Annotated in this window: 46 protein-coding genes and 1 pseudogene; 26 read left to right on the forward strand and 21 right to left on the reverse strand. The window is 41.3% G+C overall.

The genetic code is table 11. From position 1 onward, the window contains the following. Positions 1–349: 349 nt before the first annotated feature. The 3 genes from DC094_RS13815 (at position 350) to DC094_RS13825 (ending at position 4,639) form a co-directional block, all read left to right on the forward strand. Complete coding sequence (locus DC094_RS13815; protein WP_158527328.1) at positions 350–1,369, forward strand: MBL fold metallo-hydrolase; 1,020 nt, start codon at positions 350–352, stop codon at positions 1,367–1,369. A gap of 362 nt (positions 1,370–1,731) precedes the next feature. Continuing rightward, on the forward strand, positions 1,732–3,405 hold the full coding sequence (locus DC094_RS13820) for a ricin-type beta-trefoil lectin domain protein (RefSeq protein ID WP_158527329.1): 1,674 nt from the start codon (positions 1,732–1,734) through the stop codon (positions 3,403–3,405). Between the two features lie 445 nt (positions 3,406–3,850). Next, positions 3,851–4,639: a YopT-type cysteine protease domain-containing protein gene (locus DC094_RS13825; protein ID WP_116687688.1), complete on the forward strand. Its 789-nt coding sequence runs from the start codon at positions 3,851–3,853 to the stop codon at positions 4,637–4,639. A 177-nt stretch (positions 4,640–4,816) separates the two neighbouring features. Here the strand turns inward: DC094_RS13825 and DC094_RS13830 are convergent, their stop codons facing one another. Continuing rightward, positions 4,817–5,287 carry a 3'(2'),5'-bisphosphate nucleotidase CysQ family protein gene (locus DC094_RS13830; RefSeq protein ID WP_116687689.1) on the reverse strand — a complete coding sequence of 157 codons (471 nt, stop codon included), beginning with the start codon at positions 5,285–5,287 and terminating at the stop codon, positions 4,817–4,819. 763 nt (positions 5,288–6,050) lie between these two features. Between DC094_RS13830 and DC094_RS13835 the strand changes: the two genes are divergently transcribed. After that, positions 6,051–6,845, forward strand: a complete 795-nt coding sequence (locus tag DC094_RS13835; RefSeq protein WP_116687690.1) for a hypothetical protein — start codon at positions 6,051–6,053, stop codon at positions 6,843–6,845. Positions 6,846–6,896: 51 nt separating this feature from the next. Here DC094_RS13835 and cysQ read toward each other — a convergent pair whose 3' ends face one another. Both cysQ and nudE read right to left on the reverse strand, forming a co-directional pair. Further along, positions 6,897–7,718, reverse strand: a complete 822-nt coding sequence (gene cysQ / locus DC094_RS13840) for a 3'(2'),5'-bisphosphate nucleotidase CysQ (RefSeq protein ID WP_116687691.1) — start codon at positions 7,716–7,718, stop codon at positions 6,897–6,899. A 42-nt stretch (positions 7,719–7,760) separates the two neighbouring features. Further along, positions 7,761–8,417 (reverse strand): ADP compounds hydrolase NudE, encoded by a 657-nt coding sequence (nudE, locus tag DC094_RS13845; RefSeq protein WP_116687692.1) that lies wholly within the window; start codon positions 8,415–8,417, stop codon positions 7,761–7,763. A gap of 148 nt (positions 8,418–8,565) precedes the next feature. On the opposite strand from nudE, the gene yrfG reads away from it, so the two are divergent. Further along, entirely contained in the window at positions 8,566–9,240 is a 675-nt protein-coding gene (gene yrfG, locus DC094_RS13850) for a GMP/IMP nucleotidase (RefSeq protein WP_241504054.1), read from the forward strand. A gap of 54 nt (positions 9,241–9,294) precedes the next feature. Next, positions 9,295–9,543 (forward strand): DUF2164 domain-containing protein, encoded by a 249-nt coding sequence (locus DC094_RS13855; RefSeq protein WP_116687694.1) that lies wholly within the window; start codon positions 9,295–9,297, stop codon positions 9,541–9,543. Positions 9,544–9,569: 26 nt separating this feature from the next. Here DC094_RS13855 and DC094_RS13860 read toward each other — a convergent pair whose 3' ends face one another. Both DC094_RS13860 and DC094_RS13865 read right to left on the reverse strand, forming a co-directional pair. Next, positions 9,570–10,274 carry a FadR/GntR family transcriptional regulator gene (locus DC094_RS13860; RefSeq protein ID WP_116687695.1) on the reverse strand — a complete coding sequence of 235 codons (705 nt, stop codon included), beginning with the start codon at positions 10,272–10,274 and terminating at the stop codon, positions 9,570–9,572. A 244-nt stretch (positions 10,275–10,518) separates the two neighbouring features. Next, entirely contained in the window at positions 10,519–13,359 is a 2,841-nt protein-coding gene (locus DC094_RS13865; protein ID WP_339374126.1) for an FAD-binding and (Fe-S)-binding domain-containing protein, read from the reverse strand. 272 nt (positions 13,360–13,631) lie between these two features. Here DC094_RS13865 and DC094_RS13870 point away from each other — a divergent pair, with 272 nt between their 5' ends. From DC094_RS13870 to DC094_RS13880, 3 genes are read left to right on the forward strand one after another with little or no spacing between them, the layout of a single operon-like run. Next, the gene (locus DC094_RS13870; protein ID WP_206605662.1) at positions 13,632–14,447 is read left to right on the forward strand and encodes a (Fe-S)-binding protein; all 816 of its coding nucleotides are present in this window, start codon (positions 13,632–13,634) and stop codon (positions 14,445–14,447) included. Positions 14,448–14,462: 15 nt separating this feature from the next. Then, the gene (locus DC094_RS13875) at positions 14,463–15,977 is read left to right on the forward strand and encodes a LutB/LldF family L-lactate oxidation iron-sulfur protein (protein ID WP_116687696.1); all 1,515 of its coding nucleotides are present in this window, start codon (positions 14,463–14,465) and stop codon (positions 15,975–15,977) included. After that, on the forward strand, positions 15,977–16,636 hold the full coding sequence (locus DC094_RS13880; RefSeq protein ID WP_116687697.1) for a LutC/YkgG family protein: 660 nt from the start codon (positions 15,977–15,979) through the stop codon (positions 16,634–16,636). The genes DC094_RS13875 and DC094_RS13880 overlap by 1 nt, the downstream gene beginning before the upstream one ends. A gap of 62 nt (positions 16,637–16,698) precedes the next feature. Here the strand turns inward: DC094_RS13880 and DC094_RS13885 are convergent, their stop codons facing one another. Beyond that, positions 16,699–17,142, reverse strand: coding sequence for a hypothetical protein (locus tag DC094_RS13885; RefSeq protein ID WP_116687698.1), 444 nt, complete (start codon positions 17,140–17,142; stop codon positions 16,699–16,701). Positions 17,143–17,799: 657 nt separating this feature from the next. On the opposite strand from DC094_RS13885, the gene DC094_RS13895 reads away from it, so the two are divergent. Next, positions 17,800–18,837, forward strand: a complete 1,038-nt coding sequence (locus DC094_RS13895; RefSeq protein ID WP_133245557.1) for a hypothetical protein — start codon at positions 17,800–17,802, stop codon at positions 18,835–18,837. Positions 18,838–18,966: 129 nt separating this feature from the next. Here the strand turns inward: DC094_RS13895 and DC094_RS21880 are convergent, their stop codons facing one another. Together DC094_RS21880 and rsgA are read right to left on the reverse strand one after the other, a co-directional pair. Then, complete coding sequence (locus DC094_RS21880; RefSeq protein WP_133245558.1) at positions 18,967–19,149, reverse strand: hypothetical protein; 183 nt, start codon at positions 19,147–19,149, stop codon at positions 18,967–18,969. 637 nt (positions 19,150–19,786) lie between these two features. Beyond that, positions 19,787–20,830: a ribosome small subunit-dependent GTPase A gene (rsgA, locus tag DC094_RS13900; RefSeq protein ID WP_116687701.1), complete on the reverse strand. Its 1,044-nt coding sequence runs from the start codon at positions 20,828–20,830 to the stop codon at positions 19,787–19,789. A gap of 474 nt (positions 20,831–21,304) precedes the next feature. On the opposite strand from rsgA, the gene DC094_RS13905 reads away from it, so the two are divergent. The 4 genes from DC094_RS13905 (at position 21,305) to DC094_RS22755 (ending at position 25,045) form a co-directional block, all read left to right on the forward strand. Continuing rightward, complete coding sequence (locus tag DC094_RS13905) at positions 21,305–21,745, forward strand: hypothetical protein (protein ID WP_116687702.1); 441 nt, start codon at positions 21,305–21,307, stop codon at positions 21,743–21,745. 338 nt (positions 21,746–22,083) lie between these two features. Continuing rightward, a complete protein-coding gene (locus DC094_RS13910; protein WP_116687703.1) occupies positions 22,084–23,166 on the forward strand; it encodes a PfkB family carbohydrate kinase in 1,083 nt (360 codons plus the stop codon). Between the two features lie 2 nt (positions 23,167–23,168). Beyond that, the gene (locus DC094_RS13915) at positions 23,169–24,083 is read left to right on the forward strand and encodes a pseudouridine-5'-phosphate glycosidase (protein WP_206605663.1); all 915 of its coding nucleotides are present in this window, start codon (positions 23,169–23,171) and stop codon (positions 24,081–24,083) included. A gap of 428 nt (positions 24,084–24,511) precedes the next feature. Then, a complete protein-coding gene (locus tag DC094_RS22755; RefSeq protein ID WP_304598351.1) occupies positions 24,512–25,045 on the forward strand; it encodes a sugar O-acetyltransferase in 534 nt (177 codons plus the stop codon). Between the two features lie 17 nt (positions 25,046–25,062). Here DC094_RS22755 and DC094_RS13925 read toward each other — a convergent pair whose 3' ends face one another. After that, positions 25,063–26,322, reverse strand: coding sequence for an ATP-binding protein (locus DC094_RS13925; protein WP_116687706.1), 1,260 nt, complete (start codon positions 26,320–26,322; stop codon positions 25,063–25,065). 79 nt (positions 26,323–26,401) lie between these two features. Continuing rightward, positions 26,402–27,130: a response regulator gene (locus DC094_RS13930; protein ID WP_116687707.1), complete on the reverse strand. Its 729-nt coding sequence runs from the start codon at positions 27,128–27,130 to the stop codon at positions 26,402–26,404. 394 nt (positions 27,131–27,524) lie between these two features. Here DC094_RS13930 and DC094_RS13935 point away from each other — a divergent pair, with 394 nt between their 5' ends. Continuing rightward, the gene (locus tag DC094_RS13935) at positions 27,525–29,519 is read left to right on the forward strand and encodes an FG-GAP-like repeat-containing protein (RefSeq protein WP_116687708.1); all 1,995 of its coding nucleotides are present in this window, start codon (positions 27,525–27,527) and stop codon (positions 29,517–29,519) included. Positions 29,520–29,644: 125 nt separating this feature from the next. On the opposite strand, the gene trmH is transcribed toward DC094_RS13935, so the two are convergent. From trmH to luxS, 5 genes are all read right to left on the reverse strand, one after another. Next, positions 29,645–30,337 carry a tRNA (guanosine(18)-2'-O)-methyltransferase TrmH gene (gene trmH, locus DC094_RS13940; protein ID WP_116687709.1) on the reverse strand — a complete coding sequence of 231 codons (693 nt, stop codon included), beginning with the start codon at positions 30,335–30,337 and terminating at the stop codon, positions 29,645–29,647. A gap of 99 nt (positions 30,338–30,436) precedes the next feature. Continuing rightward, positions 30,437–32,602, reverse strand: coding sequence for a bifunctional GTP diphosphokinase/guanosine-3',5'-bis pyrophosphate 3'-pyrophosphohydrolase (gene spoT, locus DC094_RS13945; protein WP_241504055.1), 2,166 nt, complete (start codon positions 32,600–32,602; stop codon positions 30,437–30,439). A 5-nt stretch (positions 32,603–32,607) separates the two neighbouring features. Then, positions 32,608–32,850: a DNA-directed RNA polymerase subunit omega gene (rpoZ, locus tag DC094_RS13950; RefSeq protein WP_116687710.1), complete on the reverse strand. Its 243-nt coding sequence runs from the start codon at positions 32,848–32,850 to the stop codon at positions 32,608–32,610. A 180-nt stretch (positions 32,851–33,030) separates the two neighbouring features. Further along, positions 33,031–33,666 (reverse strand): guanylate kinase, encoded by a 636-nt coding sequence (gene gmk, locus DC094_RS13955; protein WP_116687711.1) that lies wholly within the window; start codon positions 33,664–33,666, stop codon positions 33,031–33,033. 72 nt (positions 33,667–33,738) lie between these two features. Next, positions 33,739–34,248: an S-ribosylhomocysteine lyase gene (luxS, locus tag DC094_RS13960; protein WP_116687712.1), complete on the reverse strand. Its 510-nt coding sequence runs from the start codon at positions 34,246–34,248 to the stop codon at positions 33,739–33,741. Positions 34,249–35,012: 764 nt separating this feature from the next. On the opposite strand from luxS, the gene DC094_RS13970 reads away from it, so the two are divergent. From DC094_RS13970 to mtnN, 5 genes are all read left to right on the forward strand, one after another. Beyond that, positions 35,013–35,837, forward strand: a complete 825-nt coding sequence (locus DC094_RS13970) for a hypothetical protein (RefSeq protein ID WP_116687714.1) — start codon at positions 35,013–35,015, stop codon at positions 35,835–35,837. Continuing rightward, complete coding sequence (locus DC094_RS13975; protein WP_116687715.1) at positions 35,815–36,444, forward strand: hypothetical protein; 630 nt, start codon at positions 35,815–35,817, stop codon at positions 36,442–36,444. Before DC094_RS13970 ends, DC094_RS13975 begins: the two co-directional genes overlap by 23 nt. 168 nt (positions 36,445–36,612) lie before the next feature. Further along, positions 36,613–37,437 carry a hypothetical protein gene (locus DC094_RS23040; protein WP_116687716.1) on the forward strand — a complete coding sequence of 275 codons (825 nt, stop codon included), beginning with the start codon at positions 36,613–36,615 and terminating at the stop codon, positions 37,435–37,437. Further along, the gene (locus tag DC094_RS13985; RefSeq protein WP_500796513.1) at positions 37,376–38,482 is read left to right on the forward strand and encodes an SPM autocatalytic domain-containing protein; all 1,107 of its coding nucleotides are present in this window, start codon (positions 37,376–37,378) and stop codon (positions 38,480–38,482) included. The genes DC094_RS23040 and DC094_RS13985 overlap by 62 nt, the downstream gene beginning before the upstream one ends. Before the next feature lie 276 nt (positions 38,483–38,758). Further along, positions 38,759–39,529, forward strand: a complete 771-nt coding sequence (mtnN, locus tag DC094_RS13990) for a 5'-methylthioadenosine/S-adenosylhomocysteine nucleosidase (RefSeq protein WP_255420911.1) — start codon at positions 38,759–38,761, stop codon at positions 39,527–39,529. A gap of 63 nt (positions 39,530–39,592) precedes the next feature. On the opposite strand, the gene DC094_RS13995 is transcribed toward mtnN, so the two are convergent. Next, entirely contained in the window at positions 39,593–42,715 is a 3,123-nt protein-coding gene (locus DC094_RS13995) for a hypothetical protein (RefSeq protein WP_133245560.1), read from the reverse strand. Between the two features lie 239 nt (positions 42,716–42,954). On the opposite strand from DC094_RS13995, the gene DC094_RS14000 reads away from it, so the two are divergent. From DC094_RS14000 to DC094_RS14020, 5 genes and pseudogenes are all read left to right on the forward strand, one after another. Then, the gene (locus DC094_RS14000) at positions 42,955–45,297 is read left to right on the forward strand and encodes a molybdopterin-containing oxidoreductase family protein (protein ID WP_158527330.1); all 2,343 of its coding nucleotides are present in this window, start codon (positions 42,955–42,957) and stop codon (positions 45,295–45,297) included. A gap of 1 nt (position 45,298) precedes the next feature. After that, positions 45,299–45,625 (forward strand): annotated as a pseudogene (locus tag DC094_RS14005) (transposase); the annotation flags it as partial. 28 nt (positions 45,626–45,653) lie between these two features. Beyond that, positions 45,654–46,544, forward strand: coding sequence for a hypothetical protein (locus DC094_RS14010; RefSeq protein ID WP_116687721.1), 891 nt, complete (start codon positions 45,654–45,656; stop codon positions 46,542–46,544). A 192-nt stretch (positions 46,545–46,736) separates the two neighbouring features. Further along, the gene (locus DC094_RS14015; RefSeq protein WP_116687722.1) at positions 46,737–47,843 is read left to right on the forward strand and encodes a transposase; all 1,107 of its coding nucleotides are present in this window, start codon (positions 46,737–46,739) and stop codon (positions 47,841–47,843) included. A 346-nt stretch (positions 47,844–48,189) separates the two neighbouring features. Continuing rightward, positions 48,190–49,185, forward strand: a complete 996-nt coding sequence (locus tag DC094_RS14020; protein ID WP_116687723.1) for an IS30 family transposase — start codon at positions 48,190–48,192, stop codon at positions 49,183–49,185. A 236-nt stretch (positions 49,186–49,421) separates the two neighbouring features. On the opposite strand, the gene DC094_RS14025 is transcribed toward DC094_RS14020, so the two are convergent. From DC094_RS14025 to DC094_RS14035, 3 genes are all read right to left on the reverse strand, one after another. After that, positions 49,422–51,251: an alpha/beta hydrolase family protein gene (locus DC094_RS14025; protein ID WP_116687724.1), complete on the reverse strand. Its 1,830-nt coding sequence runs from the start codon at positions 51,249–51,251 to the stop codon at positions 49,422–49,424. Between the two features lie 318 nt (positions 51,252–51,569). Beyond that, on the reverse strand, positions 51,570–52,970 hold the full coding sequence (locus DC094_RS14030; RefSeq protein WP_116687725.1) for a hypothetical protein: 1,401 nt from the start codon (positions 52,968–52,970) through the stop codon (positions 51,570–51,572). Positions 52,971–53,251: 281 nt separating this feature from the next. Then, a complete protein-coding gene (locus DC094_RS14035) occupies positions 53,252–53,851 on the reverse strand; it encodes a hypothetical protein (RefSeq protein ID WP_116687726.1) in 600 nt (199 codons plus the stop codon). 570 nt (positions 53,852–54,421) lie between these two features. On the opposite strand from DC094_RS14035, the gene typA reads away from it, so the two are divergent. Next, positions 54,422–56,233 carry a translational GTPase TypA gene (gene typA / locus DC094_RS14040; protein ID WP_116687727.1) on the forward strand — a complete coding sequence of 604 codons (1,812 nt, stop codon included), beginning with the start codon at positions 54,422–54,424 and terminating at the stop codon, positions 56,231–56,233. A gap of 152 nt (positions 56,234–56,385) precedes the next feature. Here typA and DC094_RS14045 read toward each other — a convergent pair whose 3' ends face one another. Both DC094_RS14045 and DC094_RS14050 read right to left on the reverse strand, forming a co-directional pair. Beyond that, a complete protein-coding gene (locus DC094_RS14045; protein WP_116687728.1) occupies positions 56,386–57,162 on the reverse strand; it encodes a hypothetical protein in 777 nt (258 codons plus the stop codon). A gap of 55 nt (positions 57,163–57,217) precedes the next feature. Next, positions 57,218–57,547: a TrmH family RNA methyltransferase gene (locus tag DC094_RS14050; protein WP_241504056.1), complete on the reverse strand. Its 330-nt coding sequence runs from the start codon at positions 57,545–57,547 to the stop codon at positions 57,218–57,220. Positions 57,548–57,671 lie beyond the last annotated feature (124 nt).

Raw genomic sequence — 57,671 nt, forward strand, 5'->3', positions numbered from 1 at the left:
TTGCTACTAATTGATATAAAAGTTTAAGCTAAAGTTTTGGTATGATACCTGGTATGAATATATGCTACGAAAGGTATGTATTCAGGTAATATGACTTAAGAGAAAAGAGCTTATTGAAAGAAAAAATTTATGAGCAGTTACTCTCTTTGATGTGTCAATTGAGGGTTAGCTGACGGAAGTTTCCTTCCACTAGTTGCGACTATTTTGATTATTCTAGTTTTTTAGTTTCCTTTAGAACTAAGCAACTAAGCTGTTAGGGTTGAAGGCTAACGTACAGACTGCTCAGGCATCTTATTTTATTTATCGAGACCTTTAATTTATGAGAACATGTTTTTTTTGGATTTTATCTTTGTTGATTTCGAATGTCTGTGGCGTTGCTTTTGCCGAAGACAGTCTGCTCAGTAAACTACAACAAGACAAATCTCACCACACAGAATCAGGATTTACTAACCCTTATTTAGATCTTGAACCTAGCGTTGTTGCTTTTTTAAAAACACGCTATTTTGGTGACTTGAGCTGGCCAGATGAGCCAGTAAATTATCGAAAGTTTTGGCAAAAAGCGGATCTACAAAAAATAGATAATCCCTCAGAAAAACCACAAGCCACTTTGATTGGCCACTCGACCGTTTTACTGCAATACCAAGGGCTGAATATTCTGACCGACCCTATTTTTTCCGAACGAGCATTTCCAGTTCAGTTCGCTGGACCAAAACGTTACACCCCAGTTGCTATCAAACTTGAGGATCTGCCTGAAATTGATTTAGTGGTAATTTCTCATAATCACTACGACCACCTTGATAAAGATACTGTGAAAGCGCTAGGTGACAAACCGTTATGGTTAGTGCCGCTGGGGTTAAAATCTTGGTTCACTAGTTTAGGTATTGATAATGTTCAGGAACTAGATTGGTGGAGTGAGTATCGGTTCAAAGGCCTGACACTTCAGTTTCAACCTAACCAGCATTGGTCTCGCCGTGGACTATTTGATACTAACAAGAGTCTTTGGGGAGCTTGGGCATTTATCTGGCCAGACTTTACTGCTTGGTTTGGTGGTGATACTGGCTACAACGATGTGCAGTTTAAGCAAATTGGCCAAGTGTTGGGTGAAGTCGACCTAGCGATGATTCCTATTGGGGCTTATCAGCCTCGCTGGTTTATGAAGTATCAGCATATTAACCCTGATGAAGCAGTGAAAATATTTCAGGATATTAATGCAAAATCAGCATTTGGTATTCATTGGAATACTTTTGTTTTAACTGCTGAAGCAATCGATCAACCGCCAGTCGACCTAAAGAAAGCATTGGTTAAAAATAATCTTTCGGTAGATAGCTTCCGCGCAATGCCGCTAGGTGAAACATACCAATCAAATTAATAGGTTAAAAAAACATTATTGTTATTATCTGTTGAAGTGATTAACGATGCTTTTTGACGTAACATAATCGTTCTGTGTATTCTTTTATTCCAATGAAATTGATCAATTGCGATTAACTATTAAAGCGCGGAACAGCTATTCAATTAAGCAATAGAATATTAATATTTATTGTTGGTTTGATCAACAGCGGTTTAGTTTTTAGAACAGTGGCATGAGGCTAGTTAGTTTTTTATATTCAGTTCTTTCAGTTGGCTTTTAGGATATAAAGCGTAACTTGTGAAGTTACTAAAATTATAAAAGTTTATTTAGTTGCCATGCTAAAGGATAACCTTTTTAAAATATAATAAAACATGAGGCTTGCTATGATGACTTTGAAAAAAAGTGCTTGGCTACGATCGAAAGCTTTGTCGATTAAAATTTTATTTCCTTTGATATTTTTAGCAACATTTCAAGCACATGGTTTCTCATTTTATAATGACTTAAAAGATCATACCTATAGCGTTAATATTGATGGGCCTTCAGATTTTTCTCAGAACGTCAGCCCCAAAAGTGCGCAGTCATGTCACTGGTCAAATACTGGTTGTAATCCAGGTGGTGATCGTTTCGGCTTATTAACTGCCAATATTCATATCGATAGTCTCGACTTTCACTGCAAAGTTAGCTTCCAAGCAGGAGGTTTTGTACGTGTGCGTTACAGCGAGGGCTATTTGCAATGCCATGGTTATGACACATTTGGTACAACTCGTGATGTAAATCCTGTTCAAGTTAATAACAATCAGCGAAGTGTTCGTTTTTTGGCCACTGCAGATCCTCAATATGATAATACTGACTTCAATCGTAATGGAATTTCAGATAGAACTCTGAGTGTTGCTGGGAATATGATTAAGTCGTCGAATAATATTCGTGGTTTAATAGTAGCGGGTGATTTAACTCAAAATTCACGTAAAGACGAACGTGAATTATTTGAGCGTGCTACTTGGCCTGTTCGTGATTATTTATATGAGGGTATGGGCAATCATGATGACAAAGATCCATTGTGGTATCAGCGTTTAGCCTGCCCATTGTTAAATTCATGTGTTTCGCCATTTGACATAATGAATTCCATCAATCATCAGCGAAATTCTCTGTTGCAGAAAGAGCAACATGAAGGTGGTTTATATTCATGGGATTGGCAAGATGTACACGTTGCTCAGCTAGGAACTTTTATCGCCAATGAGCCAAGAGCAAACACTGTTAGATACCAATTCGAAGATATTAATCCTTATAACAGTCTAGATTTTTTAAAAGCTGATTTACGAGATAATGTTGGCCCATCAGGTCGTCCTGTCATTTTAATATCTCATTACGGTTTTGATAGCCGATCACTCGGCCCGTGGAGTCATCAGCAACGAGTGAAAATGTGGGAAGCTCTTGATGGATATAATGTTGTTGCGATTATATCGGGTCATGATCATAGCTCTCCGGGATATGAATGGTATCGCAATGTTAATCGGCCATTTGGCACTCAGAAGGGTCCGGCTGTTATTTTAAATGTAACTGCTGGTGCAGCATTATTTAAAGTCTTTGTTGATGTTGAAATTTCCGGTAATACAATGACAATTAATCGCATGACGTTTGATCACGAAGATAGGCCATATTCTATTGATAGCGTCTCTGGAGACATTACGGCTAATTATCAAGCTAGTGAACAGATAATGCAATATCAGAATATAGAGAACAATCGCTGCTTGCAGCGCAGCGGTTATTTAGTTGCTATTTCAGATTGTAATGGTGCAGACAAATGGGTTCATGAAGAAAGTAGCGAACGCTTGCGCCATATAGAAAGCAATCAATGTTTGTATAATAGCGGTGGAAATCGGTTAGTCAGCATTGCTAATTGTAATAATGAAAGTAATCAGAAATGGTTTTGGTCAGGTGAGCAAATAAAAAACCGCAGTAATTATCAATGCTTAGATTTATTCCGTAATGAAAATAAAGCGGGGGTTTGGAATTGCCACAATGGTAATAACCAAAAATGGCGCCGTAAACTACGTTAGTATAAATAATCAGGAATAATTAAAAAACATCCGCATCATAAAAATGATGCGTGTGTTTTTTATGAAAACTCAAGTGAAGCAGTGAAAATATTTCAGGATATTAATGCAAAACCAGTATTTGGTATTCATTGAAATACTCTTGTTTTAACTGATGAAGCAATTGATCAACCGCCAGTCGACCTAAAGAAAGCACTGGTTAAAAATAATCTTTCGGTAGATAGCTTTCGCGCAATGCTGACATGTGAAACATTTCAGTAAAATCAGTGTGTTGCAGGGTGGTTCTTCTCGGTAGTTAGTAACGCGACCAATTGTATGTTTTGACGCTTTGTCGTTATTCCATATACTCTACTATATCCTAATTCTTCTGGATTGATTATATTTAATAAAACATAATGTTTTTTATTTTAGTGATCGTTCTGGTTTTTTGGCTTGTAAGGTGAGTAGTATGCGAGCAATAGATATTGTTGTATCTGGTGTTGCCAGTATATTTGTAAAAAAAGTTCAAAGAAGTGCAGAAGAATACGGAGGAAGCTGTACTAGTGCATTTACTCAAACGTCAAAAGAATTAGCTAGATACATTTGTAAAAATAAAGATGCGTCAGGTGGAATTTGTGAAGCATTAGTAGCACATTGGATGTATCACCACACTCAAGGAGGGTCCTTATGGGATCATATTTGCTTAGGAGGCGATGTAAAAAAATTAAACGGCCGAGAAATACAAAAAATTGCAGTGCTACAAGCATATGGAGCAAATGCTGAAGACCAAGATGTTCTCTCAGAACAATGGCTGGCAACTAAGGGTTTAATACCGATTCACTTTTCAATATCTGGAGGTGATGGTTATACCAGAGGAACAAATCAACGCTTTTTCAGCGGAGCAAGCGGCCGAAGAATAAGCCGTAACGATGAAAGTGTTACCACAACCGATTCTAACGCATTGGCAAAGGCAATTTGTAGTCTTGCAAGTAAGAGTGGAGGATATCGAAAAATTGGTATTGAAGGTCGCTCTGGTGGACATGCGATGGCGGCATATGTAGGAGATGATGTCTTATTTTTTGACCCAAACTACGGTGAGTTCTGGTTTGAAACGCATAACTTATTTATTGAATGGTTCTCGAAAGCTTTTTGGAATAAATCTCTGTACGCAACTTATATTGCAGGTTTGAGTAGAAAGTATGAGATTAGGCATTATTCTAATAATGTAAATAAGGTTGAAAATATTAAGTTAACTTAAAGCATTAGTTAATTGTCTGATAATCAACGATTCTTGCCAACTAATCGATCTATCGCCGACTGCAATAAAGTTTGGGTTTAACAGGCATTGCTTTTGATTATATTTTAATGAAGCGAAGTCTGGGCCTAATATAGCACTGCCAGCTTGTTCTAAAATGCATTGTGCGGCGCCAGCATCTCACTCGCTTGTTGGGCTAATTCTGGGATAAAAGTCGGCAATACCACCTTCGGCGATTAGGCAAGTGTTTAATGAACTGCCCATTGCCAGAAAATCATAATTGCCAATCGTTTGAAGTCGCTGTACTAGCTTCTCTGCACCATGTCGATGGCTACTAGCGATCAACGTTTTTTGCTGCTGTGGATTCCAGCTGCGGCTGTGTAACCGAGTCCATTGGTCAAAATCTATATGATTACTCGCTTTCCAACTGCCCTTATCTTTTAACCCGCAATAGCTAACGCAATGTACTGGAGCATAAATCACCTCGAGAATGGGTTTCCCTTGATCAATCAATGTAATATTAACAGCAAATTCACCATTTCTATCGATAAATTCTTTAATGCCGTCTAGCGGACGTTTGGAATTACCACAATGGTAAGGGTCGCAGAAAATATAAATTACCCTGTATCTCGATGACCGCCCAACCCGCACCTCGCCTCCGGCTCTTGCAGGCTACATGATGTTGTTTTGTAGGCTGCAAGAGGTAATGCCGACGACTGCATGGATGCAGAAGGTAGGGCGACGCAGGATGCCAAAGCCGAGATGCGGCATTTCAGGGTAGTTATTAAATTCCGCAGCCCTAATAACCAAAAATGGTGCCTTAAACTACGTTAGTATAAATAATCAGAAACAATTAAAAAACACCCGCATCATAAATCAGCACTTGGCGTTCATTGGAATGCTTTTTTTTTGATTGCTGAAGCGGTAGACCGACCGCTTGTCGACTTAAATAAAGCGCTAATTGAAAATAAAATTTCTCTGATTAATCTCTATTTGATTTTGATAAGTGAGATATTTCAATAAAATTAATAATTTAAAAAACTAAGGTGGTTTTAAGTTGCTATTGGCGTGATTAACTATATCTTTTGACGTGAAATTGCCATTACGTGTATTATTTTTACTCTAATAGGATTTATCAATTGAAACTAACTATGAAACGCAGTGCTGCTCTTCAATTGAGCAACAGAATACTGTATTTATTGTTAGTTTGATTAATAATGGTTTGATCTTTAGAGCAGCAGTATTGTGTTTTAATTTCGTTTAAAATTTTACCTACAGCATTTCTCATTTTTTCGATAGAACGCCTATCGCGTTAAATGCGTGCCTTGTAGATGAAAGTCTTAGTATGAATTTAATGCAAATATTCTCATTGATTACGATTGTAGTCGCTAAATTGCACCTAAGAAGGTATAAAATGGAAATAAAAAAAATAAGTTTACTCATCGGCTCATTACTCATGAGCAGTACTGTATTGTTAAGCTTCAATGCGAGTGCGACATCACTATCTAGTGTTGACGATATTCCAGCACTCCCTGAAGACTGTCGCGGCAGGATTTGTTTTATTTGGGAAGAAAGAGCGTCAGCGCTTGAAAATTTAGCACGCGAACTAGATACTGAAAATAACCGTTTGCAAAAAATTATCTCATCGTCTCAAAACTACGATATGGAAGATATTAAAGCGAACAAAAGTGCTTGCCTCGCTGAATTTGATATTGAAAGTGGTCAATATAAGTTAGATGGAACAGCGCCTGATAATTCTGCTATAAGATGCGTTAGCCAGGATGATTTTGATGCTTTTTTATATGAGCGTAATATTACGTTAGATCCAACAACTGATTTTGGTAAAGTACTTAATAGGTTAAGAGATAGAATGGCTGAAGGTGCAAGTATTGCTAAAATTGGTGATCAAGCACAAATGATTGTCAATCATACTGCTTTTGGCCTTTTCCGTGTTGAAGCGCTTTTTAACCTCTCTTACTTCAGCTATGCCAAAAGCGAAAATAACTATTATCAGTTATATACTTCATTTTTCTCACCTTATTCAAGTTTATATCAGGAAAATTCTCTTGATGATTTTAATGCAATAAATGGTGAAATGGTTAAGAAAGGTGATGGCGGTCAATTCTCTCAAGGCGTTAACGATGCCGCTGAACTGATCGTAGAAATGATCAGCGAATTTTCGGGAGTTGGGAGTGAAAACCTAAATTAATAAGGTCTTATAATAGATTCTTAGCGGATTCGCTTCATAAGTGAATCCGCGTTAATTAATACTCAACCATTCTTGCCAATTAACCGATTTATCGCCAACCGCAATAAAGTTTGGGTTTAATAGGCTTTGCTTTTGATTATATTTTAATGAAGCGAAGTCTGGGCCTAATATAGCACCGCCAGCTTGTTCTAAAATGCATTGTGCGGCGCCAGTATCCCACTCGCTGGTTGGGCCAATTCTGGGATAAAAGTCGGCAATACCTTCGGCGACTAGGCAAGTTTTTAATGAACTGCCCATTGCCAGAAAATCATAATCGCCAATCGCTTGAAGTCGCTGTACTAGCTTCTCTGCGCCATGTCGACGGCTACTGGCGACCAACGTTTTTTGCTGCTGTGGATTCCAGCTGCGGCTGTGTAACCGAGTCCATTGGTCAAAATCTATATGATTACTCGCTTTCCAACTGCCCTTATCTTTTAACCCGCAATAGCTAACGCAATGTACTGGAGCATAAATCACCCCGAGAATGGGTTTCCCTTGATCAATCAATGCAATGTTAACGGTAAATTCACCATTTCTATCGATAAATTCTTTAGTGCCATCTAGCGGGTCAACCAACCAGTAACGTTGCCATTGCAAATGTTTCTCTAAGTCATCGGCGGGAGATTCTTCTGATAGTACAGGCAAACTGGAAATTTTCCGCAAACCTTTAGCAATCACCCAGTGAGCTGCTAAGTCTGCTTCAGTCAACGGCGTGTTATCTGATTTGATTTGAATATTAAAGTCAGCATTTTTATAAATATTTAAAATAGCTTCGCCTGCTTGCTCAGCAATTTCTCTGACTTTAAATAGCAGCTGTAGATTAATTTCGGTCATTGATGACTACCTTTTCAAAACAGATCAGATAAAAACTGAATATTATAAGTTGGCTAATTTATCTCTGAGCATAAATAAACCAGCGAGGCTGCGAGCTTCGGTGCATTGACCGCTTTGAATCAGTAAATCTAATTTATTGATCGGCCAAAATACCACTTCAGGAGGCTCGGGTTCATCGCCCTTGGCAGTTTGTGGATAAATATCTTGTGCGAGTAGTAGTTGAATTTTATGCGACATATAAGCCGGTGCTAATGACATTTCAGTCATTTTTGTAACTGACTTAGCGGCAAAACCAGTTTCTTCCATTAACTCCCGATTGGCTGCTGTCAGATGATCTTCTCCGGGGTCTACTAAGCCTTTAGGTAGTCCAAGTTCATAGCACTCTGTGCCAGCGGCATATTCCTTGACCAGAATAACCTGATGATCTGTAGTGACTGCAGCAACCATCACAGCGCCGTAACCCTTACCAACTAGCCGTTCGTATTGACGGGTTTCACCGTTGGAAAACTCTAGGTCTATTGCTTCAATGTGAAATAGGCGGCTGTCAGCAACTCGTTGGCGTTGATGAATTTTAGGGCCTTGCCGACTGGACAGCAATCGCTTTAGAAGATCACTATCCTGCAAGGTTTCTGAAGTATCTCTTGTGGATAGATCTGTCGGCGTATTGGCTGGTGAGTTCGAGAGCGTTGGATCAGGCATTTTTCCTCCGACATTCCTATGCGGGTCTGTTTACCTATTCAAACATAACACTGCCTGAACCATGCGTCAGCTTGAATTGGTTTGTCAGCGCGGGGGATTAAGCTTTTGCTATGATTGCCGCCAGAAACAGTTTTTCCCGGAGTCTGGTTTGTCATTATCTGAAACATCTCAAGTCACAGCTGATTGGTCGCAAATTGATACTTTGCTACTAGATATGGACGGTACTCTGCTGGATTTACACTTTGATAATCAGTTTTTTCTTGAGCTTTTGCCCGATCGAATGGCGCAAAAGCATGGTGGAACCAAACAGCAAGCCAAGAGCAAACTTCAGCAGCTTTATCATGAGTTGAACGGGACGCTAGATTGGTACTGTCTTGATTATTGGAGTCGGCGCTTAGATATCGATTTGATTCCAATGAAGCAAGAGCTTAAGCATCTGATCGGTTTTCGGCCTGGCGTTGAGCAGTGCTTGAAAATTTTGGGCGATAAAGGCATTCGAAGAGTGTTGGTGACCAATGCGCACCCGGCAAGCCTGGAGTTAAAATTGGATGTGACCAATCTAGATGATTATCTGGATTTGATGGTGACAGCCCACCAGTTAGGCCACCCCAAAGAACAGCAAGATTTTTGGCATAAATTGCAATATGTTGAAGCTTTTGACCCCCAAAGAACTTTATTTATTGATGATAATATTGCAGTTTTGAAAAGTGCAGAGCTTTATGGCATTAAACATTTAAGGGCAATTCGACAGCCAGATAGCCAAAGAGAGCAGGTTAATACTGCTGGATTCGCTGCCATTGATGATTTTATGGATTTGTTGTAATTTTATCTAGAAAAAATAGCAATTAAATGTTTAATTAAAAGGAAGTAAGTTGCTGTGTCAGAAATAAAATTTTCAACCGAAGAAAAACAAATTATCACCAATAAAATACAGAAGTATTTTGAGCTGGAGCTTGACCAAGAATTAGGTCAGTTTGATGCAGAATTTTTGTTAGATTTCTTTTCTAAAGAAATTGGTGGCTATTTCTATAACCGTGGTGTTTCTGATGCAAAAACTGTTTTAGATGAGCGAATCGAATCTATTTCTGATGCGTTATATGAAATAGAAAAGCCGGTCAGTAGATAGCAAGCATAGCGGCCAATGGTAACGAATTACTCGTATTTACCGGTTTGCTTATCCCTGAGCAAATCCTGAAACAATACAAAATGATCTTTAATCGCTTCAGCAGCTCGCTGGCAATGGCCAAACTGAATCGCTCTGGCAATGGGTAGGTGACGCTTCCTATGATGTCTTAACACTTCAGGGCGAGCGAAAAGCGCAGAAGTGTTATCGATAATACTCTCAGTTAACAAGTTTCCGAGCTGTTTCAAAGAATGAAATATTAAGGGATTACCGCTGTACTCAGCAATTTTCAGGTGAAATTGCTGATCTTTTTCGATATCTATATTGTCGAACGTTTTATCTAGCGCTATCGCCAGTTCAACCAATTCAGTTTTTTGTGCTTCGGTGGCATATAAAGTAGCTAATTTTACTGCTTCACTTTCCAGTAGTAATCGAAAATCTAATGTATTTTTATGCAACGAGGGACAGCTGATCAGAAGATCTTCCATCTTGCCTTGATAACTGGTTTCAGGATGCTCGACAACGCGGGTTCCACTGCCTTGACGTGTTTCCAGTAATCCACGGCTGACCAACCGCTGAATAGCATCACGTAAAGAATTTCGTGACACATCCATATCTTTGGACAATTGCCGTTCTGGCGGCAAACGTGTGCCGGGCGGCCAGTCACCTTCGAATATTTTTTGTTCTAGTGATTTCATCACTAGTTCGGGAAGTCGTTGCAGTAAATCAGGCATCAGAAAAGCTTTATCTGATAGAGATAGTATGAGCCTAGCTGGCAAATGTAGAAAAAATATAGACCAATGTCAGGATTTGATGAATTGATAAACTGTCAATTAAGAAATCTTATGTTGCGATCTCATTATAACCGATTGTAAGAAAAATGGTCTGACAGATTAGAGTTAGCATATCTGCTAGGCCATATGTTTTGATATTTTTATTAATACCCATGCCATTTCAATATGAGCTAAATTCTGCACTTTAAAGTGGCTTGGGTATCTCGCGGCTACATTCATCCAATAAATGGAAGATCGAGCGATAATCTATACCGCCGTGTTCTGTTAAGCCAATTTCACAGGTTCGGCTAGTAGAAACACCTTGCTCACAACCATCAATTTGCTTCGATAAATTTTCCAGTGAAGAAGCATTAAGTTCTGGTTGAGTAAAACCGCGATCACCGGCGAAACCGCAACATTCTATACCTTCGGGAATGATTAATTCATCAGCACAGTGGCTCGCTAGTTTTTCTAGCGTTGTGGTTAAACCTTGTTTGCGAACGCTACAAGTCGCGTGCACAGCTAGGCGGTGAACCTTACGCCGAATGGTTAATCGAGGCAGTAGATGCTCTAGGCAAAATTCAACAGGGTCTAACAATGTCATCTTGCTATTCGATGCTTCAATTTCAGCCTTACCACGAACCACACACGGGCTGGTATCGCATAACACCGGGTACTGACCATTGTTTGACGCGAGCTCTAGAGCATTTCGCAGTTGCGTAGCTTTGCTTTGCGCTTGAACAGCAAAGCCTTTGCTTTCAAATGGCATGCCGCAACACAAATCACCTAGTTTCTTTGGAATGATCAGTTGGTAGCCGGCACGCTCTAATAATTGGCGAATGACATCTATCTGGCTTTGTTGACCCTTAGCATTGCCAAAAGTACGGCTGGCACAGCTGGGGAAAAATACAATTGGCTCACCGTTGTTTAAGCTATTAGACAGGCTATAGCTGGCAGATCCAGGAGAGGTTGCAGGCCAAACAGGCATCGCCGAGAACATTTTATGGCCTTTTTCGGTGATCCGTTTTAAGCGCTGATTACCGATGATTGCCCCAGTTGCCTTGGCTGCACTCAAACCAGCGCCGGCTATTTTCATAGCGCTGCCGTAATTATTAGCTGCGATGCTGGCGATACTATCGGTTGTACCACTGTTGCGCTGGCCGCGTAATTTACGGGTCAGGTCAGCAATATTAATCCCAACTGGGCAGCGGGTTTGGCACATGCCGCAGGCGGCGCAGGTGTCGAGTCCGTTATACAACCAGCTTTGCTCCAACTCTTTAACACGTGCTTTGTCATCATCACGATCGGCACGGCTGATCTCTCTCCAAAGTGCAGCACGTTGGCGAGGTGTTAGAGTGATATCTCGTGATGGGCACACTGGCTCGCAGAAGCCACATTCGATACACATATCGATGCTGACGTCAGCTGCTGGCAATGCCTTAAGATTCTTCAGATGTGATTGGGGGTCGTCGGTCAAGATGACACCCGGGTTGAGAATGTTGTGTGGATCGAGCAACGCTTTAAGCTGACGCATTAAATTATAAGCTTGGCTGCCCCATTCCATTTCAACGTAAGGTGCCATATTGCGTCCGGTGCCGTGCTCAGCTTTCAACGAGCCGCCGTAACCGTTAACTACAAGATGCGCAACTGCATCCATGAATTTGCCGTAGCGATCGATTTCTTGTTGCGTCTCAAAACCTTGGGTGAACACAAAGTGCAAATTTCCTTCCAATGCATGGCCGAAAATAATTGCATTGTGATACTCGAAATCGATAAACAGCTGCTGCAATTCAATCACTGCTTCTGCCAGTTGTGGCACTGGGAAGGCGATGTCTTCAATAATAACCGTGGTGCCAACTTCGCGAACACCACCGACAGCCGGGAATAAACCTTTACGAATCGCCCATAATTTACCGAATTCGGCTGGGTCAGCGGTAAATGAAACTTCGGCCGCTTTATTAAAATCTTTTAACACGTCATTAATGCGAGCAATTTGCTGGTTGAGCTCGTTTTCAGTTGCAGCACGTGTTTCGATTAATAGTGAATTGGCTTGTTCATTAAGGTTGGAAATAAAATCTGGCATGCCGGGTTTGCCATCAACAGAAGCTAATGCTTTACGATCCATCATTTCAACTGAATCGACTGGTTCTGTTTTTAAAGCAGAAACTGCACGGCAAGCACTATCAGTGTTATCAAAAACCACCAGAGTCGAAGCTTTATGTGGATGCTCAACCACTGTGTGGTAACTGATTTCAGAAATAAAACCCAAAGTACCTTCAGAGCCAATCATCAGGTGCTGCAAAATATCCAGCGGATCTTGATAATCGACCAAAGCATTCAAGCTATAACCAGTGGTATTTTTCAAGCGGAATTTATGACGAATTTTATCTGCTAAAGACTGATTAATACAGGTTTGCTGTGCTAGATCGGTTAAGCCGTTTAATAACTCAGCGTGGGTGTTTTTAAATTTGGCTACGCTGTCAGGGCAGCGGGTGTCGAGTAATGCGCCGTCAGCTAAAATCAGTCGCATTCCGGCGACGGTATGGTAGGAGTTTTGCGCCGTACCACAGCACATACCGCTAGCGTTGTTGGCAGCAATACCACCAATTTTACAGGTGTTAATTGATGCTGGATCAGGACCGATTTTTCTGCCCCAAGGCACTAGCGCTGCATTGGCATCAGCACCAATAACGCCCGGTTGCAGGTTAATCACCATACCATCAGATTCAACCTTGCGGCTTTTCCAGCTGTTGTTTAAGGTGATCAAAATAGAATCGGTAATGGCTTGGCCAGATAATGATGTACCTGCCGCACGGAAGGTCACCGGCACATTCAATTGGCGAGACAAACCCAGTAAACGAGTGATCTCCTGCTCATTATCAACTTTGATCACTGCTTGCGGAATCAGTCGATAAAAACTGGCATCTGTTCCATAAGCGAGGGTTTTCAGCGGATCCGAGGTGATTCGTTGTTGATCAATAAATGTCTCAGCGGCTGCAAGATAGTCGCGGTACTTCTTATCAGCTGAACTAGGGTGCTTCATCATCTCAAAACCTCAAACCAATGTTGCCTGTTAGCACCCGAATGTTAACAATACGGCTTCTCAGGACAAAAATAAATTGAATCAAACCGTTATCGTTTGAGAGGCTAATCGTTTTTAATCCATTTGCCATCAGCAAAACTACCTAACTGATCTGACTAGGTAGTTATTCGGATTAAATAATACTTGTTGCATGTATAAGGTATAAGACCACAAAGCACTTCCTGAAATAACTACAAAAAACATTTGATGATTCAAAGCTGCACAGGAGAAGTATTTTGACCAACCTGTCGAAAAATGATCTGGACCGAGCTGCCAATCGGTTGAGTTACTCCACGGCTAAAAAAGTTTATCTCTATTCAAGTTGTCTGGTCGATATGTTTGACCCGCAAGCCGGTATTTCAGCGGTAAAATTATTTGAACGTGCCGGAATAGAAGTGATTTTTCCCATGGGACAAAGTTGCTGCGGCCAGCCGCCGTTAAATTCTGGCCATGCCGATGAAGCAAAAACCATTGCTAAGAGCCAATTGGAATTATTAAAAAATCCTTGGCCGGTTGTTGTTATGGCTGGCTCTTGTGCCGCTACTATGTTGCATGAGTATCCTGAATTATTAAAATATGAACCTGAATGGAAAAATTTAGCGGAAAATGTATCGGGCAGATTATTTGAATTTACTGAATTTGTGGCGGGCCAGCTTGATTTATCAATCATCGATGTTGGCGCGTCTGTAAAAATTGCATTGCACACATCTTGCAGCGCTCGCCGAAAGCTTAATTCTTTGCAACAAGGGCGTGATTTACTGGCTAAATTATCAAACGTTGAACTAGTGATTCATGATCGTGAATATGAATGTTGTGGCTTTGGTGGAACCTTTGCAATAAAGCATGGAGATGTCTCTGCAGCGATGGTTCACGATAAAGCAATTAGCTTGTTGGATGCCGGAATTGAAAGGGTTGTTAGTCCAGACCCCGGCTGTTTGCTGAATATTGGCGGGCACTTAGAGCACTTACATAAAAAGGAAAATAAACCTTTGCTAAAAGTGCAGCATGTCGCCAGTTTTCTCTGGGAACGTATTAGTGGTGAGCAAGCATAGCCTGGAGGTAATGTAATGAGTAACTCACAAAAATACACGCCAAACACTTCTGCCACTAGCCATATTCCAGTAAGGCAAAATGATTTTAATCACCAAGCGCATGATGCACTTAATGATGGCCAGCTAAGAACTAATTTCCGCCGTGCAATGGATGGTCTAATTGCCAAGCGCACTGCACAATTTCCCGATAGCGATGATTTGGAAGCCAGAAGGCTGCATGCCGAAGCTATTCGCCAACGCTGTTTAAATAAATTGCCACAATTATTAGAACAGTTAGAAAGTAATCTCAAAGCTAATGGCATTAAGGTGCACTGGGCTGAAACTGCTGAGCAGGCTTGTGAAATAATTTATGGTATTTCTGAGTGTCATCAAGCTAAGAGTATGATCAAGGGTAAATCCATGGTCAGTGAAGAAATCGAACTGAATCACTTTATGGCTGAAAGAGGTATTGACTGCTTAGAATCAGATATGGGCGAATATATTGTCCAGCTGGCTGAAGAAAAGCCTTCGCACATAATTATGCCAGCTATTCATAAAAATGCAGTCGAAGTGGCTAAATTATTTGAAGATAAAATTCCTGATCACTCATACACCGAAGATATCGATGAATTAATTCAAACGGGACGCCGTGAATTAAGAAAAGCATTTTTTAATGCTGACATTGGTTTGTCTGGCGTTAACTTTATGGTGGCGGAGACTGGCACCTTATGTTTGGTTGAAAATGAAGGTAATGGCCGAATGAGCACCCATGTGCCGCCAGTGCATGTTGCAGTGACCGGTATAGAAAAGGTGGTGGAATTTTTGTCCGATGTGCCACCGCTCTATCATTTGCTAACTCGTTCAGCGACCGGTCAACCGATAACTACTTATTTCAACATGATCTCCGGACCACGGGGAGAAAATGAAAAAGATGGGCCAAAGGAAGTGCATTTGGTCTTGTTAGATAATGGACGTAGCCAAGCTTATGCCGATGCACAGATGCGTAAAACGCTACAGTGTATTCGCTGTGGGGCTTGTATGAACCACTGCCCGGTATATAGCAGAATCGGCGGCCATGCCTATAAAACAGTCTACCCAGGGCCAATCGGAAAAATCATTTCTCCTCATATGATGGGACTAGAGCAAACTAAAGATTTACCTTCAGCATCGACATTATGCGGTGCATGCGGTGATGTCTGCCCGGTTAAAATTCCGATTCCATCATTGTTACAACGATTGCGGATTGAATTAAAAAGAGTGGTCAGTAGTAATGATCCACAACAGGTTAATATGAAAGGTGCTGGTGCTGGATACAATGCGATAGAAGCTAGAGTTTGGAAAATTTTTAGTTGGATTTACTCCAGCCGATATCGGTATAAAATGCTGTCGTGGATGGCCAGTCGTTTTGGTAAATTATTACCCAATATCGGGCCGGTTGCGGTTTGGAGTAAAGTTCGCAGCAAACCAGTGCCAGCCAATAAAACGCTACATCAGCTGATGGAACAACGATCTCGACAAGCATCTGGTCAGTCGAACGGGAGTGATAAGTAATGAATGCACGTCAGTCTATTTTAGATAAATTATATCAAACCCGTGATTTAGCTGATTTCATTCCAACCAAAGCAGAAGCTCCAAAATTGCCAACCTGGAATGATCAACAAAAACTAGAAAAATTCACACAAATGATTTCAGCCGTTAACGGTGAAGTTCATTCTTGTGAAAAAAACAACTGGCCACATAAGTTATTAGAAATAGCGCAACAGAACAAACTGGGTAACCTGCTACATGCGCCACAAACTGAATGGGGTGCCGTGCTAGCTGCTTATTTCCAGGCTACTGAGCATCAACTTGAGTTGCTAGAATATCCACAATCTATTGATGAAGAAGGTTTTAAAGAAAAGCTATTTTTCAGTATTGATGCGGCTTTTACAGGCAGTATTGGAGCAATTGCTGAAACCGGTACTTTAATTGTTTGGCCGAACCAGCATGAGCCCCGCTTAATGTCTTTAGTGCCGCCGGTACATTTTTGTATTCTTGAAAAAGAAAAAATATGGAATACCTTTGCAGAACTGATCGAAAATGCTGGGTGGCAAAAAGGATTACCCAATAATGCATTGTTAATTAGCGGGCCTTCTAAAACTGCTGATATTGAACAAACTTTGGCTTATGGTGCCCACGGGCCAAGTCAGCTGATTGTTTTGGTGGTGTGATTTTTTTGTAACAGCGCACCTGGTATAAAATGGCCAGATGCGCTGTTACAAAGATTTACCGATTAAAAAACAAGATTAATTTCTCTACCATCTGATACGGTACAACTGCCAATTCCCCCGCCATCAATACCAAAAGCTGGGTCAGAAAACTGGAACTGACACTTCATTGAATTGCCTTTATTTCCAATCAGCAGCGCTTGTGTTTTTGAACTGGTGCTGGTCGAATCACCTAGCAGTAGAGAATCATCATTTGAAGATTCACCAATACTCCAAGTTGAACCTGACTGACTAGTAGACTGCTGTACAAATTTCCCTCTGAAGACTTCACCGTCACCCGTTTGGACAGTCAGCTCACCATCTTTGGCAAAAATATCCTGTTTGTAATCGAATATGACATTAGAGCCTGAAGAGCTGACGCCTCTAATGCTTCCTGTACTTTCACAACCAACGAGCCAGATGACTAAGAAGCTGCAAAGATATATCTTCAGATGACGAGTCTGTAACATGCGAATGAACCTCTAATAAAGTTATGGTTGATTTTTATATCAACAAATAGAGTTAGCTTGCCAACAAAATTGATAACTAACTAAATCTTATTAATAGTGACAGAGAGAATAGCTTATAACTAAGCGTATTTTTTGAACGGAATCACAGTTAATAAATCTATCTAGTATCTTTATAAGATCAAATGTGTGAACAGCGCCATGAAGCTCTTTTTTAAAGAGGTCAAAATGACAATATTAGCAAAATTGTTTGTTGCACCTGATGCTCTATATGGACTATCTAGTATCGTAAAGATTTTTTTGATTTCATTATCTTCGCTAGCTGTTTTGCTAAAAACATTTCTTAGAATTTTTACTAAATGGTTAGTCAGTAATATCATGCTCTTTAGAATTTTCTTATTAAATTCTGAAGTATTGTCTCGGAAAGATATATAGCTAAAACTCAATATGATTGATTAAATTAGATAATCATTGCTCCGTACTATTTCTGGTTGGTATTTTTTGCTAAATAACTGATTTTGCGAGCATTAATCAAGTGCCTGCACAATTGTTAATCTTTTTGTTGTAGGCGTTGTGTAAGAAAGCTAATCATACAATGGTTTTAGTAGGTGGAGTTGCTTTTATTGTTAATTAAAAAACCAATTAAAGAGGTGTTTTCTTGTGGTAATAGAAAGAATAAAATTTGTTTTTTCAATGTTGATTTTTTCGACGCTAATAAGTGCTTGTGGAAGCAGTAATAGCAATACAACAGCCCAAAATGCAAGAGCTATACTACTGGCGTCAGAAGTACCAGCCTATATAGCCGCTTATGAAGAAGATCTTCAAAGACGAACTTTTTTGTTTAACGGTCAAGGTCTTGATGCTGCATTTTTTCAAGTGGATACAGAAAATCAGCAACTCGTTATGAGTTTTAATCAAGGTTTAATATTTTTAAGTATCGATCTTGCTAGCAGAGATCTTACTGGAGATATTCGAGTTCACCTAGGAAACATTGAATCTGACGTTGATGAAGTAATTAATCAACCACTAGCAAGATTAGAGTCAGATAGCATTAATTTTCAAAAAAGAGGCAATGATTTTGTCTTTTCAGGTAGGCTGGAAGATAGCGTAACTAACGCTTCATATAGTATTTATTTTGTTTATAACTCAAGTTACATTACTGAAGGTGATGCCAATATCGAAATAATTACTGACTCAGTCGCAGTGATAGCAGGTGGCTTGGGGATATCAACATACATTAAGGTAAAAGATTTAGTTACTAATAACCCTGGTGTGAGAACGCTGGTTTTGCAGGATATCCCGGGGTCATCAGATGATAGAATCAATGTTCATACTGGGCGTTTAATTCGTCAAGCAGGAATAGCAACTTATGTTCCAAGTTTTGGTGAAATCGCATCGGGAGGAGTGGATATTTTTCTGGCAGGTGCCACCAGACATTATGAACAAGGCGGAATGGTTGGTGTGCATTCGTGGTGCTGCATTAATGGAAAATCAGCACACTTAGCACCAAGAAATGCGCCAGAGCATGAATCATTAATTTCTTATACTAAGGAGATGCTAGGGGAAGAAGCGGGAGAAGCATTCTATTTCTTTACGCTCGAAGCATCGTCATTTGAAGATATTCATTTTATGACAAACGATCAGTTGTTAGAGCATATCGTTGATAATATATTACCACCGAATCAACCGATTAATTGAAGCTGAAAACATTGTATGTGAATTTTTACTATTTGAAATAATCAACCATGCGCCATGCTCAGAACATAGCCTTGATTATTTTTAACGTAATAAAAAAGGCCTAGGGGGGAGCCTAGACCTTTTTTATTATTACAGCTGGTAGCGGAAAATTAAAAAGTGATTACCTTTTATTTCCTTTACGCCGAGTTTCAATAAAGTAACTGGCTTGCCTGCAACAGTAATGATGGTATTTTCTGCGGTAGCAACATAAGCGCTAACGGCTTCTACGTGCTCAGAGGCTACGCTTTCTTTCACTCCCCACGGGAGTGACATAACTTTGTTGTAGTCTCAAGTATCACAAATTTTAGCTTCACGTTCGGCGACGGAACGCAAAATGCTTTCTTCAAAAGCTTTTGCTACATCACCATTCTCGGCAAACAACATAAGCATACCCTCTAAGCAAGTAGTGCAAATAATTACAATGACACCGTATGCGCTATCCTGGAGCGACACCGGAGCTAATTTATTCAGCAGCTTCTATATTAGCTTTTCCTATCCCCCTGCCGCGTGAGCGAAAAGAAACATAATAATGTTTCACTGGAGCGATTCGTTTCTAACACGGTGCGTTCTGCTGAATGTTCTTCTCCAGTCTATTTTCAGAACACCTCGAGTGACTTGACTTAAGTCTCTGTTTTTGTGGGTATTTGGTATGACCATACAAAGTAATCTGTCTGACCAGTTGATTGATAAGCCGTGATGATCGCTGAACCTACTACTAAAGAGGTAGTTTTGGTTTGGTGTTGACACTGAAGTTATTGTTAATTGGTGTGATGTAATGCTTTTAAAATACATACACCTGCGATCAAAATTTTTAAATTGAACCGATGAAAATTGAAAAATGCTGATATTCGTTTGAATACCAGCACCGGTTTGGCGGCAAAAAAAACACCACATTATTCAGATCAAAAAATTAGTTATTTTTCTTTCGTTTTCGGCTTTCTGTCTGAATATTGCGATACATTTTGGTCTGACTTTTAAAATGTGCGCGTTTTTCGGCTAGGCTGGCGGTATTGTTGGCCTGCTCTCGAAGCAGCTTTTGGTAATTGAGTAATCGTCTAGGTTCTAGTTCGCCGGCTTCTATTGCAGCAGTAACAGCGCAGCCAGGTTGGTTCTGGTGCTGACAGTTGTTAAATCGGCATTGTTGCTCCAACTTTTGAATATCATCAAATGTCGATGAAACGCCGTGCTCGCAGTCGGTTAGTTGCAGTTCACGCATTCCAGGGGTATCAAGCAGCAAGCCACCCAAAGCTATCTGCTTGAGTGCTCGAGAAGTTGTAGTGTGTCTTCCTTTACTATCATCTTCTCGGATACCACCCGTTGCAAATGTCTCTGAGTTGGCCAGGGTATTGGCTAAGGTTGATTTCCCCACGCCTGATGAACCGATAAAAACTACGGTTTGTCCATCTTTGCACCACGGCTGTAAAACACTTGTAGATGAAGCATCAAGTCCGTTGACCTGCTCAATAATCAAATTGGAATTTAGTTGCTTTAATTGATCGATATAAATATCTGGATCAGTACATACATCAAGCTTGCTCAGTACCAGAACAGGTTCGACATTTGCCTGATTCACCAAAGATAAATAACGTTCAATACGACCCAAGTTAAAGTCGTAGTTCAATGAACAAACGATGAAAGCAGTATCAACATTGGCAGCAATTAGCTGGGTGTCCAATTTGCTACCCGGTGCTTTTCTGCTGAAAAGAGATGTGCGTTTAAGCAACCGATAAAAACTCATATCATTATTCAGTAGCAGCCAGTCACCCACTGTAATCAGCGGCATTGAATGGCCAATAGCGAGATGATACTCGCCTGATACACCTGCAAGTTGATAACCTGATCGATGTTGTGCAATAACTCGATATGCCTGCTGTGTTTCCAGCTCTTGTAAAGAAAGTTGCTGCTGAAAATGGGTACGCCAGCCAAGTTGGCTCAGTTTAGAAAAGTCGTGCATTGATTACCCCCGACGCATAAAAATTATGCGCACAAGACTGAGAATATCTCAGGGGCTTTTGGCCCCGGTTGAATACCGGGCAAGAAAGGGTGTTTTCACTACTAATGTTTAGATTGCTGTGACAGCAGCTTCAACACTTAGATAACGTAAAGAAACAGACACGGTTGAAAATTGTTATAAAAACAATGATAACCAGAATGCTCAATCATAAAACAGGTTAGCTGTTACAGACCCATTGCCCGTGGTGCGTTGAATACAATCATAAAATTCCTCCAGGTGAGTTTCACAAGAACTATTTAAAATTCCAGCAAAGATTATCAGTTGTTTCATTTAGCTACAATTGATAATTTTTAAATTAACCAAAGTCTAAAAATAGTGATGATTTCTAATCATTACAAAAGGGTACAAAAAACATCTTGTAATAGATGACCCTGACTTACTAGCATGGTGTTAATTGATGGGAGTGGTTGCGTTATGAAAATAGTAAATAAGTTGGTTGGCGCCTGTGCGATGTCGTTGTTGCTGTTAACCGGTTGCGAAAGCACTGGAAGTATTCAAGGTGTTAGCTCGGGTGGTTCGAATGTTTCATTTGAATATACTCAAGATATTTTTGCCAATGATGGCAAGCTGACAGTCAGTATGCCCGATGGTGAAGTTTTTAATGGCAAGTTTGTTCAGCAGTCGACTAGCCAGTCAGGCTCAACTTGGAGTATTGGTGAATCTTCAAATGATGATTCATTGCTACTAGGTGATTCGACAACGACCAGCTCGAAAACCCAAGCATTGTTGATTGGTAATCGTGGTAATAGCATGAAGTGCCAATTTCAATTTTCAGATCCATCTTTTGGTATAGATGGTGGCGGCATTGGCAGTTGTAAAATTTCTGATGGACGTGATATTAACTTAGTATTTTAGCGTCAATTTAGCCTAGCTTTATCATTTCAGTTTTTTACCAGTCGGTTATTTCTATAGGGCTCAGAATATTCCCCATTTCTTGAGCCCTTCTCTTTTATTACTATCCAAACTCTGTGATTAGCGCAGCCTGCGCATTTGATTGCGATTCCTTTCGGTAATTTGATCTGTCTTCCAGTTCCTTTAACTCAATTAAGTTTTGCAGTCCCTGCGAATTGCACCTCGTCAAATTTCATGCTTCAATGCCACCTCAACATGTGTGAGCCATTATTAACATCTGTTGGGTTTTGTTGCTGTAAGCGCTGCCCACTGTTGTTAGAAAGCAGCCAGCGGGCACCAAAATGACAGAACGCGAACAACAAATTTTAGCTTTGATTAGACAAAACCCTTTGATTTCACAAAAGGTTCTTGGTGAACACTTAGGGATTAGTCGAGAAGCGGCCGCCAGTCATATTATGAACCTGACTCGTAAAGGCTATGTCCGCGGTAAAGGTTATTTACTGAACGATCCGCTAGAAGTAATGGTGATCGGCGGTTGTAACCTAGATATTCAGGGCATTCCTGCTAAAGCCGGGATTGCCGGTGATTCGTTGCCTGGACAAGTCTCAATGACCCCTGGTGGCGTCGGTAGAAATATTGCCGAAAATATCGCACGTTTGAGCCATGAAGTTCGCATGGTTTCAGTGGTGGGAGCTGATGAAGCGGGCCAGCAGTTGATTGCTGCGACAGCAGATGCAGGAGTTGATGTTTCATCAATTCGACAGCTTTCTGGCCGACGTACTTCAGTATATTTATCGATTCTTGATCATCAGCATGAACTAGTTCAGGCAATCAACGATATGGATACTATCAATGATTTAACGCCTGAAGTGTTGGCTGACCAAGCTTCTAGTATTGGTCATAGTAAAGCGCTGGTGATTGATGCCAATTTAACATCAGCTGCACTGGAATATTTATTTACTCGAAAGCCGCTAGCGCCTGTTTTTGCTGATTGTGTTTCAGCCAGTAAGGCTGAAAAATTAAAGCCTTGGTTAAACCGTATTCATTGTTTGAAACCCAATGTTATGGAAGCAGAATTATTATGGGGCAAGCCAGTTAAAGATCAGCAAGATTTAAAAAACTGTGCGCAATGGTTTCATGCTCAAGGTGTCGCCAAAATATTTATTAGTCTTGGTGGTGACGGTTTGTTTGCAAGTGATGGTCAGCAACAGCTGATGATTAAACCAAAGCCCTGCAAAGTTATTAGTGTTTCAGGTGCAGGAGATGCCTTAATGGCAGGCTTGGTACACAGCCATTTAAAAAATTTAGATTTAAACCAGACCGTAGATACCGCACAAGCTTGCGCGGCTATGGCTCTGACATATCACTCGACAGTTAATCCGGCGCTTAGCGCCGCTGCGGTTAAGCGACAGCTCAGGAAATAATGATGAACCCATATCTCGATATTCACCCCGACGTTAAAGCAGCACTACAAGCCAATAAACCTGTTGTAGCTCTAGAGTCTACGATTATTTCTCACGGAATGCCGTATCCAGATAATGTGGCGACCGCGTTGAAAGTTGAAGAAACCATCAGAGAAAATGGCGCAGTACCTGCAACTATTGCAATTATTAATGGTCGGATAAAAGTCGGTCTAACTCACGCCGAAATTGAGCACCTTGGAAAAACCGGTTTAGGTATTATCAAAACAAGTCGTCGCGATTTACCGATTATTCTTTCTAAAAAAATGGATGGTGCAACTACCGTTGCAACTACAATGATTGCCGCAGCTATGGCAGGCATTAAAATTTTTGCAACGGGTGGTATTGGTGGTGTTCACCGTGGCGCAGAAACATCGTTTGATATTTCTGCTGATTTACAAGAGCTTGCAAAAACCGATGTAGCCGTTATTTGCGCGGGCTGTAAATCAATTCTCGATATTGGTCTGACTTTAGAATACCTCGAAACCAATGGTGTCCCCGTCATTGGTCATGGCGTTAAGCAGATGCCGGCTTTTTATAATCGTGAAAGTAATTTTGAAGTCGACCATCAACTAGATAGTTCGCAAGAAATTGCTGCGGCATTGAAAGCTAAGTGGGATGCAGACCTGAAAGGTGGCGTAGTAATCGCTAACCCAATTCCGCATGAGCACTCTATGCCACGTGATGTTATTGACGCAGCAATTGAGCAAGCGTTAAAAGAATTAGATGAGCAGGGCGTAAAAGGTAAGCAATCAACACCGTTTCTACTGTCACGGGTCAAAGAGTTGACTGGCGGTGATAGTTTAAAGTCCAACATCGAGTTAGTTATGAATAATGCGCGTTTAGCATCGAAAATTGCTGCGGATTATTGCAAGTTGTAAAGTTCCCGGACCCCGGAGGTGAAAACCTCCGGACCCTTCAGGCTGTGTCTTAGTGCACAGCCTTTTTTTTTACCTATTCAAAATAGACTACTTAACAAACATCTGCCCAGATAAAAACAAATTAAATAGTGACCGTTGTTTAATAAGTAGCTTTTTGTTTTGGTTATATTATAACAATATAATTAAATAATTTAATTTAAACAAGTCTCTATAGTTAGATTTGTGGATCAGTTTCAGAAGTTAACTTTTGGATAATCTCTATAGGAACTAACTTAAAAGTGACTGTTTGTCGTCAAATGTTTGAGCTTCTTGCATGAAATAGGATATTTACTTAGGATGTATCATCTTTTCAATATATTGATTGGCATTGATTGCTTTTTTATTCATGTATGACGATGAGCCTTAATATGCATAGCGCAGTAAAAAAAATGCTGTCAGGTAAAAATTATAACTGTCTCGATGAGCAATTAAGCCAGTTACGCCTGCAATGCCAGAAAAAGATGCAGTTATTTAACTTGGTCGATATTACTGATTCTGCAATGGTCAAACAAAATATGCGGGAATTAGTACCAAACATGGCAAAAAATGCATTAATCAATCAGCCATTTTACTGTAGCTATGGAATTCATCTCTTGATAGGAGAAGAGAGCTTTATCAATTTCAACTGTACTATTTTAGATAATGCATGGGTCACTATTGGCTCTCGGTGTATGTTAGGGCCCAATGTACAAATTTATACTGCGGCACATGACCTCGACTCTGAATTACGAGCACAAGGGATAGAAAAAGCGTTACCTGTAACAATAGAAGATGATGTTTGGATTGGTGGTGGAGCAATCATCCTGCCAGGCGTTAAGATTGGCAAACGCTCAGTTATTGGAGCGGGTGCAGTGATCACCAAAGATATTCCTGCTGACAGTCGGGCTGTTGGTAATCCAGCTCAAGTGATTTTACAGAAATAGCGTCTGATTCAATCAGCCTAAATAGGCAGTGATATAGTAAAGCAAGCGCCTCCTAAACTTGAGCTTGTTCCTGCTTTAATCTCCCCGTTAGATATTTGAAGTAATCGCTGACAAATAGCTAATCCTAATCCATATCCAGACTTCTTATCTAGCTTGCAAAACGGCTGAAAAATCTTATCAAAATTTGATGGATCGATACCAATGCCATCATCTTCCACTGTAATAATTAGCCGTGAATTTATGATGTTTGTAGATAATAGAATGCTGTTGTCTGCATATTTTTGCGCATTTTCTAATAGATTCTTTAAAATTCTTTGTGTTTTATTTTTATCAACAGTTATTTTAGCTTCTGAGTTGGCATTGGTTGAATAGTGAATTTTAATGATTTGAGAGTCAATAGTTTGAATTACGGGCTGAATAAGTTCAGCCAGCGATATTACTGTAAGATCAATTTTTTGATCAGGACGCTCCAAACGATTGTATTGTAAGAATTCATCGACAAGATCTTGCAGTAAATATAGGTCTTCTTCTAATGACTGAATTCTTTGCTCAGTCTGTTGTTGTGGTGATTCAGCCAGTAACTCAACTTGTAATTGTAGTCTGAAGATAGGTGAGCGTAATTCATGTGCCACCATATTGGTAAGCTGCTTGTGGCTAGCGATTAACTGCTCAATTTGCTGTGCCATTTGGTTAAAATGCAGATTTAATTTACCAACTTTATGGCGGCTTTTTTCACTGACGCGAGTTGTGAAGTTGCCAGAACCAAATCGATTGGCTGCTTGTTCTAGAAAACTTAGCTTTCGGTGTAAACTAAACAACCATATTCCACTACCCATAGCTGCAATTAAGAACAAAATAAACATTGCAGTTGCCATGCTGTGATCATCTTTAATAATCAAAGGGTGGTTGTCATTAATCTCTATTTTATAGAATTGGTTTTTGTAGTCGAGGCGAAAATAATCAAATTCATTATCATCGAACCATACTTTTTTTATTTCTAGGGCTTTAAGTATTGAAGGAGGAATATTCTCTTTATCGATCGCTGTGATTAATTGTTGGTTTTTATTTGAAACAAGATCTAGCAATGCTTGTAAATTAGCAGATGGATTTTCTTGTATAATTTGATCAATCAATTCAACTTCAGCAGAGAACTGTTCTGCATATTGTTGGTTAACGTTGTCATCAAATAAATATATATCAATCAGATTGATAGAAAAAAATATGCTGAAAACAATCAGCAAAAAACCTATATAAAGAGAAATAAATAGTCGAGTCATAGTAATCGGCCTTGTTAACTACCCTAATTATGCCATAGAGAATAAAAATTAAGACTGATTACTTTGTATGGGAATGTAACTACTGTTCGGTATTGGTAGCCCAAAACTCAGGAACGAACATGTAACCCTTGTTGCGCACAGTAATAATGCCTTTCGCCCTTCCAGGGTTGTCGCTTAGTTTCTTTCTCAATTGAGCGATTTTGTTGTCAATGGTTCGATTGAGCCCATCATACTCAAGCCCAGAAAGTGATTGCAGCAATTGATCCCGGCTTTGCACTTGTTCGGCATGGCTAGCTAATTGCCAGAGAATTTTAAACTCTGATGGTGTCATTAAAAGTTCTTGTTTATTCAAAAAGCAGGTCTGTTGTAGCTGATTAATATGTAGCGTGCCAAATTCAAGTTGGTTTTGTTTGACAGGCCTAATATTTTGCTGTTGTCGACGTAATAACATATTGATTCTGGCCAATAATACACGTGGTTGAATCGGTTTTTTTACAAAATCATCGACACCTAAATCAAGAGCAGTTAACTGGTCTGTATCATCTTCGCTGGCGGTAAACATCATAATTGAGCCATTGAAGTCACTTCTAATCTGACGACATACCTCGTGACCATCTAGATCTGGAAGCATAAGATCGAGGACGATGAGCTCAGGGGGTGTTAATTTGATTTGTGAAACAGCACTTTGTGCAGTGGCGAAGTGATGAATATTCAAGCCATGGCTTTGCAGATAACTGGTGAGTAACTCAGCCAGCTTCAGATCATCCTCAACCAGAAAAATACACTTACTAATCACTGTTGCTCTCATTCCCCGATTGCCTAGAGCGATTATAGCGATTTGTTGAATAGAAAAGCGTTTCTGGTTGATTTATCAGTATCAACGCAGCAATTATAAGTAGATTTTATTGATCTATCGCAAGTTTTTATGACCCGCAGCCATATGATTTTTATATGATCTAATAACTTTAATTTATGAATGCTTGAAATAGCAGAAATTTTACTGATTGATACTCTGGAAGTGCAATTGATTGGATTGAATGGAAAAAAAGCTAGCTGACTCTGGTCTACAGTAAAGGAGATATACTATGACTAGCAAAGTTGCCCACCCTGATTTCTCAATCTAATTGCTATGCTGAATAATTTTTAGGCAATAGTAGTTTCCTATTAATCGGTATCTGTTTCATTTAAGCCAAGGTTAAAATATGAATAAGCTGTTTGGAAAACCTTCTAGATTTGTGCTTCCAGGATTAATTTTATCACTACTCCCTTCGTTTTCCTCGGCACAAGCACTACCAGATATTGGTCCAGTATTGAGCCCAAGTTCATTTTCTGCTTTAAGCGGTCAAGCATTCAACTTTAATATTGATATTTCAGATACTAACGGTGGCGCATTTACTTTTCAAAATTGGACTTATCCTGCAGTAACCGGTGTGTCTGTTAATTCGGCTACTGGCGCTATTTCTGGCTTAATTGCGACACCGGGTATTTACCAATTATATATTCGTGCTCAAGATGCGACATCACTTTCGGATACTGAATATTTTACGCTTAAAATATATGATGCCGTGAATCAGGATTATCAGGTGTTGCAGTCATTTAGTGCTAAGTCAGGCATTACTGATCAAGCCACAACTTATACTTTGACAGCCCAGAATCTTAACAGCCATGCAGCAGCTTCTACTGCGACCGTAACTGCAACATTCAGTGGTAGTGTGTCATTGACAAACACTAATGACGATTGCGTAATATCCAATATATTAGAAGGTAAAGAGATTTCATGTAATTTGGCAATACCTGCCACAGGTGAAGTGCAGCGCCAATTTTCGATTACTCCAAGCGCTAATAGAAGAATTGCTGTAGTAGCTGAAGTATTTCGTTCTGGATTAACGGATATAGACACTGCAAATAACCGCTCAGAGCGCAATTTTTATGCTTATTCTGCAGAATTTAATGCCGCTAGTCAGGCGAGAGCTTATTCTGAAAATGCAGCCGCTATCATTCTTGAAGATCTGAATAAAGATACTAGGCCTGATTTAGTTTTATTTCCGGTCGAAGGATATCCGTCAGTGATGTTAAATCAAGGTAATGGCACCTTTGCTGCACCAGTTGTTCAAGCGGGTTATTTAAGAACTCGGGCTGTTGCTGCTGCAGATATTGATAATGATTCACTTGTCGATATTTTTGCAATCACCCATCGTGGTGCTGGCCAGAGTTTGAATGGGCGAATTATTCATTTTGAAGCAGATGCTAATGGACAGCTTCAAGTTCGAGGAAATATTGATGGCATCCGGTTTAATTCAGACAAACTAGATTTTGGTGATGTCAATAATGACGGATATACTGACTTAATTATTGGTAGCCAGGCGGGTGATAGCAATACGATTGTTTACAGAAATACCAATGGAAGTTTTAGTACGGCAAATAACATTAATATTCATACCGGCAATATTCAAACGGCTCTGGTTGCGATTGACGATTTATCAGGTGATAAATCTGGTTACCAGGATATTATGGTTGGAACTTTTGATGAAGGTAGCTCTCAGACACCGGTTAATTCAGCTATTTATAAAAATAATAAAAATAGTGTTTTTAGCTCGAACATTAACACTAACTTCCTCGAGCAAGTTAAAACATTTTCTTCAGAGGTAATTAGTGAACCGAAATATTTGACTATTGGCGATGCTAATGGTGATGGAGATAAAGATTTATTGCTGACTTCTGTTGTAACTAGGCGGACTGATTTGCAGAGAAATAATACTAGTCGGTTATATATTAACTCTGATTATAGTTTTAGCACTTCAACCAGCTTTATCAGTAATGATCTGAATACTACTCATATAATGGATATTGAATCTGATAATGATAATGACATTGTTGTGATAAATAAGGATGGTAGTACGCAGGTTTGGACTAATCAGAGTAACGTGTTTGGTTTGGCTGATTATACTTTGAACCTTCCAGAGCAATCTCTAGTGGTATCAGGGTTCCTTAATGATGATACGTTTCCTGACTTGGTAACAGTATCTAAAACAGGGGCTGGGGTTCGTGTGTTCTTGAATCCGCTGACCGGATCATCAGCAATTTCATTTAGTAGTACATCTGAGAATAATGGTGGTGTATTTGGATTTGGTTGGTTATTACTATTATTCAGTATTTCATCTGCTGCTGTGATCTTTAGAAAGAAATTTAGAGAATAAATCAAACTTTGAAATACAAAGCCATATCCTTTCGGGTATGGCTTTGTATTTATATAGATGTAATTTATACCGTAAATAAGCATGGATGCTGGTGCAGACATTTACATGGCTATTTTTTATATTGTTTATGACTGCTGTTGTTCTCTAATAGAAGCATACCATTGTGATGGGTTCACTAGCTCGCCATATTCATCTACTGGCGGATAGGGTATACGCTTTTCATCACAAAAATATTTTAATTTAGGTTGGGTCCAACAGAATAATAACCGGCGGCGCTCTTCATCCGACATTTTACTGCCTGATGTATACATACCGGCCCGCATGCGTTGGCGCTGCGCTTCAAATAAAATCAAAGCGGCTGCAACAGAAACATTCAATGATTCAGTTAACCCCAGCATCGGAATAATAATATGCTGGTCAACTGCTGCTAGGGTGGCTTCTGGTACACCGCGTTTTTCTTGGCCTAATACAATGCAAGTCGGTTTGGTATAGTCGATATCTCGAAAATCTACTGCACTATCTGATAAATGCGCCGCCAATACCTGCTTACCTTCAGCTTGTAGTTGAGATACTGCATTTAGCGCATCATCGTGTAATTGCTTTTCGACATAACGGTCGGCACCCATGGCAGTGCCGCCAAAACTGCTCATGCGATCGTGTGGATAAACACAATGGACTTTTGAAATACCAACTGCATCGCAAGTGCGAATCACTGCGGCGACATTTCTCGGTTTATTTACGTTATCCATTAAAACCGTTAAATCCGGTTGGCGGCGAGTAATTGCGTCATCCAAAATAGCCAAGCGTTCAGGGGTCATGCCAAAATTTCCTGCAGTATTAATTTATCTGAATCAAAAAAAACAGCAGCGCTAATGGCTGCTGTTTAAAAATTATATTAAGTAAACCAACCTAAAAAACTACAGATTGTGGCCGCGAACAATCCGCGCGGTACCTTCAACATGGCGTAATTTTCGAATAACACGAGCTAGGTGAACTCGGCCTTTCACCGCAACGGTGAAACTCACTACACTAATTAAGCCATCACGATCTTCAGTGGTGATATTTTCGATATTGGCATCGCAATCGGCAACCGTCATTGCCAATCGAGCCAGTACGCCGCGTTGGTTGGTTACTTCAACTCTAAGCTCTGCCAGGAATTCTCCCACCACTTCATCATCCCATTGCATGGGTAAGATTTTATGGGGATGGTTTTCACGGTCAGATACGTTATTACAGTTATTAACGTGAACAACTAGGCCTTTACCAGCGCTCAGGTAGCCAACAATTGGATCACCAGGAATGGGCCTGCAACAGCGGCCATATTTAATCACCAGTCCTTCGGTGCCTTTAATCGCTAATGGATTTTCATCTAAATTAGACGATTGTTGCTCTTCGCTAATTAATACTTGAGCTACTAAAGGCGCCATTCGATTTCCGAGACCGATATCTTCTAACAGATCATCCCAGTTTTCTGTTCCCAGATGCTCTAACAGTTTTTTCCGCTGATCATCATCTAACTGAGTGGTACTGAAGCCACTGGACACTAACTCTTTATCTAACAGGCGATTGCCAAGCGAGATAGATTGAGAGCGGCGTTGGGTTTTCAGATGGTGGCGAATACTGGCGCGGGCTTTACCTGTGACAACAAAGTTAAGCCAGGCTGGGTTGGGTCTTGCGGCCGGCGCGGTGATGATTTCAACGGTTTGGCCATTATTAAGTTGCGTACTTAATGGGACGAGTCGTCGGTCAACCTTGCCTGCAATACATCGGTTGCCCAAGTCGGTGTGAATGCCATAGGCCATATCAACTACAGTCGCGCCGCGGGGCATTTCCATAATCTTGCCTTTAGGCGTAAACACATAGACTTCATCGGGGAACAAATCGACTTTAACGTTATCGATAAACTCCAACGAATTACCGGCTTGTTGCTGCATTTCCAGCAGACCACGAATCCATTTGCGGGCACGCTGTTGGGCGTTAGAGCGGCCACTGCCATCGTCATCTGACTTATAAAGGAAGTGCGCTGCAATACCGTTATTGGCCATTCGGTCCATGTCTTCAGTACGAATCTGAATTTCAACCGGCACCCCGTAAGGGCCAACCAGAACGGTATGAATCGACTGATAGCCATTGGCTTTAGGAATGGCGATGTAATCTTTGAAAGCGCCCGGTCTTGGTTTGTACAAGTTGTGTACCGCACCGAGCACTCGATAACAGGTATCGACCTTATCGACCACTACGCGAAAGGCGTAAACGTCGGTAATTTCATGCAGGGTTCTGGCGCGGATGCCGGGATCTTCTTTTTTGGCTCTCAGCTTGCGGTAAAGGCTATACAGGTGTTTTTCACGCCCATAAACCTTGCAGCCGATTTCCTCACGTTCCAGACATTCCAGAACAGCGCTTTCAATGGTTGAGATAATCTCGGTGCGATTACCTCTGGCTTTGCGTACCGACTCTCGTAGCACTTTGGCACGATAGGGGTACATGGCGGCAAAACCTAAATCTTCCAGCTCGATACGAATGGTGTTCATACCCAACCGGTTAGCAACCGGTGCGTAGATTTCCAAAGTTTCGGTGGCGATTCTGCGACGTTTTTCGGGTGCTAAATGCCCCAAAGTTCGCATGTTATGCAGCCGGTCGGCCAGCTTTACCAAAATCACTCGAATATCTTTGGCCATCGCCAACACCATCTTGCGGAAGTTTTCCGCTTGGGCAATGGTGCGATTTTCGAATTTAATTTGGGTCAGCTTGGTGACACCTTCCACCAGTTCTGAAACATCGGAACCGAATTTTTCCGATAGATCTTCAGCGGTGTAATCAGTGTCTTCAATCACATCATGCAGCAAGGCCGCCATAATGCTTTGATGGTCCATCCGCATGCCGGCGAGAATTCTCGCCACGGCAACTGGATGTGATATATAGGGTTCGCCTGAGCGGCGCATCTGCCCGTCATGAGCTAGCTTGGCCAGCTGATAGGCTGCGCGTACTTGACTCACCTGATCTCCGTCCAGGTAGGTCAGCAGCTGTTTTTCCAGCCCGGATATATAGTCCTTTTCCGGCTGTACAGCAGATGCTTCGCTCACTACGATTAGAATCCCTGCATATGTTGTGCGGCTTCACGAGCTTCTTCTTCTAAACGCATGCCTTCTTCAGTTACCGCACCTGCCGCGATTTCGCGCAGAGCCAAAACTGTTGGCTTATCGTTTTCCCAATCCAATTTTGCATCGGAAGTACCAGTAGCTAACTGGCGAGCACGGATAGCTGCTACGCGAACCAGTTCAAAGCGGTTTTCTACTTCACCTAGACAATCTTCAACAGTAACTCGTGCCATTTTTTCGCTCCAGAGGAATAAAAGAGGCAAATTCTAACAAACAATCTGGGCTGAACCTATTTTCAACCGAAGATCATTCAATGCGCTCAAATCAATAATAATCAGACTCTTCATACTTGCAGATACAAGGACATTCACTGTCTACTAGTATCGCTAAATATTCTGGGTATCGGCCTAATCTCAGGCCAGTAATTCTTGCAGTAAGCCTTTTTGGGCTATTGCTTGATTTTGTAACTGCAATCTTCTGGTGATGATAATCGAATCCAGTTGATTAAGCGCGATATCAAAATCGTCATTGACTAATAAATAATCAAATTCTGCATAGTGAGACATTTCGCTGATCGCTTCAGCCATTCGAGCATCAATGATCTCTTCACTATCTTGTCCACGATTATTTAACCGCTCACGCAGCGCTTGTTGGCTGGGTGGCAGGATGAAAATCCCGGTACAGTCAGGGTTCAAGCGACGAACTTGCTCAGCACCCTGCCAGTCAATTTCCAAAATAACATCGGTACCTTGTGCCAGCTGTTGCTCAACGGCTTTTTGCGAGGTGCCGTAGAAATTGCCAAACACTTCAGCTGATTCCAAGAAGTCAGCGCTAGATTGCATCGCTTGAAAATTCTCTACCGAAGTAAAATGGTAGTTCACACCATCTGCTTCGCCCGGACGCATGGCACGGGTGGTATGAGAAACCGAAACAGTCACACCCTGGCTACGATCCAATAATGCTTTAACCAAACTGGTTTTACCGGCACCCGAAGGTGCTGCAACTATATACAAGTGCCCCGACAAGGCATTGCAGATATTGGCTGTCATTTTTTAAACCCTGAATAACAACAGCCACCAAACCAGATGGTTGGTGGCTGAAAAAATCTACCAAGTAAAGGCTTACTGGCCTTTAAGAAAGTCGTCGCTAAGATTTAATTCTTCGTTGGAATTAATTCTAATGCCACTGGCCAGAATGGTGCTGGCAATTTGCTTGGCTTCTGGCAGGGAGTGCATGTCATAAGTACCGCACTGGTACTCATTCAGTTCAGGAATGTCACTTTCTGCTGCAACTTCCAGTACGTCAGCCATGGCAGCCTTCCAGCTATCAGCCACTCTGCCTTCTTCAGGCGAGCCAATCAGGCTCATATAAAAACCGGTACGACAGCCCATAGGGGAAAGGTCGATGATCTCAACCCCATTGCCATTCAGGTGATCACGCATAAAACCGGCAAACAAATGCTCCAGCGTATGAATGCCGCGCTCACTGAGAATGTCTTTATTGGGCGCAGTAAAACGCAAATCAAAAACAGTAATGGTATCTCCACCAGGAGTTTGCATGGTTTTGGCAACCCGAACGGCTGGTGCCTTCATTCGAGTGTGATCAACACGGAAACTATCAAGAAGCGGCATTTAGGAGATTCTCATACTGGCGAAAGGCGGCAATTATACCTAGATGTTGCGTTGGCTAATAGACCCTTTAGCGATCAAACAACTGAAGTCGGTCAAGATGGTGTTATTGACAGATTGGCGTACAGCAGCGGGAAGGCTTTCAGCAACCCTGATGTTGTAGGTTGTGCGGAGCCTTAGCAAACCACAATATTTGTGCTGAGCGTGCATATTAATCGTTGCTAAGTGCTTGCATAACGAGGATGTGCCAAGAAGGCAATCTGTAAAGAATGCTACCTTGAGGGTTGCCTATATTTGGTTTGCTATTAAACGAAAACACCAAAAATTTATCAATAAAAAACAATCGGCTTTCGTAGCCTGGGTAAGTCTGCAAGTACACTCAGGAGCCAAAGGTTTGCATGGGATTGGGATCAAGTGAACGCTTGAATTTATATTTTTTATTTCGGTTAGTTGTATCTCTTCAGCATATTTTTTGCGGTTTTTTAATCTAGTGAATTGTTGGCCACTGGTCATTTACAATTGGCAAGCTTGGCATCATCAGCCACTGACTAAAATAAAAACATTTACTTTTCATTAAAACATGACATTCAATGCTTTTATTTTTCATCTTTGCAGCAAACATCTGCATTTCTACTGCGCTGGTCTTATTTTAAACAAAACAGCTTGTTGTATTAAGGGGGGGGATATAGTTTGCGCCTATTTCGGTGTATGTGAATGCTATCGGCCTGATACTGTTATATCACTTTAATCAAATAAACGGATAAGCCATGTTTAGATATTTTTTGTTATTTGTATTCACGTTTTTTTACTCCGCATTAAATGCCGAACCAGCAACACAGCAGAAAATCGCCACCAACAACTCATGGTTCAAAGTCAGTAAAGACGAACAATACAACGGCCTGTGCCAGGCACTGACTCAGTTTATGAACCAGCAACCCTGGGAAGCGCTGCAGTCCTGTACGGTACCTGATATGAGCGATAGCCCATTTGAAGCGGTAATATTTACCCCGGCTGCTGAAGAAGATCTTGCAAAGCTCGACCGAATTGTCGACCCCTACTTTTACCTATATGAAGATGCTGATGAAATTTGGCAGAAAAGAAAGCGGCTTTATCAGAATGGGGAGTTAGCGCTAAAAGAGGCTTGGCTGGATATTAATAATGATCAAATCACCGATCATGTCGTGGAATATTCCAGCATAAACAGTATTTGTCTGCCTTTAGGATATGGCGACTATGATCAACTGAAAAAATCAAAAGAGCAGCTTTGGAATAATATTAGCCTGAATGAGAGAAAAAAATTGGCTGAAAAATATGGTTTTTTCAAATCTTACCACGTGGTTGTTGGGTATAAAAAAGAAGGGGTTTTCTCATCCCCGTCAGGTTTGTTCAAATTCAAAGGCCAGACTTATGGGTATGAATCTTCACTCAGTATAAAGGATACAGCGACCAAATGGGCCATTAGAGATTTCTTAGAAACTTCATATGTTTCTACTATCAAGCAAAATACCAACCCAAAACTGGTAACCACTACAGGCTGTTGGTTGCATTTAAATAAAAGGCAGGTGGAAAATGAACGACTCCCAGTGGAATGATTTAAAAACGAAGGAAGGTGATAAGTCTAGTATTTATCTAGATAGTAAAGGCATAACAAGCATCGCATCGGGTTTGAATTTAACTGTGGGGAGCTCATTAGATGCAGTGTTGGATGTTCTGGGGCATACTAAAGAAAGTTTGGGCGATATTAGAAGAGGAATACTTAAACATAATCTAGGGAAAATATTCAAAAAAGACTGGAATAAAGACAGTAGAAAAGCAGAGGTTAACGCGCTACTAAATACCGCGGCTAATAGTGTATCGAAAACCAATAACAAACCATCTAGAACGATGGATATCACTCGTGAAGAGAACCGCAGGCTTGCAACTGAAAAAGTTTTTGATGGTTCTGAGTCCGGTATTATCACGCGAATAGCTGCAGTGGGAAGAACTACAAACAAAAAAGCAACGGAAGCTTTTAATAAACTAACAGCAGATCAAAAGCATTCTATCAAAGATTTAAAACATCATGGTGGTAATGGTCTAATTGGCCCCAAGCTGTCAGCTGCAATAATTAATGATGAACCACACAATGCAGCCTATGAAATACTATTTGGCAGCAACCATAATGATCATGATGGCGATGGAAAAAAAGATACTCGTTAGTCCGGTTTTCATTCTAGAAGAATTGACGAAGCTAAGGCATTTACTGATGATTTAACTGGAAAGGAAGCGGAAAAACTTCATGCCAAAATTAAGAACAACAAAGATGGTTTAGAAAATAATATAAAAGATGCAAAAAAAGTTCTTGAAGGATCAAATGAAGCAGTTGGGTTGTCAGAAAAAGAAAAACAAGCTGAGTTAAAGAAATACAATAACGTCATTGGTGAACTTGAAAAGAAAATGGATAAAGCAAAAATAGAATATGAAAAAATAGTGCTCTCTGCTGATACAGAAACTTCTAACAATGATGAAGATGAAGACACCACCACTACTCCTGAAGATGAAGAAGACGAAACTTCCGAAGACGGCCGCCATGTAAATCCTGAAGATATTAATAATGATGTCGTAGCAAATCCGGATAAGGTTGATCCGGAAGACACTTATACCAATAACGGTAACCCCGACACTAAAGAGCCAGAAGGCCCGGCAACGCAGGATGATAGAAATGATCCGAATTATGGGGTGGTGGATCCGGTTAACCCTGATTTAATAGACCCATTAAAAACTGGCAATTCTGGTAATGGAACCGCACCGAATAGTGGTGCCCAGCCAGATAAAACCTTCGACCAGTACAATAATGATAAAAATGAAGAAACTGCAGCAAATAATGGTTTGACACCACCTTCCAAGCCTAAGCCAAATACTGGTTTTACCGGAGATACCGGTGGCACGATACGAATTTATATGCCCGGTTTTGGTTATGTTAATGTAGGCCGAAACGGTTCAATTAATGGTTTTAATCCTTCTGGCGGCAGCTTTGGGGGGTGGTCGATATGGCGGCGGGTCATTTGGTGGTGGCCGTTACGGTGGTGGTTATGGAGGCGGTTCATTTGGTGGTGGTCGCAGCGGTGGCGGTTTCTTTGCGCCAGTAGTTATAGACCTAGATGGCGACGGCGTAGAGTTAGTCAATTTATCGGATTCTTCTGCAAGTTATGATGCAGATTTTAACCAACTCAAAAACCCGATGGGTTGGGTCGGTAAAGACGATGGTTTGTTAGCCTTTGATAAAAACGCCGATGGCCAAATTAATCAGACCGATGAAATTTCTTTTACCAGCTATTTAGAAGGTGCTCAAACTGATTTAGAAGGTTTGGCGGCATTTGATAGCAATAATGACCAGCAATTAAATGCGGCTGATGAGTTATGGCAGCAGTTTGGTGTTTGGCAAGATGCGAATCAAAATGGTATTTCTGAAACTGGAGAGTTTTTATCGCTTGATCAGTTAGGTATTCAGTCAATTAATTTGGTCAGTGATCAGCAGGCAGATATTTCTGGTAGTAATTTGATACATGGTTTAGGTAGCTATCAAACCAGTGATGGGCAAACCCACCAATTAGCCGATGTTAGCCTGGCTTATTTATCCGATACCATTGAACAACAACTTCAGCTGAATGACGATGGCTCTGTTGATTTACAGATAGAGCAGGGACAAGTGCATTTTTTATCCGATCAAGTAAACCAGTTTAATTCTCAGCAGGCGGATTCATCGCTGATAGGTATTGTTGGTAGCGATCAGAACGATCAAATTGAAAAAACCGGCGATCAGAATGGCTTTATTATTGGTGGCCGTGGAAATGATCAGCTATTTGGTGGTGCGGGTAATGATGATTTCTTGTTTGCGGCGGGTGACGGTAAAGATGTAATCAACTTACAGAATAGCGGTGGCACCGACCGGTTGCTGTTAGCTGATATTAGCCAGCAGCAGCTGGAGTTCACGCAGATTGATGATGATTTGCAAATCTCGGTATTATCACCGCAACACAGTGACGATCAAATTACGATTGAAGGCTGGTTCAGCCAGCCACAGCAACAGCTGAATGCGATTGTTACAATTGATAGCACACTAAGTGCTGCTGCGGTCGACGGAATGATTCAAGCAATGGCAGGTTTTGCTGCTGCTAATGAATCAGGCGAAGTCAGCATGGCTGAAGAGCGCCAGCAGCAGGACTTGGGATTGGTTATTGCCGGTGCTTGGGGATAACGGCACAAAAACTACCGCACCTGCCAGAAGGAAGGTGCGGATTTTATGTAAAGCCTACTGGGAGCTCTGGCGGCGTGCCTACTTCCAAGTGCCGAGATAAGCTGCCTCGGCTTCGGCTTCCCTGTCGCTCTATCTTTTGAATCCATTTAGTCGTTCACCCCCAGCCTCTAGTCCCGAAGTAATTGAATCCGGTCAAAAAATAGTCAATCTTTGCTAGCTGGCTTTAGACCTCTCTGTTAGCATTGCCCGGATTTTTCAATGGGATGGCAGTAGTCAGTGAGTAGTCAGCAGCATTACCAGCAACAACCTATCGGTATTATTGGCGCAATGGATCAGGAAGTTGCCCTGTTGCGGGAAAAACTAACCCACAGTGAATCCTTAAGCTTCGGCGGTATTGAATTTTATACCGGTGAATTGGATGGTACGCCGGTGGTACTGCAGAAATGCGGTATCGGCAAGGTGAATGCTGCAATTGGCACCACGCTGATGGCCGACCGCTTCAACCCATCTTGTATTATTAACACAGGCTCGGCCGGTGGTTTTGATCCGTCGCTGAATGTTGGTGATGTGGTTATTTCTACCGAAGTGCGTCATCACGATGTTGATGTCACCGCATTTGGTTATGAATACGGCCAAGTGCCTCGTATGCCGGCGGCATTCACTCCATGTGAAACCTTGGCAGAACAAGCAATCAAGGCACTGGAACAGCTGCGTAGTCAGGGTGATCACCATTATCATATTGACCGTGGTTTGATCATTACTGGCGATACTTTCATGCAGTGCGAAAGCAAAATTGCTGAAACTAAAGCGCGTTTCCCGCAAACCAAAGCGGTTGAAATGGAAGCAGCAGCAATCGCCCAAGTTTGCCACCAACTCAGCGTGCCATTTTTAGTGATTCGCTCGCTTTCTGATATTGCCGGTAAAGAATCGAGCGTCAGCTTTGATGAGTTCTTGGTGACGGCAGCAACGCACAGTGCAGAAATGGTCATGGCCATTATCAATCAGGTCACAGCAGACCAATTATCACCGAGTCCGGTCGCTGCCTGATACAAAAAAAGTATTTAAAAAGCCCGCAATAATTAATTATTGCGGGCTTTTTTTATTTCCTATTTAATATAAATTATCTTCAGCACTCACCAATTTCAATTTCCAATTCTCCATTGCTGTTCCTTGCAGCTTTAAATTACTGGTTAGGTAATAAAGCCTCTGGGTTGCGATACCATCGGGTGCTTGCTCAAAGCGCTGTTTCAACCAATAAGGCGGAATCGACTGGCTGTATGCGGTTGCACGAACTGACAGTTTTTTCTTGTTAATGCCTTTAGGCAGTTTCACCGAATAAATCAGTTGGTCTTGCCCGGGATAACTCAGGCTGTTGCTCGGGTTTTGATAATCACTATCTTGCCGAGCTTTTCCATGTGGGTCGGTCGCTTGCATAAACTGATACATCACTGCGCCCTGAGGTTTGAAGTAACTGGCTTCTCGCCAACCTCTGGGAAGTAATCTGTTATCTTTTACCGATGTCACACGGTGAATAAAACTGGTAGTAAATTCATTTTGAGCATTTAAATTCAGCTCTTCATAAATTTGTACCTGATTTTCTTGAGTGATTTTTTCATAGTGAGGCTGATAACTGTTTTGATCGGGCAAAAACTCAGTTTCTAGTGGCTTGCTATTCGCACCTACGATAACACCCACTTTATTGGTTTTTCCTGATTGCCAAATAACTTTGCCATCATTTAAAACCTGAAAATCAATAAACATTCGTCTAAATGCCACACCGCTAGGTAATCTGTGACCACTTTTATTTTTTAAAATCACTTGAGTGGTTAAAGTATCACCGGCGAGAGATAAAATGTTGGCACTGATATCCAGCGTATTTTTCTGTGCTTGCTGAACCATGCTATCTATTGCCAGTTGATTTCCGGTGGTGGCTGAGGTCATATAATCTGTTTTCCCAACACCCAGAATATCTGAAAACTGATTAAACATTTCCAGCAAGAAAACATTCATACCGACATGGGTATGACGTTTGTAATTATCTCGCATCGGAATATCAAGATCTTCTTGGGGCAAGGTATAAGCGGCTTCTGCCACGCTAGTATCTTGAATCGTAGCAATTTTGGTTACTAGTTGGTCAATTGAAATTGATTTGCCCGGGTCGCTATTATCCAGTTTAAAGTCACTCGGCATATGACAATCTTGACAACTTTGAAACTCATCATTTGAATCGTTTGAGCTATCTGACACTGCGAAAATACTGTTCTGCCATTCCAAGAAAGTCGCTTGCTCAATGCTGTGGTTATAATCGGAAAAAGGGGTTTCGGCTGCTGCGGCAGTTAATACCGGAAATTCATTATTCTTCATGCCAATATTCGGCAAGTTAATCGTGTGGCAAGTGCCGCACATTTGTGAATCGCTGGTGTAATGGTTTTTAACCGGCTTGCTGTTTAGCGCATGCTCCATTGGTTTTTCGCTAACATCAAATGGGCCATTAATTTTATCTGCCGGGCCTGCATTAAACTGGCCGGTATTATTATGAAACATCATATAAGCCAGTTCTTTCGGTGTGGCGAAAGTTAGCCAATCAGCTTGCTTGGGCTGCCAGTCTTTAATTGCTTTGGCATTTGGTGCGTCTATATGATGGCAAACCATACAGCTAATGCCTTCTCTGGCCAGTTCGCCGTACTTATCATATTGCAAACTACCGGCTTGTTTTTGCAGTTGCTGATCTTGCTTGGTTAGCGCTTCGCTTAAATAGTAATAATCGACTTTGAAATTAGCATCGAGCGACGGATCTTTTTTAGCATCTTCGGTTAATTGCCTTTGTCCCATTGCGCCATGGCAGCTTAAACAAGTATTGGTGACTGCTTGCTGAGTTGCCTTTAACGGTGCTTTTAATTGTTCGGGATGATTAATCGCGTCGTTTTTTAGAATCGCCATTTCAGTTTCTAATTGAGAATGAAAAATCGGATCACGCCCAGCCAGCCCCATGGGTGACCAGCGCCATTCGCCAAATTCCGAAATATTAAAACCATCGCCATAATTAGGGCCGGTTTGAATAAACATGCTAACCCCTGACGGCGAACCACCTAGGCCGCCATGACAGCCAAGGCAATTATCAGAAGTAACATATTTTTGTAGATGGCCCGCAGGCATCGGCACATGATCTAACCATTGCGGTGGGAATTTTTTGACACTAGATGGATCGACTTTACTGATTTGAGGAAAGGTATCAATAAAGGCTTGGTTTGCTTGAGAAGTTGAATTTTTAACTACGGCGGCTGAGTTGTCCAAGGAGCTATGGTTACTGAATATTTTTTGCAGCTTTTTATCTGCTGTCTGTTTGGCCGCTTGTTGCTGAGTATTCCAAGGTAATTGTGAAGTAGGCAACTCAATGAGCGACTGCACAAATGGATCATTTTTTAATTGTTCGATTGGCCCACTATCAAAATGACTCGGCGTTCGCCAAGAGTTATCCACCATAAATTGAAGTGGTTCTCCGGAAAAACCTTTTATATTGGCTAAATCACTAAAAGTCAGCTCACTTTCAGCTGATGCGTGGCAGCGAATACAAGGCATAGCAAAGCCAGAGTAGCGCAGTTGTACCGCACTGTTGTCTCGATTAGCTCGAGTATCTACTTGCTGATCTATTGCTTGGCCTAGGCTAACACTGCCCCAAAACCAACCATCTGCCGAAGCGCTGCTGTTTTTAACCATCACAGTCCATTCGCTAATCAAACTATCGATTAACCGGTCGTAATCTCGATTGGTTGGATATGCAGGGTTATTTTTTAATTCTTGATAAAGTGCAGCAGGCGGTGAAAACATTTCTTTAATAATCATCGCACCATCAGGAATTTCTCCCTTTCTGCCATTGACCAGCCATTTCATTACTCCTGGTGAATAATAAATCCTGACGGCTGGGTGAGATCCGTAATATTTTCCATCAATCCATGGGCCGGTATCGCGTACATCCTTATCGCGTATCCAGCCTAAATCTACATAGCGCCTTTGCTGAATCCAGTTATATAACTGAGTTTCATAATCGACTAAAGGCATGCTGCCGGGTAATGGTAAGCTGGCAGGCTGACCAAAATTACTGGGTGATTCTGCATGTGTGTTTCTGGCTGGGGTTTGAATACAGGAAAGTAAAAAGATCGACATCATGCTGACTAGGCAGAAGCTTAACCAGCGAGCTGATGCAAAAGCCATTTTTTTTGTTATCAGGTTCAAAATCTGTCTCCCTCAGATTTTTAAATGGGCAGAGCCATTTTTCAATTTTTCAACCTGAAGATTGTAGCAGGGTGTTTTTAAATACTTGTTACCGTATTGAAATGGTTTGGTGTTGGAAAATAACAAAAGAACTAAATATCCCTATCTATTATCAAAATTCTGAAGATAATTAGCCGATAACAACAAAAACAAAGCCAGCCATGATTGCCGAACCTTTTGACAAATCTACAGCCAGACCCTTGGATAGAATCCAAACTCAGCCTAGTTATGTGGCTCATACTGCGTTCAATCAGGCTACCGCATGTGTGCTGTGCAGCTTAAATTGTGGTTTGCGAGTCAATGTTGAAAACAATCAAATCACCGACATTACAGCAGATCTAGAACACCCATTTAGCAAGGGACATAGTTGTAACAAGGCCTATAGCATCGGTAAATACAATCAGCATAAGCAGCGTGTTACCCAGCCACTGAAAAGAAATCTACAAGGTGAGTTTGAGCCAGTGAGCTGGGATGAAGCTATCGCTGAAATCGGCACAAAACTGCGCACGATTCTTGACCGCGATGGCGGCAAAGCTTTGGCAATTGCCGGTTTGGGTGGCCAAGGTAATCATTTGGATATTACCTATGGATTGTCACTGCTGCAGCTGGCAAAAAGTCCGTGGTGGTTCAGTGCTTATGCACAAGAAAAAACCCAGCATGCTCTGTTAGATCGTCAAATGGTTAAGGCACCTTTGCATGGTGTGCTGCATCCAGATCCGTGGAATAGTGATTGTTTGCTATTGGTCGGCACTAACCCAGTTCATTCAAATCGTGGTTATGCTTCAGCAACAAAGCTGCGTCAATTTGCTAAAGATCCGAAAAAAATACTGATTGCGATCGATCCACGAATTCATGAATCATCCCGCTTGGCAAAAACTCACTTGCCATTAAAGCCGGGCAGCGATGTTTGGCTATTTAGCGGCATGTTGAAACATATTCTAACGAGACAGTTATATGACCAGCGCTTTGTAAGTAACAGCACTAGCCAATTTGAACAACTGCAGCAATTGATGGCAGATGTAGACCTCACTGAAATGGCAACCCGTTGTGAGTTAACGCCTGAGCTGATTATTCAAGCCGCAGAAAGCTACGCCAATGCAGAGCGCGGTTGTATTTTTTACGACACCGGAATTGAATGGGTTCCCAATAGCACTTTAGTGTCTTGGTTAATACGGGTGCTCATTAGTATTACCGGCAATTTATGCCGTGATGGCGGTAATCACTACCGACCAACTTTTACACCGAATACGCATTTGCTGGAGCAAAAGTCATTTACCGACACTCAGTCGGGCATACACGGGATTCCTGCACTTGGCCCATTTGATATGTTTTCGCCTAATTTGCTGCCAGAAGAAATTATTGATGGGCCGATTCGGGCGTTAATTGTCGAAGGGGCAAATCCGTTACGCAGTTATTCAGGGTCACAAGAGCAATCAGCAGCATTAAAGCAATTAGAACTTTTGGTGGTAATTGAACCGGCGATGACTGAAACAGCGATGCAAGCCGATTATGTACTGCCCAGCCCAACCGGTTATGAAAAGTGGGACTGGAGTACTTTTGGTCGGCATTTTCCTGGTATTTATGCGCATTTACGTCCGCCAGTGACTCAGTGCCAGCATAATGCCCTGCCAGAGCCAGAAATTTTCCACCGAATTGCTCAAGCCAGCGGCCTTTTGCCGTCACCACCCAACTGGCTACGGCGTTTAGCAGAAAAAGGGCCGAATAGTTTTGGCTTGCCTGCGGCAGGCGCTGCGATGGCTTTTATCGATAGCAAAGCCAGTTCAAGAGCAGCATTTGCTCGCTGGGTATTCTGGGCGTATCAATTGATTGGGCCGCAGCTACCTTCGCCTGCTTTAGCGAGTATTTGGGTTAACTGCCAGCTGTTTGCTTTGACGCGAAGAAAAAATGTATTGAATGTTTTCCCGCAATGGAAAGCTTTATTGCCGACCCAAATGGGTAAAAACCTATTCCAGAAAATTATCGAAAATCCTAGCGGATTAGAAGTCGCGAGAATGGATCAAAAATCTCCCTTTAAAGAGAGTTGCGGCTGGCGAGATAAAAAAGTGCGATTGTTGCCAGCATTTATTCCTGAGCTATATCGTGCTTGCTTAAGTAATCCGGCGGGCGATTTAATTAAGCATCCAGATTTTCCGTTAATGCTTGCGGCTGGAGAGCGTTCACCTTGGACGGCGAATACCATTCAAAGAGATCCGCAATGGCGTAAAGGTAAAGGGCAAAGTTGTCGGTTAAGAATTCATCCAACAGTCGCTGAGCAGCATGGTTTGTCAGCAGATGATTGGGTTAGATTAGAAACCCCTTGGGGAAAAGCCGAATTAGCGATAGTGCTCGATAAAGGAATGCGGTTGGATAATCTATCGATCCCCAATGGAATGGGCTTGTTATATCCCAACGATAAAGGTCAGCTAGAAGCGTTTGGAGTGAATCCAAACCAGCTAACGGGAACGGAGTGGCGTGATGAAATTACTGGTATTCCGGCGCATAAAACCGTTCCTTGCCGGATTTTTAAAATAAATGAAGTCTGAAAGTGTTATCTATAGTGATGGTTCGCCAATTTATAACTGTGTTAATGAAAATGGTTTTGCTCATCATAAAACTGTTCATTTAGGATCTGATATTGCCGCGCATACAACAATGCCGGGAGTTCATAGAGTGGCTTCGTTATTAAAAAGATGGATTTTAGGTGCATATCAAGGGGCAATACAAGAAAAGCAGCTAGAATATTATCTTGATGAATATGCCTTCAGATTTAATCGTCGAAAATCAAACTCTAGAGGGCTATTATTTTACCGGCTACTTGAACAAGCAGTCATAACCACTCCGATAACTTATAACGAAATAAAATCGCGATAATACTACATCTAGTAGCTGGCCGAGCTAAGTGGATAGCCCTTTTAAATATCCGGTGGCGAAAATAAGGGAAAAAAGAGAAGGATTTATGAGGAACATAACCAGCGAAGAACTTTTTCCGGGAGATATTCTAATTCAAACACGCAAAAATTGTACTTCAGCTGCTAATATCCCTCCTGCAGCATTCCACAGCATGCTCTGGTGTTGTTTGGGCCATACTGACTCTCGACCAGTAATTCACTCTGTATTACCATCTGAAAATTTTCAATATAATGGTGTTCTTCAACAAAATGCTTCATCCTATATAAAAAAACATCCATGTTACATCATAAGATGTAACGATTCAGAACTTGCAGATTATGCAAAAAATTACGCGAAAATTTGGGCAATAAGTACTGATGGAAGCATCGAAGAATATCTTCTCCAGAAAGACAGAATAAAAAGAAAAAAAGAAATAAGAAATAGTATGGATGATCCAGACACCCCTCTTCTAACTCCATTTGGTATTTCATCTATCGAAAAAAGATCTCTCGATAAAGAAAAAAACATATGGGGTACAAGTGCGATACTGAAATCTTATCAGGCTTATATTCGAGGAGAATCTAAAATAAGTTTAAGTGAAAACATAGGCGTTTACTGCATTCAATTTATACTTTGTTGCTATCAAGCTGCCGCGATAAAGAAATCAATTTCAAATGGCTCGATGAAACTACCAATTGAACTACAAATTAGAGCAATGCACGATAAAAGATTCTCTTCTAAGAATTTAGCCTTGACAACCGAAGTATTAAAATATAGCAATGAAATTTCTCAAGAAATTCCTATTTCATTGCAACATTATGCTAAGCGTTGTTATTTAGAAGATGTGCTAAAAATATTATTGTCAGAAGATCTATTTTCATTAGTCGGTAGACTTAATTAATTTAAAAAATGCAGGCTCGATACACTCAATCACAATAACAACACAATAACGCCAACACAATAACGCCACCCAAGATATTATTTATACCCGCCAAAAAACATTTGATTTCTCATCTGGTTGCCATTGATTTAATCTGTGAAAACCGTTGATTTTTGCAGGAGCGGCACTTGAAAAAGTTGTCATTTTCACATCATGCCATCACCCAGAGCTATTCTATACGATCCGAAAGAAAATCCATTTCTCCATGTAATTTCGCGTTGTGTTAGGCGAGGGTGGCTGTGTGGGGAAGATCCGACGCTGCTCAAAAAACACCGTAAAAATTACGATCATCGCCGCCAATGGATTGTCGATAGAATTGATCGACTGAGCAAGGCGTTTGCGGTGGATATTGCTGCTTACGCCGTGATGTCGAATCACTATCATCTCGTTGTATATATTGATGTTGAACGGGCAAAGAACTGGGATATCAAGCAGGTGCTGTTGCATTACTGTAAAGTATTTTCACCTCATCCATGGGTTAAAGATTACTTAGATCCAAGCAAGCGCCAATTGCTTACTCAAATGCAAACTCAATGGGTCGAAGAAACTGCTGATACTATTTACCGCAAACGATTATATTCCATTAGCTGGTTTATGCGCTCAATTAATGAGCCGTTAGCAAGAATGGCAAACGCGGAAGATTTATGCAAAGGACGTTTCTGGGAGGGGCGTTTCAAGGCGCAAGCATTGCTGGATCAACAAGCCCTGCTAACCTGCATGGCTTATGTCGACCTAAATCCATTGCGTGCCGGTATTGCACAAACGCCAGAAAGTTCGAATTACACTTCGGTTCAAGTGCGAGTAGAAACGGAATTACCTGCTAGTAATCATCGTAGAAAGAAAAGCCGAAAAACAAATGGTCAGCGTCGCTACGATTACAATTTCGCCCGATTAAAACCTTTTGTTGATAGCGAAACTAAGTCCAGCATTAACATCAAAGATAAAATTCATTCGCTGCCATTTAAATTAAAAGATTATTTGGAATTGGTTGATGCCAGTGCTCGCATGGCGCGAACTGATAAAAAATATCATATGGACGATAGTTTGCCACCAATTTTTGAACGATTAGAAATCGAAACAAATGCACGCTGGTGGGCTTCTGCCATGAGTGGTCGCAGCACTGTAATGGCCAGTGCGCGACAGTTTGCCCATGCGATGGGGAGCGCGCTGAACCTCAAACAGTTCAAAGAGCGGGTCAAGCAACAAACCGAAACTTGGCGACAGCAAACACTATCACCAGGAAAACAACCACCCTCTTGATGCTCATTTTTATTGAGTGGATTTAAATCCAGAACTTTTAAAATAAGATGTAATTTAAATAACCGGGCTGATCCGGTTCTCGTCGTGGCATTAATTTAATATAATTGCATTAAAAACGAAGCAATCGACCACTGCAATCATATTTAATGTTAGTGTTTTAGTGTTATTCCGGTCATTAGGTTTTTAGATTGAGGTATAGTTTAAATTATGGGTGGCGTGCTATTTTGCTATTTTGTTGCGCGGATTCGTATCATAAGTGCATAACCTCTGTTCGCTAACAGAGGTTGAGCTAAAAGAAGAGCTCAGATATTTTCTCTGTTGGCGACCAAACCAAACAGAGGCCACTATGGGCTACAAACATCTGAGCTCCGAAGAAAGATACTATATTGAGACACGCTTGAAAATGGGTGACTCGCTTAACACTATCGCCAGCAGCCTTCAGCGCAACCAGAGTACACTTTCCAGAGAAGTGAAACGCAACACAGGATTACGAGGCTATCGCCATAAACAAGCTCAAGCATTTGCCCAGAAACGCCTTGAAGACAAGCCTAAACAGAGAAAGATTACTGGCGCTACTGTCGATTATATTTGCTATGGATTAAAGGAAAATTGGAGTCCGGAACAAATTGCGGGGCGCGCAGGCAAAGATGGTTTGTTTAAGATGCACCATCAGACGATTTATAATTTTATTCGTAAAGACAAAAGATTAGGCGGGTTACTGTATCGCTACTTGCCCAGGAAATTAAAACCTTATCGAAAGAAATACGGTAGTTCCGGTGGCTCGTGCAAAGGTATTCCAGGGCGGATAGGAATAGAAGATCGCCCAACCATTGTTGATACCAGAGCACGTATTGGAGACTGGGAAGCTGATACCATTATTGGAAAAGGTCACCAAGGTGCGATTGCAACGATTGATGAGCGAAAGAGCAAGCTTCGTCTGGCAATGCCGGTTCAGAAAAAAACAACAGAAAATGTTGTCGGGGCGCTGATTAGCTTACTACTGCCGCTTAAAAAGCATGTTAAAACAATAACATTTGATAATGGAAGAGAGTTCGCTAGCCATCAAAACTTAAGCAAAAAAATTAAGTGCGACAATTATTTTGCAAAACCTTATAGCTCTTGGGAAAGGGGGCAGAATGAAAATGCCAATGGATTGTTACGACGTTACTTCCCAAAGACAATGTCTTTGAAAAATGTTAAAAACCAAGAAGTGATAGAAGCGGTTGATCGATTGAATAGTCGCCCAAGAAAATGTTTGAATTACCAAACTGCATACGAAGCATTTGAAGCAGAAACCAAGATCAGTAGAAAACAATTACTGGGTTATGCACTTAAGATTTGAATTCAGGTTGTGCTATTTTGTTATATAATTGCATTAAAAACGAAGCAATCGACCACTGCAATCATATTTAATGTTAGTGTTTTAGTGTTATTCCGGTCATTAGGTTTTTAGATTGAGGTATAGTTTAAATTATGGGTGGCGTGCTGTTTTGCGTGCTGTTTTTATAGATATTCGTAGAATAAAAACCAAAAAACCTGCAATGAATGCAGGTTTTTTAAATAATTATTAACTGATCATCAGTTATTGGTAAGAATAACCGCATCTTGCCATTGCTTAAATCCACGCCTTGCCAAAGGATGAAAAAAGCTGGCATGGGCAAAAGTATCTTCTAGTGGTAGATCCTTTAAAGGCGAAGGTACTTGTAATAACCCTGAGCCATTGTCCATCTCGGCTAAGTAAGGCACGCCAGACCAGCTTTCTAAAACGTCGCCCACCTGACTGAGACCGGTTAATAATGCTAATGCATGGGAAGAGCGGTTAAATACTAAGCTATCACCTAAGCCAACTTGAACTGCCAATGGTCTGGCTTGCATATTACCTGGCAGTGTTTGTAAGCGGTGAACAAAGTTAATTCCATCACCTGGGTCTAAAGCCATTTGAATATAACTTTGTAACCAAGCTAAATCGGATTCTGATGCTGAATCGGGAATGACGTTAGCAAAACCAACACCGTAAAATAACGCGGAGTGCATTAATATATTGCTAACACCCACGCCAGCTACTTGTAGCCAGGCACCTTTTAAATCTGGAGCCGTTGCAACAAACGTTGAACCAAAAACACCACCGAGAGAAGTACCCATGTAGTAGATTTTTTCAGGATCTATATCGGCAACATCGATACCGTTATATTTAAGGCGACTACTCAGATCGCGTTTTTGTGGCATCCAATCGTTTGCGGCAATAATGGTTTTTGCTGCATGCCAAGTCGCTAGGAAATCTAAAGGTGACTGGTGTGCCATACCAAGAATGCGGGGGAATTTTTCAGTTTGTAAAATACTGAAGATAAAACCGCCATCGGTTGCAGAGCGGTCACCATGATTCGGATGGCTAATGCTCAGTACCGCAATACCTTTTTTCAGGTTGGGCTCGCTGGCAATAAAGCGGGTTTCTCTAGGAACACCTAGTCCGTGGCCATAAATCATTAATGGCACTTTTCCGTCATTGGCTTCTTTTGGAAGTAGTAGTTCGAATTTAGCCCAGTTGTCTCGCTTATATTCACCACTAAAATCAACCTTTCCTTCGGGATCTCTGTATTCATTAAGCAATACTTCGCCACGAATTTTTGCGGCAATTGATCCGATATTTGCATAATTGACTTTTAAATTTCGAATTCGGCCACGCTGAGCCATCACCTGCTCGCTAAGCTTTAGCATGGGTTGAGTTACATTGGCTTCGCTGGCAATAGTGAATTGCGTCATGCTAACAATATCTTGTAGCGCTATGCCTTGCCCTGTTATGAAGTCAATCATTTGAGTTTCAGAGGCTGATGCGGTTGCTGCATCGTATGTAGACAATAGCTGTTGTACGCCCGGCGCAACATTTATTTGAGTTGGCTGATTAATTAAATCTTGAGTTAATACTGCGATTATTCTATGGCCAAAATTAAAGCGGCTTACCGGATAAGCTTCGATAAATTGACTGGTTTTTTGAGACTGTTTTCGGTTAAGCGATTTAATGCCGATATGCACATCAATCTGTTGCCCGCTATCTAGGTCAAAAACTTTTAAACCATCTAGCCCTTGATTGACTAGCTGCTCTGCTGAAATCTGTCGGTCTAGCTCAAACATTATTGGCGCAGCAGGAGAAAAACCATTGGCATTTTGAAATAAGCTTTCGGGCAATACGGAGTCTGGCAGCTCTCCAGAGTCCAGTGTTTGCTGAGACAGCATTAAGTTATTCGGCATGCTGAGTTTTAAACCGGTATCAGAAGTTTCATCGAGAAGGGTAAAGTGATCACTTGGGAAAGGAAGATTGCAGCTATTCAATGCCAGCGGGTTGCATGTATCAACAGCAGCTTGGGCAGATAAGCAAACAACGCCTAACAACGCAGGTAGAACTCGACGCATTTCGATGTCCGGTTTTTTTATAAAGGATAATCAGGTTAGAGATTGTCATAAGATCGTCATAGCGTTTCTGAACATCATTCATGTTAAAAACTGCGTTATCTGAGAATTAGCTACTCAAATTTTCATCCATATCACCCAGTAGTGATATAACGGTGAGTTAACTCTTTGGTTTTCAAAAAGCGACTGCTCCGCGAAATTTATCGGATATTGCGTCGGTCATTCGTCATTCGCATCAAAAAGTACATCTATGCTTGGGGTGATGCTTACTAATTAAATCAGATGGTCACAGGTTTTTGGAGCAGCCTGATGAATAGATTCTTAGGAAATTTTTTTGACTTGTCGAATACCTTTTCTAGTCAGAGTAATCCGCCAGACATTGATCCGTTGTTCGCCATTGGTGGTTCGAGTAATCAACCATAGTTGGTAAGATTTTTTAGCTTCGACTGAATTAACCTGTTGGCCGTCATAGGTCAGCAGCTCATCTATGGGTTCTGAGGTCAAGCTAATCATTTGCTGTAGGTTTAGAAACTGAACATCCTGTATTGCTTGATAGCCACCGGGAAGTTTGCTGATTTTAAGTTGTAACTGTTTTCGATATAACAGAAGTGTTTCACCGGTTTCTTTCGCCGAAGGCAGTTGTTGGTTTCTGGCTGTTTGAATGGTATCTGGAATTTTATCGAGGTCAGGAAAGCGAACCTGCTCTCGAATTTGTCCTAGCATTTTTTTCTTTCGACTGTCTAAAATAGTGGTTCGAAAATCAAAATAATTTTTATTGAGTCTTTTCCAAGTAATATTTCGAATTATTTCTTTGATTCTGTCTTTTAAAATGTAGCCAACCACCATGGCATTAAAAAATTGCAAAGTCAGGTTGCCATATTCTTGCTGTGCCATAAATGCAATTGCCATAGCGATCGCCATAGCTAAGCCCGCAGCAAGGCTAAACACCATTTGTTCCATCCAGCGGCCTTCTCTTTTACGTTTGACTTCAAGAAACAAAGTACTTTCACAAAAACGCCGCAATAGACGAATTCTGGCAAGCAACTGTTCATTTCTTCCATCGATTTTTATTTCTGGGTAATTATTTAAACGTCGCCATTCGCCTTCATGAACCAGAATTTGTTTTATGGGTGAGCTGTGTTCATTGCTCAGTTTGGAATGCTCTTGTAACCAGCGGCACAACTGATACTCCAGGTTGTGGGTTATATATTCATCAACTTGACGAAATATCCGACGAATTCTGCCTTCTTCAGGTATGGGTAATTGTCGAAGCTTTGTTAACAAAAATTCTAACTGAGTATTAAATAGTATAATTTTTTCGCGTTCAGGATTGGGATGAAGGGAGATCCAGTGGGCAACAGCATGCTTTATTTCGCAACCCAATCTACGTAGTTTCAAACCAAATCGAAGGCTTTGTTGATTAAATATCCGCTGGGTCAACTCATCGAATATTGGTGATTCTATAATTTTTTCTAATGATTGCGGGTTGACTCGATAGCGAAGAAAGCTTCTTAGATCACGGTAAAAAAACTCTGCGGGATATCTTTCGGCGGTACAGCCCAAGCTAGGAGGAACGAATAAATAATATTCTAGATGGCTGGTTTTACTGCCGATTGGATAAATTGAAGTGAGCTGAAGTTGGAAGCGATCATGAAGTTCTAGTTCAATAGTGACCTGGTTTTTTTCTTGGAGATGATTTTGTTGTTTTTGGTGCTGTGGCATAGTGCAGCGTCTTTTTGAATTAGCTGATAAAGTAGTTTCTTAGTGTCAGTCTAGACCTTAAATTGAATCTAAAAGCGATCAATTAGGCGAGTTGCTTCACAGATTGTGAGGAACCAAGAATAAATAGTCATAAATAAACTAAAGAATATAGCTGCAGTTTAGGGGGGAGGAGGCTGAAAGCAGAGGAGGAGAGGACTTTATTCGAAAACAAAAAAGCAGACTTGGCTAATTAAATAACCAGTCTGCAAAATTAGGGAAGAATCTAAGTAGTGGTCGGGCGATTAAGCACACTTCCACTGGAATTCTTCAATGGCATCACTGTAAGTAATGTTTCGTTCACCTTCCATGCCGAATTGCTTCAGCGTGTCGCTAAGCTTATCAGCGTCGGGATTACGGATGCCTAGTGTCCATAAGTCATCGCCATTTAGCTGCAGGCTGACCAGCTCAACTTTGCCACCATTAAATTCCCAAACGCGAGCATCTTTAAATGCAGGTACCGCGCATAAATCAGGGTGAGGTAATACGATGTCTGCTAATAGGATTTCCATTGGATATTCATGGTGATCCAATTCAGGCGCATCATTTAATCCTAAGGCAGGGAATAGCACTTCTTTAATCGTTTCAGGAGAGAGTGGGAATGGAATTGCTGCTTGCAGCTCCCAGCGAGCAAAGCCGTGCTGTTGCTCTTTTAAGCGACGTACTTTCATTTCCTTGCCACGCATTTTTACTTGGTAGCCAGTTTTATTTTCTGAAAGTAACAGAATCATTTTGTCGCGATATTTTTCTACCGGATCTCCAGATGCTTCAAGTACTTGCTGCGCTTTATCAAAATGAGATAACTCACCAAAGCTACGAAATCCAAAACAGGTCACTTTACTCATATTCTTTCCCCTTTATTTCAGGCTGTACTGATGCTCCTGGTCGTACTCTGAGAACAATCCATTGCTGCCTTGTTATTTTTATTTTTTTGCTGGGTCAGAGTCGGTGAATTCACCGATCAGGTAACATACTAGCGCTAGCTAAATATTTGAAAGCTGACGCATATCAATAACTGACAAACTGTTATTAAACGTAAAGATTATTACAGTGTTGGATGACAAAGTAGTTGTTACCGAGGGGAACGCAGCTGCGCTAAATCAATAGAAGTGTAATGCAGACGTAATTAAGGAAATAACGGAAAAGCTACTTATCTCGCATGAGGTAATGAGCCGATCCAAAGGTAGTTGTCGTTGGATTATTCATTCAATCGAAATGACCTTTATTGAACGAAGTATTTAAATGATCGTTTTTTGGGCGGCCGATTGCTTGTACTTTGAATGTTATTTCAATAGAAGTTCAGTCACTGACCAGCGGTAACTGATCAAGAAACCACTGTTTTTTTGAGAAAAACATTCAGATTCCTTTGTTCTTGGGTATAATCCGCATCCCTTTGAGTGGAGGAACCCGCCCCTGTGATTGAGAAGTTAAGAAATATTGCCATTATTGCCCATGTTGACCACGGTAAAACTACCTTGGTAGACAAGCTGTTAGAACAGTCTGGCACGTTAGACCGTCGTAACGCTGGCGGTGAACGTCTGATGGATAGCAATGATCAGGAAAAAGAGCGGGGCATCACCATTCTGGCCAAGAACACGGCCATTCGCTGGAACGATTACCGTATCAACATCGTAGACACCCCCGGCCACGCCGATTTTGGTGGCGAAGTTGAGCGTGTTTTGTCGATGGTAGATTCGGTGTTGTTGTTGGTTGACGCAGTTGACGGCCCAATGCCGCAAACTCGTTTTGTGACCCAAAAAGCTTTCGAGCAAGGCCTTAAGCCAATTGTTGTTATCAACAAGGTTGACCGTCCTGGTTCACGTCCTGATTGGGTACTAGATCAGGTGTTTGACCTGTTTGACCGTCTGGGTGCGACTGAAGAACAGTTGGACTTCCCGGTAATCTACGCTTCAGCACTAAATGGTGTTGCAGGCTTAGAAGCGGATCAAATGACCGAAAACATGACGCCATTACTTCAAATGGTGCTGGATAAGGTTCCGCCACCAAAGGTTGACCTTGAAGGCCCACTGCAGATGCAAATTTCTGCGCTGGATTATGACTCCTACGTTGGTGTTATCGGTATCGGCCGAATCACCCGCGGTGCAATGGAGCCTGGTTGTCAGGTGATGATCATTGATCATGAAGGCAAGCAGCGTAAAGGTCGTATCGGTGAAGTTAAAGGCTTCCACGGTCTTGACCGTGTCAATGTCGATCTTGCAAATGCAGGTGATATCGTTTGTATCACTGGTATCGACAAGTTGAATATCTCAGATACGCTTTGTCATCCAGATTACCCTGAGGCAATGACGGCTTTAAGTATTGATGAGCCAACCGTTTCGATGACTTTCCAGGTAAACGATTCTCCGTTTGCTGGTAAGGAAGGCAAGTACGTTACTAGCCGCAACATCAGAGACCGTCTGGACCAGGAACTGCTGCACAACGTGGCACTTCGTGTTGTACCAGGTGATAGCCCGGAAAAATTCCGTGTCAGTGGCCGTGGTGAATTGCACTTATCGGTTCTGATTGAAACCATGCGTCGCGAAGGTTTCGAGCTGGCGGTATCTCGTCCGGAAGTCGTTCAAAAAGAAGTTGATGGTAAAATTCACGAACCATATGAGTTTGTAGTGGCTGATGTTGAAGAGCAGCACCAAGGTTCTTTAATGGAAGAGATGGGTAACCGTCGCGCTGAACTGACTAACATGGTTCCTGATGGAAAAGGTCGTGTACGACTGGAATTTGTTATGCCAGCTCGTGGTCTGATCGGTTTCCGTGGCGCATTTATGACCATGACTTCAGGCTCAGGCATTATCACCAACATCTTTGATCATTATGGTCCGGTTAAAGATACTGAAGTCACTCATCGTAATAACGGTGTATTGGTTTCAATGGTAACGGGTAAAGCACTGGGTTATGCCCTGTTTAACTTGCAAGAGCGCGGTCGTTTGTTTATCGGCCATGGCTTGGATGTTTACGAAGGTATGATTGTTGGCTTGCATAGCCGCAACAATGATTTGGCAATCAACCCTACCAAGGGTAAGCAGCTGAACAACATTCGTGCTTCAGGAACCGATGAAAACATCGTGTTAGTGCCGCCAGTTAAGCACACCCTGGAACAAGCATTAGAGTTTATCGATGATGATGAACTGGCAGAGATTACTCCAACGAGTATTCGTCTGCGTAAGCGTTTCTTGAAAGAGCACGAGCGTAAGCGTTCTGCTCGTTCGTAAATAATTAATCATTTAGCGGTTGCTAGTGATTGAATATTGAAAAACCGCTTCTGGAAACAGGAGCGGTTTTTTTTATGGATTGCGATAGTGTTTGATTAGGAAATTTGTTTCGATATCTTAAATAAATAGTAGAGAGCATGCTAGAGATTGATTTATACAGAAGTTTCTTTTCCAGTAATTGAACTATCTTTCTTGGGAATTGCTGTTGCTATGTTTTCTGAAATATTTAACAATGCATTGTTTGTTTTTTTGTAAATAGTCGCATTCCAGCGTTTAATATTAATCATTGGTATGTTTTGTGTCAGATGGCAATGAATAAAAATTGAGAAATGTTTGTTTCTATTTTTTTCCGAGAATTCAGCAATGCCATAAAGCGAATCAAAAAATATTATCGTATTGTTTTTTGAGTTATTCCAAGCTGTTACAACATGGCTTCCTGATCCTGGGATTGCCCCATGAAAATAAATTTGAAAGTAGCAATCAGTATATTTAGAAAAATTAGCAATTAAACTTATGAAATCACTTATTTTTTCTGTTCCATTGAATGTATGCTCATTAAAGAAACTTTTTTCTTCTAAAAATTTTTCGGTCGGAGATTGATCACCAGAATTAAGGAGCGAGGTGTGATCTCCTCTCCGTGATTGGTGCTGGATCTGACATCGAACAATGGTTTCTGCTACTACTTCATCTTTTAAAAGTAATGTTTTAAAAGACATGGGGTTTTCATAAAAAGTTATAAAGACGACTGAAATTCCAAGGCAGAAGCCTAAATGTTCAGCAATCCTCATGCAATGCTCGCAAGCTCCAGCAGTTTGTTGAAGCATCATTTGCTTGGCCAAGACTAATGACCAATTAAATCTGGAAAGATCTAGTAAGGCTGATCCTTCAAATTTTTCAACGGACTCTTTAAAAAGAGCAAAGCTTGGCATAACTAATTCCTTTAGATATTGGAACTAGTATAGATTGCATTATTTTAAGTAAGAGCTACTTAACCTGCAAAAGGTTATTGGTATCACGACTTTGGCGAATTAATTGATCGCCTTGGTCAAGTGGGTTATTTGCTTGTTGCTGATAGCTTTTTGCCATGCGGTCGTAAAGCAGCACATTGACCGTGGCTGCTAGGTTCATGCAACCAATGGTTGGGATATAAACCACTGCATCTGCGCGATCGACAACGGCTTGTTCCAGGCTGCCATCTTCCGGCCCAAAAACATAAAAAGCATTTTCTGGATGCTCAAATTCTGGCAAGGCAACTGCACCTTCTACTAACTCAATGCAGACAATCTTGGCACCTTCAGGCACCGCATCTAGCAAACTATCGACCGACCGCAGTCACGGGGTGTACCTGTTGAAATGCAGCAGCTAGCAACTTTGGTATAATGAAAAACAATATGATTTTATAGGGTGCTGAAATACCGATACTTAAAGAGTGCCAGTT

This window comes from Pelagibaculum spongiae, assembly GCF_003097315.1.
Classification (GTDB): Bacteria; Pseudomonadota; Gammaproteobacteria; order Enterobacterales; family Pelagibaculaceae; genus Pelagibaculum; species Pelagibaculum spongiae.

Coding starts and splice junctions, on each gene's coding strand:
- DC094_RS13820 (WP_158527329.1), top strand. CDS start 1,732: ATGATGACTTTGAAAAAAAGTGCTTGGCTACGATCGAAAGCTTTGTCG.
- DC094_RS13825 (WP_116687688.1), top strand. CDS start 3,851: ATGCGAGCAATAGATATTGTTGTATCTGGTGTTGCCAGTATATTTGTA.
- DC094_RS13835 (WP_116687690.1), top strand. CDS start 6,051: ATGGAAATAAAAAAAATAAGTTTACTCATCGGCTCATTACTCATGAGC.
- cysQ (WP_116687691.1), bottom strand. CDS start 7,718: ATGACCGAAATTAATCTACAGCTGCTATTTAAAGTCAGAGAAATTGCT.
- nudE (WP_116687692.1), bottom strand. CDS start 8,417: ATGCCTGATCCAACGCTCTCGAACTCACCAGCCAATACGCCGACAGAT.
- DC094_RS13860 (WP_116687695.1), bottom strand. CDS start 10,274: ATGCCTGATTTACTGCAACGACTTCCCGAACTAGTGATGAAATCACTA.
- DC094_RS13865 (WP_339374126.1), bottom strand. CDS start 13,359: ATGATGAAGCACCCTAGTTCAGCTGATAAGAAGTACCGCGACTATCTT.
- DC094_RS13875 (WP_116687696.1), top strand. CDS start 14,463: ATGAGTAACTCACAAAAATACACGCCAAACACTTCTGCCACTAGCCAT.
- DC094_RS13880 (WP_116687697.1), top strand. CDS start 15,977: ATGAATGCACGTCAGTCTATTTTAGATAAATTATATCAAACCCGTGAT.
- DC094_RS13885 (WP_116687698.1), bottom strand. CDS start 17,142: ATGTTACAGACTCGTCATCTGAAGATATATCTTTGCAGCTTCTTAGTC.
- DC094_RS21880 (WP_133245558.1), bottom strand. CDS start 19,149: ATGTCACTCCCGTGGGGAGTGAAAGAAAGCGTAGCCTCTGAGCACGTA.
- rsgA (WP_116687701.1), bottom strand. CDS start 20,830: ATGCACGACTTTTCTAAACTGAGCCAACTTGGCTGGCGTACCCATTTT.
- DC094_RS13905 (WP_116687702.1), top strand. CDS start 21,305: ATGAAAATAGTAAATAAGTTGGTTGGCGCCTGTGCGATGTCGTTGTTG.
- DC094_RS13910 (WP_116687703.1), top strand. CDS start 22,084: ATGACAGAACGCGAACAACAAATTTTAGCTTTGATTAGACAAAACCCT.
- DC094_RS13915 (WP_206605663.1), top strand. CDS start 23,169: ATGAACCCATATCTCGATATTCACCCCGACGTTAAAGCAGCACTACAA.
- DC094_RS22755 (WP_304598351.1), top strand. CDS start 24,512: ATGCTGTCAGGTAAAAATTATAACTGTCTCGATGAGCAATTAAGCCAG.
- DC094_RS13925 (WP_116687706.1), bottom strand. CDS start 26,322: ATGACTCGACTATTTATTTCTCTTTATATAGGTTTTTTGCTGATTGTT.
- DC094_RS13930 (WP_116687707.1), bottom strand. CDS start 27,130: ATGAGAGCAACAGTGATTAGTAAGTGTATTTTTCTGGTTGAGGATGAT.
- DC094_RS13935 (WP_116687708.1), top strand. CDS start 27,525: ATGAATAAGCTGTTTGGAAAACCTTCTAGATTTGTGCTTCCAGGATTA.
- trmH (WP_116687709.1), bottom strand. CDS start 30,337: ATGACCCCTGAACGCTTGGCTATTTTGGATGACGCAATTACTCGCCGC.
- rpoZ (WP_116687710.1), bottom strand. CDS start 32,850: ATGGCACGAGTTACTGTTGAAGATTGTCTAGGTGAAGTAGAAAACCGC.
- gmk (WP_116687711.1), bottom strand. CDS start 33,666: ATGACAGCCAATATCTGCAATGCCTTGTCGGGGCACTTGTATATAGTT.
- luxS (WP_116687712.1), bottom strand. CDS start 34,248: ATGCCGCTTCTTGATAGTTTCCGTGTTGATCACACTCGAATGAAGGCA.
- DC094_RS13970 (WP_116687714.1), top strand. CDS start 35,013: ATGTTTAGATATTTTTTGTTATTTGTATTCACGTTTTTTTACTCCGCA.
- DC094_RS13975 (WP_116687715.1), top strand. CDS start 35,815: ATGAACGACTCCCAGTGGAATGATTTAAAAACGAAGGAAGGTGATAAG.
- DC094_RS14015 (WP_116687722.1), top strand. CDS start 46,737: ATGCCATCACCCAGAGCTATTCTATACGATCCGAAAGAAAATCCATTT.
- DC094_RS14020 (WP_116687723.1), top strand. CDS start 48,190: ATGGGCTACAAACATCTGAGCTCCGAAGAAAGATACTATATTGAGACA.
- DC094_RS14025 (WP_116687724.1), bottom strand. CDS start 51,251: ATGCGTCGAGTTCTACCTGCGTTGTTAGGCGTTGTTTGCTTATCTGCC.
- DC094_RS14030 (WP_116687725.1), bottom strand. CDS start 52,970: ATGCCACAGCACCAAAAACAACAAAATCATCTCCAAGAAAAAAACCAG.
- DC094_RS14035 (WP_116687726.1), bottom strand. CDS start 53,851: ATGAGTAAAGTGACCTGTTTTGGATTTCGTAGCTTTGGTGAGTTATCT.
- DC094_RS14045 (WP_116687728.1), bottom strand. CDS start 57,162: ATGCCAAGCTTTGCTCTTTTTAAAGAGTCCGTTGAAAAATTTGAAGGA.